Origin of the sequence: Rhodococcus sp. 14-2496-1d (assembly GCF_002259365.1) — a bacterium.
Taxonomy (GTDB): Bacteria; Actinomycetota; Actinomycetes; order Mycobacteriales; family Mycobacteriaceae; genus Rhodococcoides.
This window is the reverse complement of record NZ_NPFV01000018.1, coordinates 339,748-395,703: the sequence shown is the minus strand read 5'-3', so window position 1 is coordinate 395,703 and position 55,956 is coordinate 339,748. Positions and strand designations below refer to the sequence as shown.

Genomic DNA, 55,956 nt, shown 5'->3' with positions numbered 1-55,956 from the left:
AACTCGTCCCAACTCACCAGATCGAGCCCCAACAGTTCGGCATAGAGATCGTGGCCGTAGCCGGTGGGATTGCTCGGCAACAGTCTCGTCAGAGGATGACCGCGCAGCGAGTTGCTCGCCATCACGTCACACATCACGTCGACGGGAACGTAGTTCATGCCAGGGCCGTCCCAGATGGCACCGGCAGCGATCGCCAGTTCGATGATCCGCCAGAAACTGTAGACCCGGCCAGGGTCACGCCCGAGTTCGGTGCTGCCGAGGATGTAGGGGGCTTCGCACAGGGTGACGGAGTAGGTGTCCGACATCGACAGCCAGCCCAGCAGCGTTGCGTTGACCCACTTCATCTGCGCGTATCCGGAGTACCACCACGAATCGGGACGACGGAAGTCCTCGGGCTTCTGGTACAGGTGGGCACCGATGCTTCCCACGTACGTCAGGTGCTTACGGGTGGAGGTGATGCTGAATTCGAGGATCCGCAGCACGCTGACGAACCAGTCGTCGCGCAGCTCGGCGTAGCTCTCGGTGTAGTCGGTCGAACTGGCGCAGTTGAAGATCTGCCCCACTCCGGCAGCCAGGTCGTAGTAGGCGGCCTTGTCCAGACCGAACCGGAACTTCGTCGGCGTGCCCTCGACGATGCGGATCTTGCCGGCGTCCACGACGATCTCGTACTGATCGAACGTGCGCTGCAGACGCTCGAGAGCCGTCTCTTCCTCGGTGGAACGAACCATCGCGTAGACGACCTCGACGGCGGAATCACGAGTGAGGCGGCCGATCAGGTGAGCACCGAGAAAGCCGTTGGCTCCGAACACGAGTGCGGTATCGGTGCGCGGTGCTGCCATGTCTGCCACCCGTCTGCGAGTGTCCTCGTCGACGAACGGTCGCAGCGCCGTCGGATCGCCGTTGCTCAGAGCAACGACGTCGGCGTACTTCCCGGCGAACCGTAGCCCCGGGCATTCGTTGGTGATCAAAGCGTCTGCGTGCGGCCAGATCGGACGCAACGATCCGTCTCCGAACAGTGCTTCTACGTGCATTCGTGCTCCCCTGCAACGGTCGGTGTCCCACATCACTCGGACGGGCAGACGTTAGCAATGACGGAGCCGGACAACCGGATGACCGAGAAAGTCTGGTATTGCCCACAGTGACGCTCAACTGCCGTTGAGAGGATTCCCAACAAGACACAGAAAGTTGGCGTTCTGATTGGTACGCGTTACGACCGAAACGCGTTATGCAGGACAGGATGGGTCGTTCGAAGGTCTAATCGGTCTTCATGACTGCCGTAGAGCCACACCCCCTCCTGCAACCCGTACGCGATCCGAGCGGCGGGGACGCTGCGGCTGCATGGGCGGCGATCGTGCGCGAGGAGCCGCGCTACCCGAGAGTGTCGGTCGCGGCGAACGTCCGCATTCCGATGAGCGACGGAACTGTGCTGCGCGCATACGTCTTTCGCCCCGCGGACGCGTCGGGACGGGCGGTGGAGGGCGCGTTTCCCACCGTCCTGAACCTCACGCCCTACAACAAGCTGCTGATCAAGGGCATCGACACCATCCTCGAGACCCCGGTTCTGGGTCGTGCGATCCGAGCTTTCTCGTCCGCGTTCGACCTGACCGGAACCAGGTTCGACGGCATCACCGAGCTCACCCGGGTGGTAGCGGGCGGGGCGGCCGACCTGCTCTCGGTCAACCGTCATCTCGTGCGCAGCGGGTACGTGCAGATGATCGTCGACGTCCGCGGCACCGGAAGTTCCTCGGGCACCTGGGACGTGCTCGGCCGCCGGGAACAGCTCGACTCGCTCGAGGTGATCGAATGGGCCCGACGCAGGCAGTGGTGCAACGGCAGGATCGGGATGGCCGGAATCTCGTACTCCGCCATCAACGCCCTGCAGGCCGCAGCCAAGCAGCCTGCAGGCCTCGACGCGGTGTTCGCGGTCGAGGGGTCGGTGGACATCGTGCGCGAGATCTTCGCCACCGGAGGTGCCACCTCGGCGTTCATTCCGCTGTGGCTCGCGGCCGTCAACGGGCTCAAATGGGCACCTGCGATCGGCGGAATCGACCCGCTCGCATGGCTCCGCGATCGCGCTCGATCCCCGGCCACGAATCTGCTCGACCTGGCCAAAGGCTTTGTCGCGGGCGGAGACCCGCGAATCTACGACAACGAGTACTACGACACCATCGATGCCGTCATCGAAGACATCGCGGCACCGACATTTCTGTACGGCTGCTGGCACGACATCTTCGGCGGGTCCGCACCCGACATCTACAACCGCCTCCCTCTCGAACGCGGATACAAGCAGCTGCTCGTCGGCGACGGATACCACGGCAACCCGGGAATCGGGTTCGGCGAGCCGGGCTTTCCACCTCGCCTGGACGTACTCGAACGCGCTTGGTTCGACAAGTGGCTGCGCGACGTCGACAACGGAATCGAGAACTACGGCCCCGTCACCCTGCGTCAGCAGGGCGGCAATTGGACTGCGCACGGGCGCTTTCCGGCTCCCCAGGCGCAACCGCGCCGGCTCTACCTGTCGGCAGCGGCATCGGGCACCGCGCCCCACGCCGTCGCCGACGGCAGCCTCACCGGCCTGCCGAGCGCCGAGTCCGATGTCCTGACGGTGCGCCCCTCGCTGCGAGCCGTCGTATCTCGGGACACCACACAGGTTCTCGCCGGTGTGACGGCAGTCCTGGGCGGCGGCTTCACCTACGACAATCGATTCGCCGAGGGCGGCGCAGTCACCTTCACCACCGCGCCTGCCGATGCGGACACCGTGCTGTCCGGCCCCATGAATCTGCATGTGCGCGTCGTCTGCCATGCGCCGGAAGCGATGTGGGCCGTCATGGTCTGCGACGTCTCCCCGAGCGGCCGGTCGATCGTGCTGAGCAACGGTGCCCTGCTCGCCTCACGCCGTGCCGTCGACGACGAACGCTCACTGTTCGCCCAGAACGGCGATTACACCCGCCCGTACCATCCGCTCACCGAGGCAGCGCTGCTCCCGGTGCCCGTCGGCCGACCCATCGAACTCGACATCGACATCCTCACCACCGAAGCCGTCATCGCATCCGGCCACCGCCTCCGCGTGAGCGTATTCGCCACCGACACACCGCGGTTCATCCCGATTCTGCCGGATCTGGTGCGTACGCGACTGCGCCGACAGGACATCGACATCGACCCGGACGATCCGAGCTACCTGGTGGTGCCGGTACTCGGTGAGCCAGGCTGGTAGGAACGAGACCATGAGAATCGAACAAGGTGTCGCGCCGACGAACTCCGTCGAGATCGCATACGAGGACATGGGGTCGACCGACGATCCCGCAGTGCTGCTCATCATGGGCCTGTCCGCGCAATTGACGTTGTGGCCCATCGACTTCTGCACCCGTCTCGTCGACGCCGGCTACCGGGTGATCCGCATCGACAACCGCGATATCGGGTTGTCCACCAAGATGACCGGGCAGAAGGTACGAGGTTCCCAGATCCTTCGGCTGATCCGGCACGAGTTCGGGATGTCCTCGGACGTGCCGTACACGATCACGGACATGGCGGCCGACGCCGTCGGCGTGCTGGACCATCTCGACATCGACTCGGCGCACGTCGTCGGTGCCTCCATGGGCGGAATGATCACCCAGGTGTTCGCCGGAAGTTATCCCGACCGAACGAAGTCTGTGGGCATCCTCTTCTCGAGCACCAACGAGCCGTTTCTACCGCCACCCGACCCACGCGCGCTGCTGCCGCTCATCGGCGGCGTCGGGAAGGACGCCACCAAGGACGAGATCATCGCGCACTCGGCGAAGACGCTCGCCGCGATCGGCTCCCCCGGCTACCGCACTCCGCCGGAAGAGCAGCTCGAGATCGCACAGGTGATGTACGAGCGGAACTACAACCCGTCCGGTGTAGTCCGGCAGATGGCCGCCATCACCGGCACCGGCAGTCTGCGGCCGTACACGAAGAAGATCACCGCACCCACCACGGTCATCCACGGCACCGCGGACAAACTGGTGCGACCGTCGGGAGGCAAGGCCATCGCCCGTGCCGTCCCCGGGGCCGAGTTGACGCTGATCGACGGCATGGCCCACGACCTGCCCGCAGCACTGCTGGACCGCATCGCCGGGATCATCCTGGCCAATTTCGCGCGAGCTGCGTAGCACCACGGACCTCATCACGCAACGAAGGCCGGCACCCGATGAATCGGTGCCGGCCTTCGTGATGATGCTGAACTGATTTACGCGTTCGCGTCGTCCTCGAGGAGGTTGCGCGTGCGGTTCGGATCGACCTGGACGCCGGGTCCGGTGGTGGTCGAGACGGTGACCTTCTTGACGTAACGACCCTTGGCCGACGACGGCTTCGCACGCAGGATCTCGTCCAGCGCTGCGCCGTAGTTCTCCACCAGCTTGGTCTCGTCGAACGAGGCCTTGCCGATGACGAAGTGCAGGTTGGCCTGCTTGTCGACGCGGAAGTTGATCTTGCCGCCCTTGATGTCGTTGACGGCCTTGGTCACATCGTTGGTGACCGTGCCCGTCTTCGGGTTCGGCATCAGGCCACGCGGTCCGAGGACACGGGCGATACGGCCGACCTTGGCCATCTGATCCGGGGTGGCGATCGCGGCGTCGAAGTCCAGGAATCCGCCCTGGATGCGCTCGATCAGATCTTCTGCGCCGACGACGTCGGCTCCTGCTGCCTCGGCCTCTGCAGCCTTCTCACCAGCGGCGAAAACAATAACCCGAGCGGTCTTGCCGGTGCCGTGGGGAAGGTTGACGGTGCCGCGCACCATCTGGTCGGCCTTGCGAGGGTCGACGCCGAGACGCACTGCGACCTCGACGGTGGGGTCGAACTTGCTCGACGCGGTCTCCTTGGCCAGCTTCGCGGCTTCGAGAGGCGAGTAGAGGTTGTCCTGGTCGATCTTTGCGGCCTGCTCGAGGTAGGCCTTGCTGCGCTTTGCCATGTCTTACTGTCCTTCGTTCGAGTTCAGTGTGGTTGACGAGCCTGGCCGGCTCTCCCACGTGTCTTGCTTGACGGCTGAGAATCAGCCTTCGACGGTGATGCCCATCGAGCGAGCAGTGCCGGCGATGATCTTCGCGGCCTGATCGATGTCGTTGGCGTTGAGGTCTTCCTGCTTGGTCTTGGCGATCTCGCGCACCTGGTCCATGGTCACCTTGGCGACCTTGGTCTTGTGCGGCTCGCCGGAGCCCTTCGCCACGCCTGCGGCCTTGAGCAGCAGCTTGGCAGCGGGGGGAGTCTTCAGCTTGAAGTCGAACGTGCGGTCTTCGTAGACCGAGATCTCGACCGGCACGACGTTGCCGCGCTGCGACTCGGTCGCGGCGTTGTACGCCTTGCAGAACTCCATGATGTTGACGCCGTGCTGGCCCAGCGCGGGGCCGACGGGCGGTGCCGGGTTGGCGGCACCGGCCTGGATCTGAAGCTTGATGATCCCGGCTAGCTTCTTCTTCTTCGGGGGCATTTCTTTTTCCTTGTATTCGCTCGGGTTTCTTGCGGTTGCTACTGCAAGTCTGTGTGCTCGGCTACTAGATCTTGGAGACCTGCGTGAAGCCGAGCTCGACCGGTGTCTCACGGCCGAAGATCGATACCAGCACCTTGAGCTTCTGCTGCTCGGCGTTGACCTCGCTGATGCTGGCGGGGAGGGTGGCGAACGGGCCGTCCATGACGGTGACCGACTCGCCGACCTCGAAGTCGACCTCGATGGCCGGCTTCGACGTGGTGTCGCCGCCCTGATCGGCTGCGCCTGCGGTCGCTTTCGCGTCCTTCTTGGCACCTTCCTGCGGCATCAGGAACTTGACGACCTCGTTGATGGTCAACGGTGACGGCCGCGAAGTGGCACCGACGAAGCCGGTGACGCCCGGGGTGTTGCGGACCGCTCCCCAGGACTCGTCGTTGAGCTCCATGCGAACGAGGATGTAGCCGGGCAGAACCTTGCGGTTGACCTGCTTGCGCTGACCGTTCTTGATCTCGGTGACCTCTTCGGTGGGAACTTCCACCTGGAAGATGTAGTCACCGACGTCGAGGTTCTGCACGCGGGTCTCGAGGTTCGCCTTGACCTTGTTCTCGTATCCGGCGTACGAGTGGATGACGTACCAGTCACCGGGAGCGCGGCGCAGAGCCGCCTTCATCTCGGCAACGGGGTCCTCGGGCTCGGCTGTCACATCTGCGTCGGCAGTCTCGCCTTCTTCGGCGGGGACGTCCTCACCGGCGGCAGCGGCGACATCGGCCTTGATTGCTTCGTCGGTCTCGCGGTCCTGAGCGGCCTGCTCCGCTTCGAGGCCCTGCTTGGTCGCCTCGACATCGGCGTCGAATGCGGCCACTTCGGTGGCGTCGTTGTGCGGCGTGCTCACGTCAGCACCCTTTCTCTAGTTTCCTGCTCGGTTCGATCGTCGATAGGTCACGCAGCTGCGATCGGTCAGCCGAACAGCCAGCCGACGCCCTGGATGAAGAGCACGTCGAGGCCACTGATGTACGCGACCATGAACGTCAGGAAGACGAGCACGACGGTGGTGTAGGTGACCATCTGCTTCTTGTTCGGCCAGATGACCTTGCGAAGCTCGGCGACGACCTCACGGAAGAACTGCAACAGACGCAGAAACACGTTCGGCCGCTTGTCGGCTTTGACCTTGCCCGATCGAGTCCTACCGGTCTTGACCTTCGCCGGCGTGGTGGACGCGGCCGGAGCCTTGGACATCGACACGCCCGCAGCGCTGCCGCGGGACCTGCTGGTCGATCGCTTGCCAGTGGGCACCACGGCGTCTGCAGCGGATTCACCGGCAGTGGTATCAGCATCGGAAGGACGGCCCTCGGAGCCAGGTGCGACGTCGTCTGAAGCCGAAGAGTTCTCGAACTCCTCCGATCGACCGTCGCGCTTACCGCGCTCCTCGCTCACGTCGTTCCTCTCAGTTGCTGACACCTTGGGCAGGGGCGACAGGACTTGAACCTGCAACCTACGGTTTTGGAGACCGTTGCTCTACCAATTGAGCTACGCCCCTTCGGCCGAAACTTCTCGGCCGCTCTGGTGTCCATTCGGCCGGTCACCGTCCGCACTACCTCTGGAAGAGGACGCGGGCAGCGCAGAGCGCCGAATTACCCCAGAAATCTCAGTGTACTGCACACCCTTCGGAACAGATAAATCCCGTCGTCCCGGCCGCGAACGAGCTCGACCGGACCGACCCGTGCTCAGGCCAAGCGCACCGTTGCGGTGGCTCGCCCGAAGATCTTCTTGCCGGCGGACTTCGCGACGATGGCGACGGTCGCGGTTCGCGTCTCGGCGTCGGTGGCCTTGATCTTGCCGGTGAACTCCACCGACGCGGGCGAATCGACCGGAACGAGCACCGCACTGGTGAAGCGCACGTTGTACTCGGTGACCGCACCCGGGTCGCCGAGCCACGAGGTGACGAAACCGGCACCGAGACCCATCGTCAACATCCCGTGAGCGATGACGTCGTCCAATCCGGCCAATTCGACGACTTCGTCGCTCCAGTGGATCGGGTTGGGATCGCCGGACACGCCCGCATAGTTCACCAGGTCACCACGAGTGAGCGAGACGACGCGCTCGGGAAGCTCGTCGCCGACCGACACGTCGTCGAAGTTACGAAGCGCCATGCCTGATCACTTCCTTCACCGCATGGGCGATGTTCTCGTCGATCTCACCGCCGGTACGCGCCACGATGGTCGTCCAGGTCGTCTGAACGAGATCGCCGTTCTGATCGGTGATGATGTTCTTGGTGGTCATGATGTCGCTGCCGCTCATCTGCCGGAACGACTCGAGATACACGTCGCAGAAGATTCGATCGCCCACCTGGAGCGGGCGGTGGAATTCCAGCCTCTGATCTGTCTGCAGAATCTGACTCGGGTCGTATCCCGTGATGACCTCTTGCAACATCCGGGTCTGCGACATGATTCCGAGCAACGAAACGAAGGTCAAGGGCGCGATGAGACCGTCGTAGCCGAGGCCCTTCGCTGCGTCCTCGTCGTGATGCGCGGGATGAAAATCCTGGACGGCACGCGCATACTCACGAACCTTCTCGCGGCCGACCTCGTAGAAGTCGTCGACGCGGAAATGAGAACCGACCATGGACGCCGCGTGAGCGGACGCATCCATGGCCGGGACGTCGTGCTGAGCTTGTGACACGGAAAGACAACCTTTTCTACCCTGGACGCAAGAGCCGTTAGGGGGAGAAGTGTGTCCTAACGCCGGGCGCCGACTGGTGAACGGATCTGCGAACCAGCGAGCCGAGCGGAACTAGCGAGATTCGCGGTGAGCCCGATGCGTGCCGCAGTTGGAGCAGAACTTCTTCAGCTCGATGCGGTCGGGATCGTTCCGACGGTTCTTCTTCGTGATGTAGTTGCGGTGCTTGCAAACCTCGCAGGCCAAGGTGATCTTGGGCCGCACATCGGTGGAGGAGGCCACTGGACGCCTACTTTCGGGTAAATCTGATCAGGGTCAATCAGGACTGTTCATGAGTGCTACGGGTCGTGCTTGCCTACTGTGTAGCGGTGACCGGACTTGAACCGGCGACGCAACGATTATGAGTCGTTTGCTCTACCAACTGAGCTACACCGCCTCAGGTGCTCACCGTCCACCATCCCACGCGGGGAACGCGACGTCGAGCCATCCAATCCAGCGAGCCCCCTAACGGAATCGAACCGTTGACCTTTTCCTTACCATGGAAACGCTCTACCGACTGAGCTAAGGGGGCGAGCAACTACGCATGTTGCCGTGCGCTGAAGCCTTCAAGAGGTTACACATTCGGAGCGCCCAGTACCAAATTGCGTGGTCAGCGAGCCCAACATGTCCCTCTTCACATGGAAACCCCAGCGAGGAAAATCCTCGCCGGGGTTCCAGGTGTGGCAGATGTAGGATTCGAACCTACGTAGGCATAAGCCGACGGATTTACAGTCCGCTCCCATTGGCCGCTCGGGCAATCTGCCGTGATGCGATCGAAGCCCGTACTGCTCTTCGGCGCGGTGAGAAGAATACAACGAACGTCCCCCCGGAACGCAAACCGGGTGGATACGGTCGGTAGCGGGCCGATAAAGTCCCTGCGGGATGTGGACCGACACCACCGCCAAACAAAATTTCGATTCGACTGGAGAGTGTGAGAAGTGGCTGATTCGTCCTTCGACGTAGTGAGCAAGGTCGACCGACAGGAAGTGGACAACGCTCTCGGACAGGCCGCGAAGGAGCTGGCGACCCGCTTCGACTTCCGAGGATCGGACACCAGCATCGAATGGTCCGGCAGCGGCGAGTCCGAGACCATCGTGATCACCTCCGAATCCGAGGAGAAGGTCAAGGCCGCCCTCGACGTGTTCAAGGAGAAGCTCATCCGACGCGATGTCTCCCTCAAGGCGTTCGAAACCAACGATCCGGCCGCGTCCGGCAAGGTCTACAAGGTCACCGGCAAGCTCGTGCAGGGCATCACCACCGAGAACGCCAAGAAGATCACCAAGAAGATCCGCGACGACGGCCCCAAGGGCGTCAAGGCCCAGATCCAGGGCGACGAACTGCGCGTGAGCAGCAAGAAGCGCGACGACCTGCAAGCCATCCAGCAGCTGCTCAAGAACGAGGACTTCGGAATCGCACTGCAGTTCGTCAACTACCGCTAGAGCGGCTTCGCCGCACGTGAGCGGAAATTCGTAGCACGCTACGAATTTCTGCTCACATGGGTCGTTCCCCCAGGCTCCGTCAGTACGGCCGGTGGCCTGCCATCCGCTCGAGGCGCTCGATGCGGTCGGCCATCGGCGGGTGGGTGGCGAACAGTCGACCCGCCTTGTCGCCGATGCGGAACGGATTGGCGATCATCAGATGCGACTCGGCTGCCAATCGTGGCTCGGGCGGCAACGGTGCCAACTGCACTCCCCGCTCGAGTTTGCGGAGCGCCGAGGCCAGCGCCAGTGGATCTCCGGTCAGCTCGGCCCCCGACTGATCTGCCTGATACTCACGCGAGCGAGAGACCGCGAGCCGTACCAGGGTGGCCGCAATGGGCCCCAGCATCGACACCAGCAGCAGCGCGATCGGGTTCGCGCCTCCGTTGCCGCGTCCGCCGAAGACGTTGGCGAAGAAGGCCAGGTTGGCCAGGCCCGAAATGACGGCAGCCATCGCCCCGGCAACCGACGAGATCAGAATGTCGCGGTTGTAGACGTGCGAGAGCTCGTGACCGAGCACCGCTCGTAGTTCACGCTCGTCGAGGATGCGCAGGATGCCCTCGGTGCAGCACACCGCGGCGTTGCGCGGATTGCGTCCGGTGGCGAACGCGTTGGGGTTGTTGGTGGGGCTGACGTACAGCGCAGGCATCGGCTGATGAGCCGTCGTCGCCAACTCCCGCACGATCCGATACATCGCCGGTTGCTCGAGTTCGCTCACCGGCACCGCGTGCATCGATCGCAGGGCCATCTTCGCGCTGTTGAAGTACGCGTAACCGTTGACGCCAACCGCCAGGACGATCGAGCCGATCAGAATGGTCGCGTTACCGAACAGCGAGCCGATGAAGACGATGAGCGCCGACATTCCGACCAGCAGGCCGAATGTCTTTGCGCCGTTCGCGTAACCGTTCATGTCCGAAGTGCCTCCTCGTACCGGGTGCTACTACCCGATCAACGAAAACACCCCGACCGGCAGTTCCCGGTCGTCAGCCCACGCGTTCGACGGTGTAGTCCACCAACCGGCCGAGCGCATCGTTGGCCGGTCCCTGCGGCAGCAGTGCGAGTTCTGCGTGTGCCCGAGCGGCGTATTCGCCGAGTGTCCTCTTGGCCGAAATCATTCCCGGTGACCGCTGCAGCAGCTCGAGAGCCTCGGTGACCAGAGCGTCCTCGGTGACCGGACCGGCGAGGATCTCGCGCAGTCGATCACCGTCGGCACCGTCCTCGCGCAGCGCGAAGAGCACCGGCAGAGTGTGTACACCTTCCCGCAGGTCGGTGCCGGGAGTCTTGCCGGACTGCTCGGTAGCCGAGGAGATGTCGATGATGTCGTCGGAGATCTGGAAGGCGGTACCGACGGCGTCGCCGAGGCGCTCGAGTCGTCCCACGTGCTCGGCATCTCCGCCGCTGAAGGTTCCGCCGAAGCGTCCACACGATGCGATGAGCGAACCGGTCTTCTCCCACACGACCTTCAGATAGTGCGCGACGGGATCGTCGGTGCTCTTGGCTCCGATGGTCTCGCGCATCTGACCGGTGACGAGTTCTGCGAAGGTCTCGGCGATGATGCGCACGGCGTCGGGTCCGAGGGTGGACACCAGACGCGACGCATGCGCGAACAGGTAGTCGCCCGCGAGGATCGCCACACTGTTACCCCAGCGTGAGTTCGCACTCTCGGCACCTCGACGCATCGACGCCTCGTCCATGACGTCGTCGTGATAGAGCGTCGCCAGGTGGACCAGTTCGACGACCGTGGCCGCGGTGACGATCGCCGGATCGGTCGGCGACGGTCCCAGCTGGCCGGTGAGCACGGTGAACAGGGGCCGGAATCGTTTTCCGCCGGCCTTGGCCAGGTGCAACGCAGCCTCGGTGAGAAACTCCTCACCGTCGGAGAGCTCACTGATCATCAGCTCTTCGACGCGTGCGAGGCCGTCGGCGACGGATCGCGCGAGCTCCGGGTCACCCAGGTCGACTCCGGCAACGACCGTTGCTACGGCAGCGTCGTCTGTACTCACGATGTTGGTCCCTGTCCTGTCGTCGACATGCCGGCAGCAGCGACTTCAGCGCCGCTGCTCGCCTTCTACCGTAGTGAACCTAGCGTGCACACCGGTGCGACGGTGTCACCGACCACAGGTGACGCTTCACTCACCGAGGTTGCCGGAGATGACTTCCAGCGTCGCGGCCATCGCTGCCGACGCTCTGTCACCCAAGGCGTCGGTCAGAGCGGCCATCAGACCTTCGAGCAGGATCACGTGCGGAATCCGGCTGGTGACGGCGAGTTCGCGCTGGAAGCTGAGGTCGCGCATGCCCACCACCAGTGCGATGTCCGACGCGGCCGCCAGGGTCGAGCGAGCAAAGGACGTCACCGAGACCACGGTGGCTCCCCGATCCCGAGCGGCCTGAGCGGCCTTGGTCGATGCACTCGTGGCACCCGATCCGCTGATGATCAGGGCCACATCGCGATCGGTGAGAAGCCGGACGGCGACCTGCTGCGCGATCGAGTCGGTCGGTGCGTGCGAGCGCAGGCCGACCGAACGCATCCTGGCATCGGTATCGGCGGCCAACGCGGCCGAGAGTCCGTTGCCGATGACCACGACGGACTCGGCGCCGGCGAGCGCAGCCACCGCGCGAGTGACATCCTCGGTGGTCAACAGTGCCGTCATCGCCGCGATGGAATCTCCGACGTGGGCGAAGGTCTCCGTCACGATCGCGAACGGACCGTCCACCGACCGCTCCTGCGCGGGCAACGCCCGGGCCGCATCGCGCGCGAGCAGGACTCGCAGCTGCTGATAACCGCCGAAGCCGAGACTCTGACAGGTACGCACCACCGACGCCCGTGACGCCCCGGCCGCGTCGGCGACCTGCTGCGAGGACATCTCGACGATGTCGGCGGGACGTCGGAGAAACACCTCGGCGACGGCCCGCTCGGCCGGCAGCAACGACGGAATGATCGATCGGATGTGCGGCACGACTCCACCGGGCGCGAGATCCATGCTCATATCTTGCTCATACTTTTCTCTGCCATCCCCAGCTCCCGTCGATGATGCGTCGACGCACCTGACCGGAGACCTGGTCGATGAGCACGGTGATGACCACGACGACGATCAGCAGCATGCCGACCGCACCCCACTGGCGGTACTGCACGTTGTCCACCAACATGCTGCCGATGCCGCCTGCACCGATCAGACCGAGGATGGCCGACGCACGGACGTTGATCTCGAAGCGATAGAGCCAGAAGGCGAACACCTCGGGTGCGACGTCGGTCCACAGTCCCCACCGCACGATCTGGGCCGTCGAGCCGCCTGCCGCTCGGGCCGCTTCGACCGGACCTTTCTCCGCGCCTTCGATGGCCTCGTAGCCCCACTTGCCGAGGGTGCCGACCGAGCCGATGGCGATCGCGAGTGCGCCGGTGAACGCGGTCAGCCCGGTGACGGACAGAATGAGGATGGCGATGACGACCTCGGGGACTGCACGAATGACGGCGAACACGATGCGCAGCGGCCATCGCAGCCAGAGAGGCCCGATGTTCGCGGCTGCGAGGAAGCTCAGCGGAAACGACACGACGATGCCGAGCACCGTTCCGAACCAGGCCATCTGCACCGATTCGATGGTGGCCGAGACGGCCTTGCCGAGTGCGGACACGTCCGGTGGTGCGAACATCAGGCCGGCGTAGCGCACCAGGTTCTGTGGCAGGTCGAGCAATCTGTCCCAGCGAATCTCGATGCCGTACAACGACAGTGCGAACACGGCGAGGATGCCCACCCACACGGCGGTGCGCAGGGGGTTGCGTGGTTTGCGCGGCCGGGCCGGAGTGGCACGGGTGGTGCGGTCGACGACGGTCATCCGACCAACTTTCGACGGGCCCAGGACGAGAGCAGTTCCAATGCCAGGACGATGACGAGAATCTCCAGGATGATGAGGCTGAGCTGGTGATACTTGTAGAAGGTCCGAACATTGTCGATGAGCATGCCGAGTCCGCCTGCACCGACGAGTCCGATCACCGCCGAGGCGCGCACGTTCAGTTCCAACGTGTAGAGGCTCTGCGATACGAAAGCCGGAAAGATCTGCGGCGCAACGGCACTGCGGTCCGCGGCGATCCAGGAGCCACCCGCCGCGAGAGCGGCTTCCTGCGGTCCGCGATCGACCGAGTCCAACGCCTCGGAGACGAGCTTGACGATGATGCCCACGTTGAAGACGATCAGCGCCAGAATTCCCGACAGCGCCCCGGTGCCGACCACCGCGACCAGCACCGCCGCGTACAGCAGATCCGGCACTGCGCGAACGACATTCATGATTCCGCGCACCACCGTCAGCAGCGGCCGATTCGGGTTGGTCACGCGTGAGGCCGCGAAGCTCACCGGGAACGAGATCGCGGCACCGATGGCGGTCGCGATGACGGCCATCTGCAGGGTCTCGAGGATGGCGTCGACGGTCTCGGGGAAGAACCAGTAGTCCGGCTGCATCAACTGGATCAGCTTGCCGGTGGCGTTGCCCCAGTTGTCGATGATGTCACCCAGGTCGGCACCGACACCGACGCCCGCCCAGACGGTGATCAGTCCGACGACGGCAAGTGTCACAACGGTTTTCCATGCCGAACGCGGCTTCACCGGCCGAGTGGAAACGGAAGCGCTCACAGCTCGGCCTTGGCTTCCAGCACGTCCTCGGCGGTCAGCGAGCGGCCGTAGATGCTCTCGAACACCGATTCGTCGGCGTCGCGGCCATGGCCGTCGAACACCACCTTGCCGTCGCGCAACCCGATCAGCCGGTCGCCGTAGCGGCGGGCGAGATCGAGGAAGTGCAGGTTGACCACCACGGTGATGCCGAGTTCTGCGTTGATGCGCTGCAGGTCTCGCATGACGACGTGCGACGTCGGCGGATCGAGCGAGGCCACCGGTTCGTCCGCGAGGATCACTCGCGGTTGTTGTGCCAGTGCCCGGGCGATGGCGACCCGTTGCTGCTGACCGCCGGAGAGGGACGACGCCTTCGCGTAGGCCTTGCCGACTATCTCGACTCGCTCGAGCGCCTGCATGCCCAGTTCGGTGTCTTCCGCGGACCAGGCACCGAGCAGCGTTCGCCACATCGGCGAGCTGTGCAGCCGGCCCATCATCACGTTGTTCAGCACGCTGGTGCGCTTGGCGAGGTTGAAGCCCTGGAAGATCATTCCGACGTCTCCGCGCAGATCGCGTAACCCTCTGCTGCTCAGATTGTTCACGGCGCGATCACCGACGGTCACGGTGCCGGAGGTGACCGGCACGAGGCCGTTGATGGTGCGGATCAACGTGGACTTCCCTGCCCCGGACAAGCCGACGACGGCAACCATCTGACCCGCCGGAATGCCCAGAGTCACTCCGTCGAGCGCGGTGTGGCCGCCCGCGTAGGTAACCGAGACGTTGTCGAATGCGATGCCGTCGCCGCTCATTCGATCAGTTCCCCAGGCCGATGGAGTCCGCCTCGGTCTGCGCCTGCTGCAGCGCTGCAGGGTCCGCCTTATCGAGACCGGTGATCTGGTAGATCGCCGTCAGGGCCTCGACGCCCTCGGGGGTGGACGCGTAGTCCTCCATCGCGTCCGAGATGCGCTGCTGCAGATCAGGGCTCAGCGAACTGCTGATCGAGACGCCGTCGTTGGGGATCTCGTTGGTCAGTGCGAACACCACCAGGTTCTTCGCCACATCGGGGGTGTCGGCGACGACGGTCTCGCGGGCGTCCCAGAACGACACGCCCACTTCGTCGTCGCCGTTGTTCACCGACAGCACTGCCGCCGGGTGCGAGGTGACCTGGGTCAGGTCCAGATCGGTGGTGGAGTCGATACCGGCCTCTTTCAATGCGGCGGAGGGGAACACGAATCCGGCCGAGGACGCGGACTGCAACATGACGGTCTTGGCACCGTTCATCTTGCTCAGCGAGTCCAATCCGGCCGGACCCGTGCCGCTTTCGGTTCCGTTGCAGTACAGCAGGCCGTTGGCTCCGGTGACGGGAGCGTCGTCGCAGTACTTGTCGGGGTTATTGGTGTAGAACTGCGCGGCGTAGGTGGTCTTGCCCTTGCGCACGGTCTGCAGAGCCGGCTCGGCCCCGTACTTGTTGCAGGCCTGCACCATCTGCAGCGGCGGCAGCATGCCGATCTGGGCTTGGTTGGCACCGATGGCCTCCACCGCCGCCTGGTAGTCCTGTGTGATGACGCCTCGGACCGGGATGCCGAGGCGCTCGGTGAGCGCGTCCTGCAGCGGCTTGACGGTTTCGACGAGCTTGTTGGCGTCGCCCGAGGGGACGAGTGCCAGCGTCAGCTCCGACGGGTCGGCTGCATCTGCCGAGCTGGACCCGGTACAGGGCGACGCAGCAGAGGATTCGGTGGTGGACTCGTCGCGGGCTCCGCATCCGGCGAGCGAGGCGGTGAGCAGTCCGGTGGCAACCACCGCGAGCAAGGGAGTGCGGATTCTCATGACTGTCCTTCGTGGGTGAGTGCGAATGCTGCTGGATCGGTCGACCATTCGAGAAGTTCGTCGTACATCGCCGGAAACGACGAGGCGGAGAACGTCGCCTCCGGGCGGGGGTGACCGTGGCGGTCGATGTAGGCCGTGACGGCACCGCGCCGATGCGGTGCGTCGAGGTCGTTGCGCCAGATGTCGCCGACACTGGCCAACAGATGGGGTGATCGCGCGCCCAGTAGTGAGTCCACCAGCGCAGGCATCTTCTCGGGCTTGCCTGCGTCGGTGACGACACGATCGACAGCCGCGGTCAGACCGAGCCGGTCGAGGGTTTCGATCACGCCGCGCCGCGGGGCATTGGTGGCCAAAACCACGTCGGCGCCGACGCGATCGACGAAATCCGCGAGCCCGGCCGGTGCCCACACCTCGAGCTCACCTGCGGCGAGGCGCTCGCGGGACTGCGCGTAGGCGGCGGCGAGAACGGCAGCGTCCACTCCCACCGACAGTTGCTGGACGGCGGAGTAGCCGTCGAGGTACTCCCCCGCGCCGCGGTCCAAGAAAGCCGTCAACCCGGCACGAAGAGTTGCGGCGGAGATGCGGTCGAGAGATTCGGCCACCGCGTCGGCGTAGGCCCAGACCGGGTCGTCACCGAGGCAGACGGTGCCGTCGAAGTCGAGGAGGAGGATCGGTTGGTGCACGTGGGAGACGCTAGACCCGCCATGAACGATCCGTCCATAGATTCTGAATCTATGAAACAAGCGTTCACACGGCGTTAACCGGAGCCCCTTCACGGCACCGAGTCGCTCCGGTCGGGATACTGGAACTCGTGAGCACCCCCCACCCCGTCCCACCCACCGCGACCGACGTTCTGGTCGTGGGCGCGGGCCCCGCAGGATCGTCCGCTGCGGCATGGGCCGCGCGATCCGGCCGCGACGTCGTCCTGGCCGACGCGGCAGTCTTTCCCCGCGACAAGACGTGCGGTGACGGGTTGACGCCACGTGCCGTCGCCGAGCTCGATCAGTTGGGTCTGGGCGAGTGGGTGCGCGGCAAGGCGCGCAACCGAGGACTGCGACTGAGCGGATTCGGCCAGGAACTACAACTCGAGTGGCCGAGCAGATCGCTGCCGACCATCGGAAGTGCCGTCCCCAGAACCGAATTGGACGACAGGATTCGCGTCGCCGCGGTCGAATCCGGGGCCGTCATGGCCGAGGGAGCCAAGGCTGTCGCCGTCACCCGCGACGGCAATTCGGTCCGTTCGGTGACCCTGCAGACAGCCACCGGAGCCCACGAGATCTCCTGTCGCACACTGATCGTCGCCGACGGTGTTCGTTCCACTCTGGGCAAGCAACTCGGGCGACAGTGGCATCGCGACACCGCGTTCGGCGTCGCGGCTCGCGCCTACATCGACTCGGGCCGCAGCGACGACGAATGGATCAGCTCACACCTCGAATTACGTGACGCCGCAGGCACTCTGCAGCCCGGTTACGGCTGGGTCTTCCCGCTGAACGACGGGACCATCAACATCGGCGTCGGCACCTTGGCCACCGCCAAGCGGCCTGCACCCGGAGCGCTGCGCCCGCTTCTCGACCTCTACACCCACCAGCGTCGCGGCGAATGGGACCTCGGCGGGGAACTGCGCTCGGTGGCGTCGGCGCTGCTGCCGATGGGCGGAGCGGTCTCGGGCATCGCAGGCACCAACTGGGCCATCATCGGTGACGCCGCAGCCTGTGTGAACCCACTCAACGGCGAGGGCATCGACTACGGACTCGAAGGCGGCCGCATGGTCGTCGACCTGCTCGATCACCCCGACCTCACCGACGCGTGGCCGAGTCTGCTGCGCGAGCACTACGGGCAGGCCTTCTCCATCGCTCGACGCCTCGCCGGACTGTTGACCGTGCCGAGATTCCTACCGGCTGCGGGACCGGTGGGCATGCGGTCGCGAGCGCTGATGAAAGTTGCAGTCCGCTGCATGGGCAACCTCATCACCGAGGCCGACAGCGACCTCGTCGCGCGCACGTGGCGGGCATCGGGAAGCGGATCGTTGAAAGTCGATTCCCGGCCGCCGTTCTCGTGAACCGCGTTACGGTCGAGTTGCCTTGTGCAGCGCGACGATTCCGCCGGTGAGGTTGCGCCACTGCACGTCGGTCCAGCCGGCGTCGGCGATGCGCTGCGCCAACTGTTCCTGCGTCGGCCAAGCGCGGATGGACTCGGCGAGGTAGACGTACGCGTCGGGGTTACTGCTCACCGCGCGTGCGACTTTCGGCAACGCCTTCATCAGGTACTCCATGTACACGGTGCGGAACGGACCGAACACCGGCGTAGAGAATTCCGAGACGACGAGCCTGCCGCCGGGCTTGGTGACGCGGGCGATCTCGCGCAGTCCGGCATCGAAGTCCGAGACGTTGCGTAGGCCGAACGAGATGGTGGCGGCATCGAAGCTGGCGTCGGCATAGGGCAGTGCCATCGCGTCGCCTGCGACCATCGGAACACCTCGCTGCAGTCCGGCCTGCAACATGCCCTTGGAGAAATCGGTGGCCACGCACCAGGCTCCGCTGCGACCGAGTTCGACGGTGGAGACACCGGTACCTGCAGCAAGATCGAGAACACGCTCGCCGGGTTTCAGATCCAACGCTCGTCGAGTGAGCTTGCGCCAACTGCGGTCCTGCCCGAACGAGAGAACGGTGTTGGTGATGTCGTATCGACGGGCGACGCCGTCGAACATCGACGCCACCTCGTGGGGCTCTTTTGCCAGGGTTGCGCGTGATGTCTGGGCCACAGGGTCCAGACTACTCAAGCAACGTTCACTGCCTGCGGCGCTGTGATGCCTTGCACGTCGTAGTAGTGCGAGATCAGTTCGTCGCAGATGGCGGGCCAGGTTCGGTGCAGAACGGATTTGCGGGCTGCGTCGCCGAATCGTGCCCGGGTGGTGGGTTCGGCGAGGGCACCTACGGCACTGGGCAGCAGCTCGGTGAACTTGTCGACCGGCAGCAGGTATCCGTTGCGGCAGTGCGAGACCAGGTCGCGCGGGCCCCCGGCGTCGGGTCCGATGACGGGGACGCCGCTGGAGAGGGCCTCTTGGACTGCCTGGCAGAAGGTTTCGTGTTCGCCGGGGTGGACGAAGATGTCGAAGCTGGCGTAGGCCCGAGCGAGTTCGTCGCCGCCGAGTTGACCGGTGAAGATCGCGCCGGGCATCAGGGTCTGCAACGCCGCTGTGTCGGGTCCGCCGCCGACGATCACCAACTGGATCGACGGGTCGGTGGCCAGTACGGCGAGCCGCTCGACGTGCTTCTCCGGGGCGAGCCTGCCGACGAATCCGACGATCAGCTTCTCGTTCGCTCCCCACTGGGTTCTGAGCGTCTGCGACGTGGCCGAGGGTGCGAAGCGGACGGCGTCCACTCCCCTGGCCCATCGGTGCACGCGCGGAATTCCGTGCAGCTCCAGTGCGTCGACGGCGGAGGTGGACGGTGCCAGGGTGCGGGCCGCGCCGCGGTGCAGTCTCCTCGTCCAGCGCCACGCGGCCTTGGACGTCAGGCCGAGGCCGTAACTGGCGGCGAAACCGGCGACATCGGTCTGGTAGACGGCAACAGCAGGCACATCCAGTCGGTTGGCGGCGGCGAGACCGCCTGCTCCGAGCAGGAACGGTGACGCGAGATGGACGACGTCGGGGGCGAAGGCGCGCATCGCCGAGACCATGCCGAGGCCCGGCACTCCGACGGGCAGCGAACTGACCTTGGGGACCATGATCGACGGCACCCGGTGCACCGGAACGTCGTCGTGCCACGTCGCGGCTCTGGGGCCGGACGGATTGTCCGGGGCGATGACGATGGCGTCGTGCCCCGTCTTGTCGAGGTGTTCGAGGACACGGATCACCGAGTGGGTGACGCCGTTCATGTTGGGCAAGAACGATTCCGCAACGATGGCTACTCGCACGGTCCTCAGTGTGGGCGGCCCCGCAGTCGGCCAGGTATGGACAACGTTACGTGTGGGCCAACGTCACACGAATTGCGCGAGCACCCACGACGGATCGGGGTTGGTGCGGTGTTCGGAGCCCACGAACACGGTCGGGACCGTCTCGTTGCCGTCGTTGACCGACCGAACCCGCGCGGCCGCAGCGTTGAATGGTCGTTCCGCAGGCTCCACTCCTGCCGGATCCTTGCGGATGTTCACCCACACGGCTTTCTTTCCGCGCAGCAACAGCGCTACGCGCAACCGCAGGCAGAAGATGCATCCAGGACGCCAGTAGACCAACGGCACCGAATTCCGAGTCGCCAGAGTGCGCGAGGCGTCGTCGGACAGGGACCGGGGGTACAGCACCGGCGTCGTCAGGGCGAGAACGAACCCAACGGCGAGCACCAAGATCACGATCGAGGACGCGATGTTGCCGAAGTTCACCAGCGCGAACCCGGCCACCGCGGCGAGGGCTGCGATGATCCACTGCTTGGCATTACGCATTCCGGGCCTCCTTGCGTCGTAACCAGAACAGCACCGGCCCGGCGATCAGCCAGGTGACGACGATGACCGACCCGGCCGGAACGATAGCGACGGTAGCGTCGCGGCCGGCGACGCGCACCAGTTCGACGTCCGGGTCTGCCTTGTAGTACTCGACCTCGATGCGTTGACCGGCGATGAGGTTGGTGGGGTACAGCACGCCGAGCGCCGGGTTGTGTGTCACGCCGTCGGGGGTGATGAAGCTGACGGCCGAGCGCAACTTGCCCGCGGACAGCACCTCGGCGGTGGCGGTGCCCTTGTCGGAATCGATGGTGACGTCGTTGCGCCAGGCTCCGACCACCAGAAGCACGCCGAGGACCGAAATCGCGCCGGCGACCACGAGCACGACCAGCCGGGTCCGGTACAGCGTTCGGCTGGCTCTGTCGGTAGCGGTCACAGCGATCAGGTTACTTCGCAGCCGACACGACGCCGCTCGGGTAGCGTCTGCACTCATGTCGCGCAGCTTCGAGTTCACCGTCGAATCGTCCAATCCCCCCGCCGACGTGCACGCAGCACTCACCAGCGAGGCCCAGTGGGCAGCCCGTTTCGCCAAAGCGAAGAAGACGGACGGGTACGAAATGACCAAGCACGAGGACGGCGGTCTGACGGTCGACATCACCGAAGAGGTCGGCACCTCCGAACTCCCCGGCTTCGTCACGAAGGTCATCAAGGGCAAGCTGATCGTCTCCCGCACCGATCACTGGGGTCCGCTCGAGGGCGACCATGCCGAGGGAACCCTCATCGGCGGCACCACCGGTCTACCGGCCAAGGTGAACGGCACGCTGTCCCTTCGACCCGACGGAACCGGTGCGAAGTTGATCGTCAAGGGCGAATCGACGGTGAAGATTCCCCTCGTCGGCGGCAAGATCGAGGACCTGATCAACAAGATGATCAAGGACATGATCGATCAGGAAACCGGCGAAACCCTCGAATGGGTTGCGGCGCAGAAGGGCTGACGACCTACCCTGGTGCCTCAGGATGAGAGAATCTGTTCACGAAGGATGTCGGCATGGCCGCAGTGGTGGGCCAATTCTCTCAGCACCTGGAGATATACCCAGTGCACCGTACGAGGCCCGCTGCGATGACCCGTTACGACGGCATCGAGTGGCACGTCGGCTGCCACCGCTCGAGCAGTTGCGCAGGCCTGTCTGTGCGCCGCGACGACACCGACGATGGTGTCGTGGTCGTCGACAACGAAGGACTCCGCAGGAGTGCGAACCAGGCCGAGCTCAACCCTGGACCTACCCCCGATGCATTCCTCGAACCACACCCGTTGCATCCATGTCACATGTTTGAGCAGTCCGAGAAGCGTTGTGGCCGATGGGACCAACCGTTCACGCGCCTGCTCCTCGGTGAGACCGTCGACTATCGCGTCCAGGGCGTTCCGGTACTCCTCGACGAACGCCTCGAGCTGAGCGCGGTCATCGTTCAGCAGAACCTCGAAAGCACCCGCCACTGGTTCTCCTCGATCCGATTGTCGGCCTTGACACGTGCTCGCGTTTCGGATGCGGGCACGCAGCGATCGTAAACCCGGCCGAGAAGCTACCGGTCCGCTGCAGAGTGCGCGTAGAAGATCATCTCTCGCCCCGGCCGGTCCGGCGCGTCGCGCACCTCGCCGACTGTGAACCCATGATCGACGAGGGCACTTTCCACCTCCTCACGCTCGCGGAACCGGAGCGTCGAATCCGACGTCAGAACCTCACCGTCACCGGCGAAGACGTACGTCCACCGAAAGCTGACCAAGGGCCCATCGACCTCGGTGGTCTCCAGCCAACTTTCCACCCGGCCCACCCCCGGAATATCGCGCACTGCACAGGAGTCTCGCTTGTTCCACTCGGTCCAGGCCGTGCGTGCGGGAATGCGAGTCTCGAACACCAGACATCCGTCCGGACGCAGCACATCGCCGATTCGTGTCAGCGTGAGCGACCAATCCTCGTCATCGACGATGGCCTGCGCGACATTGCCCGTCATCGTCACCAGATCGACTTGGAGTGCCGGTAGGTCCCCGGCGTACCCCTGAACCCACCTGACCTGCTCGGCACCGGGTTTGCGTCGGGCCACTGCCAATGATCCGGCGGCCGGATCGAGCGCGGTGACCGCGATCCCGCGAGCCGCCAGGCGCAAGGCCAAAGTCCCTGTCCCGCAACCGACGTCGAGTACTCGGCGCGCATTCGATTCCTCGGCTGCCGCCACGTACACGTCCAGATCGGAGCGATCACCCTCGAGCATGTCGTAGATCGCCGTCAATCGAGGATTCTCGAAGATTCGATCGGGCATCGACTCGATCCCCTTTACAGTCGCGCCCTGATCGCTGCGTGTAGATCCCGCAGTCCCGATCGCTCGGTGGTCACTTCCAGCACTCTGATTCCCGTGGCACGGCCGGTGAGTTCGGTTGCCAGATCGGCCAAGTCGACCAATCGATGCTCCACACGATAGGCACCGCACAGCGCGCCGAGATCCATGCCGTGGGGTGTGCCGAACACTCTCTCGAACACCCCCGCGTACTGCGGGTCGCCCTGTTCGAGGAGCTCGAAGATGCCGCCGCCGTCGTCGTTGGCGACCACGATCGTCAGGTCGTCGGGACGCGGTTCACCGGTGCCGATGAGCAGGCCCGCTGCGTCGTGCAGAAATGTCAGATCGCCGAGAAGCGCTATGGTGCGGCGCTTTCCGGCCATCGCGGCACCGATGGCCGTCGAGACGGTGCCGTCGATGCCGGCCACGCCACGGTTGGAGAGAACCTTCACGTCCGGGGTCGGGGTCGCCACCAGGGCCGCGTCGCGCACGGGGTTGGAGGCTCCGAGCACCAGCTGGTCTCCGGGCTGCAGCGCGGACATCACCACGTCGGCCACGTGCAGCCCAGTCGGCTTGGGATGCTCTCGAAGTTGCTCGTGCACAGCCAGTTCGGCCTTCTCGGACAGAGCGGCGCAGCGCGCGATCCAGGCAGGGTCGGGCGCGCCGGTGGTGACTGCGCGAGTGCCGGTGGCGAGGACGTTGCCGGAGACGTCGGGCCAGCGCGGTCCGGTGGTCAGCGCGATGACGTCGACCGCAGGGTCGGCCAACAGAGCCGAGACCTGGCGATGCAGCGTAGGCCGCCCGGTGATGACTGCCTGGCGCGGCTTCAACTGCGCGAGAGCCAAAGGATGCAACGGGATTCCGTGCAGGGGCGCCGTCGGCTCGGCGACGGTCGGCAGCCCGGCAAGCTCCGGACGCACGGCACCGCCGTGACCGGAGACGACCACGGTGTCGATCGTCAGATCCAGTTCGACGGGAACGTCCAGTGTCGCCTGGGTGGTCGAGGTCCACGGCATTCCGTCGGGCCGACCCTCCGGACGGGCACCCGGGTCTCCGATCGCAGGCACCAACGGCTCACGCAGCGGGATGTCGAAGTGCACCGGGCCTGCGTTGCCGGAGCGTGCGCCGCGCGCTGCGGCGATGACCCGTGAGACCGCACTGCGCCACTGACTGTTCTGCTTGGGCCCTTCCTCGGCGAGCCCGAGGCTGATCGTCGCGCGGACCTGAGATCCGAACAGGCCGAGCTGCTCGATGGTCTGGTTCGCGCCGGTCCCGAGCATCTCGTACGGGCGGTTGGCGCTGATGACGATCAGCGGAATGCGTGCGTAGTTCGCTTCGAGAACAGCAGGCCCCAGATTCGCGACCGCGGTTCCCGACGTCATCACCACAGGGACGGGCTGACCGCTGCCCAGGCTCAGCCCGATGGCCAGAAAGCCGGCGGTTCGCTCGTCGATCCGCATGTGCAACCGCAGACGACCGGCGACGTCCGCCTCCTGCAACGCGAACGCCAACGGAGCGTTCCGCGAGCCGGGACAGAGCACGACGTCTCGGATCCCGCTGCGCGCCAATTCGTCGACGACTGCGGTGGCCTGGGCGGTGGACGGATTCACAGTTTCCAGAGTGTCAGATGCGTCGGTCAGCCGCCGCAACCGGGCTTTGACAGTATTGAGGTGTGCGTACAGTCTTTCGGCCCGACGAGGTCGCTCCCGGTCGCTTCTACCAGCTCCTGACCGCTTCGGTGGTACCCAGGCCCATCGCGTGGATCTCCACCGTCTCCGCCGACGGTGTGGCGAACCTCGCCCCCTACAGCTTCTTCACGGTGTCCTCGGTGGTACCGCCCGTCGTGCAGTTCACCTCGGTGACCCGCAAGGACAGTCTTCGCAACATCGAGGCCACGGGCGAGTTCGTCGTGAACCTGGCGACGGCACCGTTGGTGGATCAGGTCAACAGCAGTTCGGCGAGCTTCGACCACGGCGTCAGCGAATTCGAAGCCGTCGGGATCGAGAGCGAGCCCAGCACCGTCGTGACACCACCGCGCGTGGCCGCCGCTCCGATCGCCATCGAGGCGACGCTGCATCGCGTCGTCGAAGTGGGTAACTGCTTCGTCGTCATGGGCACCGTCGTCGCTCTGTCGGTCCGTCCCGAATATCTGGCCGAGGACGGCCTCCCCGAGTTCGACGCCATCGCCCCGCTGAGCCGCCTCGGCCGTACCGAGTGGGGCTTGCCGCCCGAGGTTCGCGAAATCGAGCGCCCTTCTTGATTCGCTGGTCGCTGCTGGTTCTCGTCACCGTCGGACTGACGGTCGGTGCGGACGCCCTCGGGGTTCCATCGGCAGCCCTGTTCGTCGCGTTGCTGGTGGCGGTGATCTTCGCTCTCGCAGGTTGGGCACCGACCACGGGCACCGAGCGCGCTCCGCTGCCGCGACGGCTCGGCATGGCGGCTCAGGCGGTGCTGGGCGTCGAGATCGGGACGCTGGTGCAACGAGACACACTCGGCTCACTGGGCGATGCGTGGTTGCCGGTGCTGCTGGCATGCGTCGGAACGCTCCTGTTGTCCATCGCCGCGGGCGCGCTGCTGGGACTGCGCAAGGACATCGATTCACTGACCGGTGCGCTGGCACTGGTCGCGGGCGGCGCGTCGGGCCTGGTGGCCATCGCCCAGGAACTCGGCGGCGACGAACGCGTCGTTGCGGTGGTGCAGTACCTGCGGGTCGTTCTCGTCACCACCACCCTGCCGCTGGTGGCCACGCTGGTGTTCCGGGCGCAGCCGGGGCACTCGACCGCGATCGCCGATTCCGGAGCTCCGCTGTACGTGGACCTGGCTTTCGTGCTGGTCTGCGGCGCGATCGGCGTACTGCTCGCGCGTGCGCTGCGCTTTCCTGCCCCCGCATTGCTGGGCCCACTGATCATCGCCACGTGCGCCGATGTCCTTGGGTTCTCGTTCGACGCATCGGTTCCCACGTTGCTGCTGTGGGCGGCGTACATCGTGATCGGGTGGCAAGCGGGTCTGCGATTCACCGTCGCGAGCCTGAAGTCCATCTCGCGGGTGCTGCCGTCCGCGTTGCTGCTCATCATCGCCGTCACCGTCGGGTGCGCGTTGCTGGGGCTGTGGTTGGCCTCGTCGACGGGCACCAGCGGATACGAGGGCTACCTCGCGACCACCCCGGGTGGGGTGTACGCGGTACTGGCGATCGCGGCATCGACCGGAGCGAACGTCACGTTCGTCGTGGCAGCGCAGGTGATCCGAGTGTTCATGATGCTGTTCGCGGTGCCGATGGGAGCGAAGGTCGTCCAGCACTACCGACGAGATCGACCCGAGTGAATCGACGCGACCCCATTCGGAGTTAGGGTCCACTAATCTCGCCGGCATGGCCAAGTACGTCAAACCCGATCACCCGGCGTTCTACCGTCTGCACGTCCTCGCGGCCGAGAAGATCAGTTCCGGTTTCGTCAGAATCACCCTCGGGGGCGAGTCGCTCGCGGACTACCGGTACATGGGCTACGACCAGTGGTTTCGACTGTTCCTGCCGCAACCGGGGCAGAGCGAACCCCGCATACCCAGCACGACCTCCAAACTCTGGTACGCCCAGTATGTGACCTTCTCCAAGGACACCAGACCGGTGGTTCGCAACTACACCGTCCGCGACTTCCGGCCCGCAGGCCAGGGCCGATTCAGCGCGGGTGCGGAGCTCGCCGTCGACTTCGTCGCACACGGCGGCGAACACGGCGAGGCAGGTCCGGCGTCGTCGTGGGCTGCGCAGGCCGTACCCGGAGACCGCGTCGCGATTCTCGACGAGGGGCGCATCTACAACCCGGACACCGAACCCTCGTGGCAGTTGCTCGTCGGCGACGAAAGTGCTGCTCCGGCAATTCTCGGCATACTGCGATCCTCGCCTGCGGACCTGCGGGCCGTGGTGTTCGTCGAAGTCCCCACCGGGGCCGACATCCAGCATCAGGACGTGCCGCCGGGCGTCGAGCTGAACTGGATCGTCCGACCCGATCGGCATGCCAAACCCGGCGAGGCCGCACTGACCGCCGTGCAGCAGGCCGAACTTCCCGGCGGCACCCCGTACGTCTACGTGGCAGGCGAGCAGGGCCTGGCGACGGGCCTGCGCAGATACCTGGTGAACGACCGCGCAGTACCGAAATCCAGCATCTGCTTCACCGGATACTGGAAGTTCGGTAAAGCCGCCGGATAGCACTGGATTAGTGTCATCTCACATGTCCGGCTTGGGAAAAGGTCACACGGTCGTCACCGACTCGGTCGAGGTGGACGGCGCGTCGTTCGCCTCGCTGCGAGCCCGTCCTCTCCCCCGCGCCGAGCGCTACGAACTGGGTCGACGCCTACGCGAGAAGGTTCCGATCGCCTCCCTGGGTGACTGGGCGGCACCGCCGGATCGACCCGACCCGGTCAAGCAGATCGACTACTCGCACCAGGGCCGCATCGAGTGGCTGATACCGACGCGCCTCGAGCGGATGGTCGAGTCCCCCTACGGCTTTCTCCGCGGCACGGCCATCGTCATGGCCCGAGACGTGGCGATGCTGCCGTCGACCGGCATCAACCCGGTCATCAGCGGCGACGCCCACCTTGGCAACTTCGGTTTCTACGCCTCACCGGAACGTGACCTCGTCATCGACCTCAACGACTTCGACGAGGCCCACCCGGGAGCCTGGGAGTGGGATCTACGACGCCTCGCCGCGAGCATCTGGGTGGCCGGGCGGCAGAACGGCCGCACCGAGGATCAGTGCCGTGACGCCGTCACCGCCTGTGTGTCCGCGTACCGCATCGAGGTGGCCAGACTTGCCGACGAGCCGCTGATGTCGCGTTCGTTCCAGCGTCTGACCGCCGAGAAGCTGCAGCGTGACGCCACCGAAGGCTCGCTGCGCAAGGAGATCAAACGCGCCACCAAGAAGGCGCGTCGACGCACCAGTGACCGCGTTCTGCCGCGTTTCACCGAGAAGCACGAGGGCAAGCGCAGAATCGTCGAGGAGCCGCCGATCACCACGCGCATCTCGGCGAAGGACGAGGAACTTCTCGCCGTCGGACTGGACGAGTATCTGCTCACCCTCACCCCTCACTGGCGTCGAGTGCTCGGTGGGTACACGTTGATCGACGTTGCGCACCGCGTGGTGGGCGTCGGCAGCGTCGGCCTGCGGGCGTACGTGGCTCTGCTCGAGGGCACCAGTGAGGACGACGTGGTGTTTCTCCAGCTCAAGCAGGCCAGACGCTCGGTGCTGGCGCCGTACGTGCACGGCGAATCGGCCTGGCACGACCATCAGGGGCAACGCGTCGTCGAGTATCAGCAGGATCTGCAGACCGTCAGCGATCCGCTACTGGGCTGGACGACCATCGCCGGACGGCAGTACTACGTACGGCAGTTCCGCAACATGAAGGGGACCATCGACCTGTCGTCGATCGATGCACCCGCGCTGGTCGACTACGCACGGGTGGTGGGCCGTCTGCTGGCCAAGGGTCACGCGCGCACCAGCGGCGCGTCGATGATCTCGGGATACACCGGCGATTCCGATGCCCTCGAGGTGGCGCTGTGCCGCTTCGCGCAGCTCTACGCCGATCAGACCGAGGCCGACTGGGAGTGCCTACGGCAGTGGCGTGGTTGAGTGCCGTGGGGGGCACATAACCACGCCACTGCGCGGAGCGCACTACGCGTGCTTGGCGACCAGGTCACCCACGCGAGGCAGTGCCTCGATGACGTTCTTCTTCGCCGAGCCACGCAGGCTGCCGTAGAACTTCTTGACGACGGACTTGTCGGTCTCCTCGATGCGTGCGTCGGTGACCGAGAGCAGCGCGTCGGATGCGGCGTCGCCGTTGGCGACGAGATAGTCACCGAACGTGCCCTGCGGGGCAGCGTTGTACGACTGCCAGAACGGGTCGAGCTTGTCGACGAAATCGGGCCACAGAGCCGAGACCGCGCTGTCGATGTACGACGGCCCGACCTTCTTCACTGCGCCGTATCCCCCCTTGACCGCGAGGCCACTCGCGCCCTTCTTGTCCGCGACCTCGGCATCGATCAGAGCCAGAACGTCGACGCGCAGAGCGTCGGCCTTCGACTCGTCGAGCAGCGAATCCTTGAGTGCAGCAACCACTTCGAACTTCCTCCCAGATGTGTCAGCGGCCCCGTCGCGGACCGGGCGCAACACTACCGCAGAAGGGCGTGGCAACGCCGAACTCGCTCGATCCACCACTGCGTGCGATCGGCATCGGCATCGAGCTCGATCAGCGCCTGGGCGTCGGGTTCGAGGCTGCCGACGGGGTACGTTCCGTCGACCACCTCCGGCGCAGGTGCGACGTCTCGAACGAACAGTGCGCCCGTTCCAAGACCGCAGGCGAATTCGAGGTGCGGCAACGCCGCGGCAGCGGCCAGACCGGCCGAGATTCCCACCGCCGAATCCAGAGCACTCGACACCACCACCGGAACGCCGTACTCCCCCAGCTCGCCGGCCAGCTCGAGCACCGCGCGCATCCCACCGAGCGGGGCGACCTTGAGCACCGCGATGTCGGCTCCGCCTGCCCGGACGACCTTCATCGGATCCTCGGCTCGGCGAATGCTCTCGTCCGCTGCCACGCGAACTCCCGGAGCCCGGCGACGAAGTTCGACGAGTTCGGCAACGGTGGCGCACGGCTGCTCGGCGTACTCGAGCGGACCGTCGGCGGTCAGGGCCGTCAGCGCCGCTACCGCCTCGTCGACGGTCCAGCCTCCGTTGGCGTCGACGCGAACCCGCGGGACCAGCTCGCGCACCGCGCGCACCCGGGCGACGTCGTCGGCGAGCGTCTGCCCTTTCTCGGCCACCTTCACCTTGGCGGTCTCGGCCCCGGGAGATCGGCTCAGCACCGATGCCACCTCCGAGGCCGCCACGGCGGGGACGGTCGCATTCACCGGGATGCGTCGACGCAGTGGGCTCGGCGGGCCGTCCCACGCGGCCTCGATCGCCGACGCCAACCAGGGTGCCGACTCGACGTCGTCGTATTCGGGGAACGGTGAGAATTCACCCCACCCGGCCGGCCCACGAACGAGCATCACCTCGCGGGTGGTGATGCCGCGGAACTTGGTCCGCATGGGCATCGAGAGCACGTGCGCGCCGTCCAGAATGTCGTCGATCGGGGGGATCATTGCTGCCCCGGGAGCAACTGCACCATCAACGCCTCGCAGTCGGCCAACAGGGTGCCGTCGAGATCGGTGAGCCGAGCGTTGATGAACGTCTTGCGCCCCTCGACCCGATCCACCGCGCCCTCGACGACCAGCTCGGTGTTCAGCGGCGTCACCTTGCGGTAGTTGATGTGCAGGTACGCCGTCCGGCTGATGGGCCTGCCGTAGGCGTGCTGGATCAGGCCGAAGAGGTCGTCGAACAGCAGCGGCAGAGTGCCGCCGTGCGCGGCGGAGTTACCACCGAGGTGGAAACGACGGAACATGCCTCTGCTGCGCACGCCCTCGGCGTCGATCTTCTCGATGATCCACGGCAGCAACAGCAGCGAACCGCGACCGGGCAGCCGAGGAACTCGTCCGGCGGTCTGTCGCCCCTCGGCCACCACGTGCGGGCTCAACAGCTCGATCAGTTCCCTGGTCTTGTCCGCTGCTGCCTCGGTCACGTCGGCAGGCAACGAGGTGGACACCGCGAGGTCCTGCACCGTGCGCAGCGCCTCGAGCAGCTGCCCGTACTCCGGGCCCACCTTCGCCGGCACGAAACGCGGGAAGCCGCCGTGGTGGTCGTATTCGGGGTCGGAATCTCGGTCGAGCTCGATCGGGTCGGTCATGACTGCACGCTAGCTGCACCGACCGTTCGGCACGGAGTCAACCCCGGCCACCGTTAAGCTGGCGCCCGTGACCTTCACTCCCGCACTGTGGCGTCCCGTTCCCGGCTTCGAAGACCTGACCGATATCACGTATCACCGCCACGTGTCCGACGCGACCGTGCGAGTTGCGTTCGATCGGCCCGACATTCGCAACGCTTTCCGGCCGCACACCGTCGACGAGCTCTACCGCGCCCTCGAGCATGCACGGGTGAGCTCCGACGTGGGAACGGTGCTGCTCACCGGCAACGGTCCGAGCAGCAAGGACGGCGGCTGGGCGTTCTGCTCCGGTGGCGATCAGCGCATTCGCGGGCGCAGTGGTTACCAGTACGCCGACGGGGAGACGGCCGACACCGTCGACAAGGCCCGCGCCGGACGCCTGCACATCCTCGAGGTGCAGCGCCTCATTCGCTTCATGCCCAAGGTGGTCATCTGCCTGGTCAACGGCTGGGCGGCAGGAGGCGGGCACAGCCTGCACGTGGTGTGCGATCTGACTCTCGCGAGCCGCGAGCATGCCCGGTTCAAGCAGACCGATGCCGATGTCGGCAGCTTCGACGGTGGTTACGGCAGTGCGTATCTGGCGAAGATGGTCGGTCAGAAGTTCGCCCGCGAGATATTCTTTCTCGGCGAGACGTACTCGGCCGAGGAGATGCACCGGATGGGCGCAGTGAACAAGGTGGTCGATCACGACGAGCTCGAGAACACCGCGATCGAGTGGGCTGCCAAGATCAACGCGAAATCACCTCAGGCACAACGAATGCTGAAGTACGCCTTCAACCTGCAGGACGACGGCCTGGTGGGTCAGCAACTGTTCGCCGGTGAAGCCACCCGCCTGGCCTACATGACCGACGAGGCCGTGGAGGGTCGCGACGCGTTCCTCGACAAGCGCGAGCCCGACTGGTCGCCGTTCCCCCGATACTTCTGACCTACCGGTGATTTCGACGTCGAACCGCCGAAACCACCACAGTGCTGCGGGCGCTCTGCGAGCCTGGTTCACCCAGCCCTACGACTATCGCTGGATGGCGGACTTCCAGAACTCCCGGCCCGCCGGAAGAATCATCCGGTGGGTGTTGGCATGCCTGACGCTCAATTTCGGTGTGCTGGCTGTGGTGTCGTTGTTCTCCGAGGACACCACACGCAGCCCGCTCGCCATCGCCTGGAAATCGGCTCTGATCGTCATGGTCGTGGCCGTCAGCACGGCCTGGATCATCAGACCGTTTCCCGGCCGGCTCGGGGTGGTGGCCTTTGCGGTCTTCGCCGATCTGGGGACGGCGTCGACGCTGTGGATCAACCCGCTCACGGACGCCCTGCTGACGTGCACGCTGTTCGCCGTGATCGGAACGTTCTGCACGTTCTGCCTCAGCCCCCGCTGGCTGCTGGCGCACCTGGTGTTCGCGGTGACATGCACCCTCGTTGCCGCCGCAGCGACGTACTTTCGCGGGGAGGTGGACATCGCATCACTGATCTTCCGGACGAACGTCGTGCTGCTCACGATCGCCGCAGTTCCGCTCGTCTCGCATCTGTTGATCACCATCCTGACCGACGATGCGCGTCGTTCGTTGCTCGATCCGTTGACCGGCCTGGCCAATCGTCGCGGTCTCGACGCTGCCATCGACGATGTGTGGCCACGCGGCCGAGAGAAGGATCAGTGCTCGGCGGCAGTGATGATCGACATCGACCGGTTCAAATCGGTGAACGATCTCTACGGGCACGAGGAAGGCGACGCGGTCATCCTGCGCGTCGCCCAGCGTCTACGCGCACACCTGGGCGAATACGGTGTGGTCGCGCGCACCGGCGGGGAGGAGTACCTCGCCGTCGTCTCGACGTCCCGCCTCCACATCGACGCGCTGGTCCACGGGGTGCGCCGAGCACTGCGCGATCCCGAGGATCCGATTGCGGTGACGGTCAGCGTGGGGGCTGCGATCGTGCACGCGGGTTCACCGGTGTGGGATCAGAACATCGACGTCGTGACGCGGGCAACGCGGATGGCGGATTCGATGATGTACGAGGCGAAGGCTGCCGGTGGTAACCGAATCGCGACGACCGAACTGTGAGAGTGGAGCCTGCGGAACCACCTCGGCTGACCGTGGTATCCATGCGGGGTGGACATCCTCGCTTCTCGGACAATTCTCCGACCCGTCGACTACGAGAGGACTCTCGCGTTCTACCGTGACGGTCTGTCGTTGGCGGTGTGTCGCGAATACCCCGGCGGGACGGTGTTCTTCGCGGGTCAGGGTCTGCTCGAGATCGCTGCGCATCATCGCGGCGACGAATCGGGTTCGTTCTCCGGCGCGCTGTGGTTGCAGGTACGCGATATCGCCTCTGCTACAGAGGAATTGACGGCCGCCGGGATCGAGATCGTGCGTGAGGCACGCACCGAGCCGTGGGGACTGATCGAGATGTGGATCGAGGATCCGGACGCGATTCCCATCGTGCTGGTGCAGATCCCGCAGGATCATCCGCTGCGAAAGGACAACCGCTAGCCCGTCGACGCGTCGTCGGCGATCGCGCGCAGCACCGCCGTTGCCGACTGCGGCCTCGACCACAGATACCCCTGAGCCAGAGTGCACCCGAGTTCGAGCGCAGCGTCGGCCTGTTCGCGACTCTCGATGCCCTCGACGATCATCGTCAGATCGAGATCCTTCGCCACTCCGGCCAACGACCTGATCATCGCCCGTCCGGCCACGGTGTCGACGAATCGCGTCAGGTGCCCGTCGATCTTGATGCCGTCGGGCTGAAGGGTCACCAGCCGTTCGAGTGAGGACCAGCCCGAACCGAAATCGTCCAGCAGCACCCTGAAGCCGAGCCGATGCACGTCGTCGATGTGCCTGCGCAGCAACGGCCCCGGCGTCACGGCGGTGGTCTCGGTGAGCTCGAGCGAGATCGACGACGGCGACACACCGGAGGACGCGATGGCGCGCTGCAACTGACTGACCCCGTCGGGATGGGCCAGGTGGCGTCCCGAGATGTTGACGGTCAGCCGCAGGTCCGGACGATGGACGTGCCACTTCTTCATTTCGACCGCGGCCTGCGCGAGCACACTGAGGTCGACGTCGATGATCAGTTCACTGGCTTCGGCGAACGGCACGAAGTCCGCAGGCACCACCATCCCGCGAGTGGGGTGATGCCAACGCGCCAAGGCCTCGAAGCCGACGATCTTCTCGGTCCGCAGATCCACGATCGATTGGAACCAGGGGACGATGTGGCCGTCGGCGATGGAGTCGGCGATGTCGTTGTCGCTCCCGAGCCGGCTGACGCCCGATCCGACGCGGCGATGCAGGTCGAGTTGTTCCTCCAGCACCGACGCGAACTGTTCGAGTTCGCGCATCTGCTCACCCGAGAGCGAGCGCGGCGTGCGATCGAGCAGGCAGAGGGTTCCGATCACCAGGCCCTCGCGCCCGCGCAGCGGAACCGACGCGTAGGACGCGATGCCGTTGTCGTCGAGGATGGCGCGCTGCCGGGTGGTGGCATGGACGCGTCCGTGCGCCACGACGGCGGGTTCGCCGGAGCGCACCACGTCGTCGCAGAGGGTGTCGGCTCGTACGACCGTCGACACCGGCGGTCCGCCGACGTTGACCAGCGTGTACTGAGTGTCTTCGTCGAGCACGTTGAGCTGCGCGATGGCGAATCCGACGCTGCGTGCGGCGAATTCGACCGTCGACCGCAGAGCGGGCGTCGTCGCCTCGACATCGAGGTATCGACGAGCCGAGTCGCTCTGCCGGCGAGACCGAGAGCGCGCGGTGTCCGCGACCTCACCGTCCACCGGCATCACCTCGCAACGAACCGCCGGGCCCGTTCTGGAACCGGATCCAGGTGAGCTTAACCGGGCCACATCTGCAGTTTCGACCGATAGGCAATCCGAGAGCGGTCACAACGACGGATAGCGCGTATGGAGCAGCCGATGCCGCAGCACCGCCGCGGCGAGTCGCTTGCCTTCGTCCGTCGCGACCGAGCCGGACGGCTGCGGCCCCGACGCGTGAGCCGGTTCCGGCAACTCGAACGCCCCGAGGGCGCTCAACTCGGCGACCAGGGTCCGAGCGAGCGGCTCGGCATGCTCGGCAGCAGGCTCCTCGCCGGAATGCGTCCACCCCTCGGCCCGCAGCAGACGCGCCAGGTCGTCCGCCGTCGCTTCCACGTCGGCGACATCGTGACCGACGATCATGCGAGCCAGAACGACCTCCGCGGCAATCGTGTCCGGGTGATATTCGGTGCCGACGATGCCTGCGGTGAGCACGCGCCACAGCCCGTCGGAGCTGAGCTGCCGAGTTCGGGCCGTCGGTACCAACCGCCCGGCGGACCGACGCAGCAGACGCACCCTCATCAGGAGGCGTCGGACGATCAGTACCTTCTCCGTGTCGAGTTCGCGGCCGACATACAACGGACGTTCGGCCGGAGGAAACACCGTGTTCGCGATGCCGGCCACCACCTCGTCCGGCAGGTACCCGGCGTCGGTCAACGCGACGCCGTCCCCGATGCATCCGATGAAACTCTCGAGCCTGCGCACACACCCGTACACCGGCTCGGCGGCCTCGTGCAGAGCCTCGCGCAGCCCCAGATACAGCTCGGCCCGCGGAGCGCTGTAGTTGCTCCACAACTCGATGCGGTGGTCGAGCAGCTGTTCGAGCAGAACTGCCTCGGAGTCGTCCTTGCCTCGATCGGAGGTCAGCACGGCATCGGTGACGCCGCGTCGACGCATGGCCAGAGCGTTGGTGCCGAGCGGTCGCCCACCGGGCTTCGACGGCTCGAACTCGCCGGCGATGGTCGCCACTTCCAGCGTCTCACCGATCTTTTCCACGATGGCCCGCTCGACACCGGTCGGGGCGTCCTGCCAGGTGACGAGCTCGGTATCGACGGCACCGATGCCCGACTGTTCGGTGGCGGCGCGATAGTGCTGCAACCACGCGGCGTCGTCGGGTGCTCGCACCAGCTCCTCGGTGACGGCGCTTCGGGCGATCTCCGCGTATCCGACGCGTCCGAGCCGGTCGAGCAGGTCACCGAGGGCATGTGCGATGTCGACCGCGCGATCGGGCCCCTCGGCCGCGTGACGCAGATACACCCACAGATAGGTCTGTACGGAATGTTGCGTCGGGCCCGCAGGCGGAGACACATCCACCAGACCGTCCCAGCCCAGACGCGCGTCGGCGGCGAGCGCGGGATCGACGGAATCGAAGTACGACAGAGCTGCCCACACCGCGTCGTCCATGCCCGATCCCTTCACGATGTTCCACTGTTCCACAGCGACTCGATCTCGGGTGACAACCGCGGACCCCGTAGGTGCTCCCGTCCGCGATCGAGCCGTGCGACTAGCCTCGAGTCCGTGCTCGAGAGCGTATCCATTCCGTCGGGGCCTGCGGCGGCGGAGATCATGCCGCGGCTGAGCCGCATGCTCGCAGGCGACGGCCCGGCCCTGCTACCCGTGCCCACCGACGATCCGCGTGAGACCGAACGCCTGCACGACGCGCTGGCACCGGGAACCCCCATCGACGACGGCGTCGCCCTGGTCGTCGCGACCTCGGGAACGACGGGTGTCCCCAAGGGAGCCATGTTGTCCGCTTCTGCACTGGTGGCCTCGGCGACGGCCACCGAGGAACGACTCGGCGGACCGGGGTCGTGGCTGCTGGCATTGCCCGCACACCACATCGCCGGAATGCAGGTACTGCTCCGCAGTGTGCTCGCCGGAACCTCGCCCGTCGTGATGGACGTGTCGAGAGGTTTCGATCCCTCCGCTCTGATCGACGCGGTTGGCCTGATGTCGGGACCCCTGCGCTACACCTCACTGGTCCCCGGACAATTGGTGAAAGCATTCGAGATCCCCGAAGCGATCGCGGCCCTCGCCTCACTGGACGCAGTCCTCCTCGGCGGGGCCGCGACACCGGCACCGCTGCGAGAGAAGGCACAGGACGCGGGCATCCGATTGGTGCGGACCTACGGAATGAGCGAAACGGCAGGCGGCTGTGTGTACGACGGAGTTCCACTGCACAGCACCGTCGTACGCATCGACGACGGCAGGGTCGTGCTGGGTGGAAAGACCGTGGCCTCGGGCTACCGCGGGCTACCCGATCATCCGGCGTTCGCCGAACCCGGATGGTTCCGCACCGACGACGCCGGAACCATCGTCGACGGGGTCCTGAGCATCTCCGGACGACTCGACGAAGCGATCTCGACCGGCGGACTGACCGTCGTGCCGCAGGTCGTCGAGGCTGCACTGGCGACACACCCCGCAATACGAGAATGCGCCGTCGTGGGATTGCCCGACGAGCGACTCGGCCAGAAAGTGGTGGTCGCAGTCGTCGCCTCTGCTCCGGTGACATTGGCGGACCTACGTACCCACGTTGCTGCCTCGCTCGACATCACCGCCGCACCACGCGAGTTGTATCTACTCGACTCACTACCCACACGAGGTCCGGGAAAACTGAACAGGGCCGAACTGCGCACCGTGCTGCAGAAACTCTGAGTTGCGGCGCACTCTCGTCGAGCACTGTGGTTGTGCGCGGTGGTCTTCGATCGGCCGCTGGGGCGCCCGGTCGACCGCAAACGCGCGCGCAGTTGTCAGGTGCGCGCCCGGTCGACCGCAAACGCGCGCGCAGTTGTCAGGTGCGCGCGCAATAGTGGGCGAACAGGTGGCGAACTTGCGCGCGTTCGGCAAACGCGCGCGCGTTTGCGCCGGAGTGGTCATTCGAGCGGCGTGCCTTGATGGTGCACCAGTTCCCATCCGGTGTTCGTGCGCCGCCACAGCGAGGTTCTACGGGCGCGCATCTTCGACGTTCGCGAAATCCACTGCAGCAGAACATAATCTGCACCGATCACCCGTCCGACGGGTTCGATCATCTCGATCTCGACGGAGACTTCGCTACCGAGCATGTCGAGTATCGACGACTTGTCCCACACCGTGCCCGACGCTCCGACCTCGGTGAAGTCGTCGGCGAGCAGACGGGCAAGCCTCTCGCGATCGCGTCGACATTCGGCAGTCTGCAGCTCTCGTTCGAGGTCGAGAACCGTCGACACGTCGTTGTCAGCGCTGGGTCGACCGGCAGAGGCAGGCGGCATGGGATGCACTGTCTCACGCACGAATGCGCGCGCAATTGCCAGGTGCGCGCGAAACAGTGAGCGAACAGGTGGCGAACCTGCGCGCGTTCGGCAAACGCGCGCGCGTTTGCGGCAGAGGTGGGCGGTAAACCGATCACCCGACGCCTCAGCCCGCCATTTTCTCGTACAACCGCGTCACATCGGCGTCGGACCAGCCGGGCGGCTCGAGGATGTCGGCCCACATGTTCACGGCGTCGGCTCCGTAACTGTGGCCGTGTCCGTCGTCGACGTCGGTGGAGAAGACCTGATCGAACGTCAACTGCCAGAAGGTCACGAACGGAAACCACTGCACTCCCGGGTCGACGTCGGTGCCGCGGGGTTCGCGTAACCAGTCGGGCCGGTTCAGGATCAGATCCGGTGACCACCACACGATCGGGTCGGATGCATGCTGCCAGTACACGATTCGCGGGTCTTCCCACGGTCCGTCGATGTCGAGGTCACCGGACGAACTGGCGAAGCGCACGTGTTCGCCGCCGTCGACGACGGGCAGTATCTCGCGAGAACCGGCGTCGCGTCCGGCCGTGATGCGTGCCCATTGCGGGGTGAAGTTCGGGTTGCCGACCCACAGGGCACCGTCGATGCGCGCGATCATGTCCTGCGCGCCGCTGAACGCGTCCTGTCCGCCGTAGGCACCGAGGCTTTCACCGAACAACACCAGCTTGGGTCGCGCATCCTCGGGGAGTTCGCTCCACACCGCGTACACCGCCTCGAAGAGGGCTCGTCCGGCGTCCTGCGGAGTCTGCCGGTCGGCCAGAAATGCCATCGGGCTCGGCAGAAACGAGTACTGCATCGACGCGATCGCCGAGTTGCCGTCGTACAGGTATTCCAGAGGGCGAGCGACGTTTTCGTTCACCCACCCGCGTCCGGTCGTCGTCGCGACGCCCAGTACAGCGCGGGAGAATGCGCCGGTGCGTTCGAGCTCGGCCACCACCCGATCGGCGACGCCTTCGACGGTGTCCGCGGACTCCACGCCCGCGTAGACACGGATCGGTTGCACCGCAGGCCTTCCGGTGAACTCACTGATCTCGTCCGGTGATACCCCGGACACGACGAAGCGTCGCCCCTCCTGCCCCAGGGATTCCCACTCCTCGTTCGAGGCGTCGGAACCCGACAGTTCGGCCGCGGTGGGCTTCTCGACGCCGTCGTGGTTGCCGCGGTCCGCAGTCGAGGCCGACTGCTCCGCGACCGCAACGATGCCGCGAACGAGTGCGCCGTTGACGGCGAACACCACCAACAGGGCCACGACGATCACGCTGGCGATCCGTGCGACCGGCTTCGGCACATATTGCTTGCCCCACCGCGTCAAGGCCTGAGAAGCCCGCCGCAGCAGACGACCCAACGCCAAGACAGCGACGGCCACCACCACGGAGACGACCAGTACCGTGATGTACAGCGGCCTGCCGGGGTCCTCCACACCGACGAGCTTGCGAACGATCTGCTGCCACCACGATCCCAGGATCAGAAACAACGGAACGGCCACCGCCGCAGCAACAGCCAACGCCCACCACCCGCGTCGACGCCACTGCTCGGACCAGTCCGGCGACACCCCGCAGGTTCGAACCACCCACGCGATCAGGCAGCCGACGCCGTATCCGATCGCGACGCTGATACCGGTGGCCACCGCCTGCAGGTACCAGACGCGGGGCAACAGGGACGGCGTCATCGACAGCGCGAAGAACACCACGGCGAACAACAGGCCGACGGGATGGAGCGCGCGGCAGTACCGATCCGCTCGCGAGTCCTGCCAGAAGGAGCCGATCCGGGCCAACCGCCGTGTGGTCACGTCCTGATCGTATTTCTCGGCCGACTGGGCTGCACCTGCTTCGACGTGCAAGCATTCAGGACATGAGTGTCCTGGTTTGCTTCCATGCACATCCCGACGACGAGGTGTTCGGGACCGGCGGGGTGATGCGCCTCGCCGCCGATGCCGGCCATCGCGTCGTCCTGGTCACCGCCACCGACGGTGCCCTCGGCGAATACCCCGACGGCATCCTCGCCGAGGGCGAGACGTTGGCCGAGCGCAGGCGCATCGAGCTGGATCGTTCGGCGGCCGCTCTCGGTGTCGCCCGCATCGTGCGGCTGCACTATGCCGATTCCGGTATGGCCGGCACTGCAGAGAACGCGAACCCGGACGCGTTCTGCAACGTCGATGTCGACACGGCGGCCCAGCGATTGGCCGAGGTGCTGCTCGAGGAGAAGGCCGACGTCGTCACCATCTACGACCCGAACGGTGGCTACGGTCACCCGGACCACATCCAGGTTCACGTCGTCGGCAAGCGCGCAACCGAGATCGCCGAGACTCGCTTCGTGTACGAGACCACCACCAACCGCGATCACATGCGCAGACTGATGGAGGCCAATCCGCACTGGGGCGAGGAAGCGTCACCGCCGGACCTGGAAACCTTCGGTCTGCCGGAAACCGAGATCACGACGGTGGTCGACGTGTCCGGCGCAATGGACGCCAAACGGGCAGCGATGGAAGCCCACGAAACACAGATCGGCGACTTCGGACCGTTTCTGCAGATGTCTCCGGAAGACCTCGCCACCACGTTCGGCACCGAATGGTTCAGAAAACTCCGCGGCACCGGCGGCGTCGGGCTCACGGAGACCTCGCTCCCGCTCTGACCTGGCCGGACAGCGGACGCAAGCGCGACGTACGCGTCGTGCAAGCGCCCGGGGCGATGGTTGGCCCCATGACCACACCAGCAATCGAGGCCCAGAACCTCGTCAAGACATTCGGTAAGCAACGCGCCGTCGACGGCGTCGGCCTGACCGTTCCCACCGGGGCGGTCTACGGCGTCCTCGGCCCCAACGGCGCGGGCAAGACCACGACGGTCCGCATGCTCGCCACCCTCCTGCGACCCGACGGCGGCTCGGCCCGCATCTTCGGCCACGATGTCGTCGCCGACGCCACCGCCGTCCGGTCTCTCGTCGGTGTCACCGGCCAGTACGCCTCGGTCGACGAGGATCTCACCGCAACCGAGAATCTCGTCGTCTTCTCCCGGCTGCTCGGGCTCGGTCGCCGCGAGAGCAAGGCCAAAGCCGTCGAACTCCTCGAGGAATTCGGGCTGGCCGAGGCGGCACACCGACCGTTGAAGATGTTCTCCGGTGGGATGCGTCGACGCCTCGATCTGGCCGCGAGCCTGATCTCGGCGCCACCGTTGCTCTTTCTGGACGAACCGACCACCGGCCTCGATCCCCGCACCCGAGCGCAGATGTGGGACACCATCCGTCGACTCGTCGCCGAGGGCTCGACCGTCCTGCTCACCACCCAGTACCTCGACGAGGCCGACCAACTGTGCGATCGAATCGCGGTGATCGACCACGGTCGTGTCATCGCCGAGAACACCGCCGACGGGCTCAAGTCGTCGGTAGGCACCTCCGCACTGTCTCTGACTCTCACGGACCGACACCGGATCGACGACGCCCGAGCTCTCGTCGCGACGCAACTGGGCACAGATGTGTCGGTCAGCCCCGAGTCCGCTCGACTGACCGCACCGATGACGGACACGTCGATGACCCCGGACATCTTGATTCGCCTGCGCGACTTCGGCATCGAGGTCGGCGAGATCACCGTCACCAAACCCAGCCTGGACGAGGTCTTCCTGACTCTCACCGGCAAGAGCGCAGACGAGGACGCAGCATGACAACAACACTCACCCGACGGTCTTCGACATACATCGACCCCGCCGACCGACCGGTCGTGCGCCACATCGGTCTGGCCCGCACCGTCACCCAGTCGATCACCATGGGATACCGCGGGCTGCTCAAACTCCGCCACAATCCGGAACAGCTCACCGACGTGGTGCTGCTGCCGGTCATCTTCACCCTGATGTTCAGCTACATCTTCGGCGGTGCGGTTGCGGGCGACGTCACCTCGTACCTGCCGATGATCGTGCCGGGAATCCTGGTCCAGACGGTCATCACCGGGTCCGTCGTCACCGGCACCCAGCTGCGAGAAGACATGGACAAGGGCGTCTTCGACCGATTCCGATCACTCCCGATCGCTCGAATCTCCCCGCTCGCAGGAGCATTGATGGCCGATGTCATCCGCTACCTGATCGCCGCCGTGGTCTGCTTCGCCACCGGCTTCGCGATGGGCTACCACCCGGCGGGCGGAGCCCTCGGTCTACTCGGAGCCGTGCTGCTGGTGATGTTCTGTGCATGGGCGATCAGTTGGATCTTCGCACTGCTGGGCACCTTGATGAGCAAAGCCTCATCGGTTCAGGGCATCTCGATGCTGGTGTTGTTCCCACTGACGTTCCTGTCCAACGCCTTCGTCGACACCAGCACCATGCCGAGTTGGTTGCGCGCCTTCGCCGACGTCAACCCCGTCTCGCACCTGGTGACGGCCGTTCGTGAGCTGGCGAACAACGGGCACTTCGGAATTCACGTCGTGTACTCCCTCGTCGGCGGTGCCGTCATCGTCGCGATCTTCGCCCCACTGACCGTCCGCATGTACATGCGCAAGGCCTAGACGAGTGGAAGCAACCGCAGAATCTCGCGCAGCGCACCGTTTCTGGTGAATACAGCGGCCCGAGCGAGCCCGGCATCGACCGCACGGTCACCGGCAACCGCTCGGGCCGCACGCACATGTCGATCGATCCGCATCGACGGAAAGTCCTGCCGACCCACCGCCCTGCTCGACACCGCCAGCAACTCCACCCCCACGGCCCGGTTTCCGCGGTGAATCTCGAACGAACCCACCGCACACGCCACTGCGCCGAGCATCGGAACGTCGTAGAAACCGCCCGGTACCAACATATTCCACGGCTTGCGTGTCAACGCAGCCACCGCGTCGTCCATGTCCTCGGCGCGCCCGTGCAGAACGTGCGCACCGACAGCCGCACACACCAGAATCGTCATGAACGGATCGCTCGGATCCTCGGACGGCCACCCGCCCAACGCCAACGCCGCACGAAGACCCCCGAGACCCTGCTCGACGGCACCGTCCTCGAGATCCGCCGCCGCCCGCACCGCCGTCAGCGACGCGGAATTCGACCGCTGCTGAGCGTGATCCCAGCGGGCACCGACGTCGTCGCCCGAGGGTGGATCGAGGGTGAACTCCTGTCCCTGCGCCGCGGCCTCCAACTCGTCGATCAGTTCGCGTCCCTCGTCCACGCGACCGGCTCCGATCAACGCCATCGCCAGAAAAGCGCGCGTCTGCATACTCTCCTCGAACGCGTGCAGCTCCCACATGACGTCGGCCGAGGTTCGGTAGTACTCCACAGCCCGGGAGTAGTCACCCGAGAGCCCGTACGAGCTCGCCAGCGTCTGCGACGTCGAGCCGACGGCCCACAGATCGCCTCGACGGCGCGCGATGGCGAGCGCCTGCTCCGCGTCTCGGATCGACTCGTACAGGCGACCCGAGTTCTGCGCCATCATCGAGCGAACGACGTACGCGTTGCAGCGAACGTCGTCGTGCTCGGATCGGACGGCACGGGCCAGTTTTCGGGCCAGGCCTCGACCCCCGGCGTGGTGGACCACAACCTCCGAGTCGAAGCGCAACCCCGGCGACACCGCTGACCGACTGTTCAGCAAGTGCCGGAGATCTGTGCGAATGCGCGCTACCCGACGTAGATTCCCGCCGTAGGCGAAGTGGGCTGCCAGCACCAGCAGAGCCATCACGGCATTGTCGTCGGGCGTACCGCCCATCCCGCCACGCATGCTGCTCATCACTCTGTCTGCCCAGTTGAGCACCTCCGAATGCGCCCCACGCATGGCCCAGAAGTAGCCCAGTACCGAGAACAAGGTACACACGTGGTCCGAAAACTGTTGCGCAAAAGAATGTCTCATCACCGACAGCAGGTTGTCGTGTTCGGCCTCCATCAGGGCGACCATCTCGGCCGGACGCCCACCCGAGTAGCCCGCGGACACCCGAACGGCGACGGACGCAGACCACTCCCGCAGTCGAGCTGCGACGGTTTCGGCCTCGCCACTGGCGTCGAGCTGCTCCTCGCCGTACTCGCGGACGGTCTCGAGCATGTGGTACCGAATTCCGGTCGGCGATTCGACCACGCTGAGCATGGACTGATCGACCAGACCGTCGAGCGCAGCCGAAACATCCTCCACCGCAGCCCATTGTGCCACCTGCCTCGCCGCGTCGAGATCGAATCCCGCCGGGAACCGGCACAATCGACGCAAGGCCGCTTGTTCGGAGGCGTCGAGCAGATTCCAACTCCAGTCGATGACGGCGTGCAACGTCCGATGCCGTTCCGGCCTGGTTCGATCCGCCGATGTCAGAAGCGTGAAGCGATGATCGAGCCTCGCGTCGATCTCCTCGACGCTCATCGACTTGACCCGCGCCGCAGCCAGTTCGATCGCCAACGGCAGTCCGTCCAAGGTGCGGCACAATCGGTTCACCGCGTCGGGTTCGAGGCGCGCCGACGGCCGAACCGCCCGGGCCCTGACGCAGAACAGTTCCGTCGCAGGCGAATTCGAGCCGACGACACCCAACGACGGTAGCGGGAAGACCGACTCGGCCGCGATCCCCATCGGGGAACGTGACGTCGCCAGCACCGTCACCGCGTCGGACGACGCCACCAGGGCGTCGACCACAACCGCGACCTCGTCGATCACGTGCTCGCAATTGTCGAGAATCAGCAATCCCCGCCGCGACGAGAAGACGTCGACCAGTCGTTCCCGAATCGAATGGACCCGGGTGACCGGAAGGCCACCGACCTTGATGTCGGCCTCGGTGAGCCCCAGGGTCGCTCCGATCGCCGACGCGACGTCCTCTTCGCTGCGCAGCGATGCCAGTTCGACGAAAGCCACCGACATGTGGGCACCGGCGCGGCGACCGAGTTCGTGTGCGATCCGCGTCTTACCCGCGCCGCCGGGTCCGAGGACAGTGGTGACGCGAGAACTGCCGAGCAGTACCTCGATCGCGTCGAGGTCCTCGCCTCGTCCGATCAGTGCGTTCGGTGCGGCGCGCAGACCGATGGTCTGCAGCATCTTCGGCGCGGTGTGCCCCAGAATCTCGGTGTTCAACGCGGTCACGGCCGGCGAGGGGTCCGTTCCCAGACGGTCGGCGAGTTCGGATCGCAGTGCCGCGAACACCGAGAGGGCATCGTTGGATCTGCCCGCGCCGTGCAGTGCACGCATCAGGTCGGCGGTGGCGAGCTCGTCGGTCGGGTCCGCGGCGACTCGCGCCCGCGCGAGCGGAATGGCGTCGTCGAAACGGCGCAACCCGAGCAACGCCGAGATCTGGACGGACCTCAGCGTGACCTCGAGCAGTTCGGCCTGCGCCCGGACCGGTTCCGCCGGCTCCCCTCGCCACAGGCCAGAGGCGTCGAGCACACCGTCGAGGGCGTCCTGCCACTGCGAAGCTGCGAGTCGACCCTCCGCGGCCCGCGTGAGGACGCGGGCGCGTCCGAGGTCGGTGTCGTCGCTGCCCAGCGCCAACCGATAGCCACCGCGGTCGCTCTCGAGAACACCTGCGGGCAACACCGACCGCAGCCGAGAGATCTGCGTCTGCAGAGCGTTCTTCGGCGAACGGGGAGGCTCGCCCGGCCACACCTCGTCGATGAGGGCCTGTGCCGACCGTATCCGCCCCGGTGACAGCGCCAAGGCCACCAACAGGGCCTGCGCCCGCACACCCGGTACCGGAACCAGTTCGCTGTCGATTCGGGTCGCGACGACGCCGAGGATCCCCACCACCGGGAGGTCGGTCGTGAGGTCCTTCGTCCGAGGATGCGCGATATCGATGGGCACTGCCACCAGATCGTAGGCCGATGACGCGACCCCTTCGACCTGACGTTCGGATTGTTTCGAGCCTCTAACCAAACCGTGAGACGGTACAGTGTCCACGTCGCCTGTCACGAGGGCGAGTACGTCAGACCTGGACACCGTCACCGAAATGGAGAGGCCGGAGAAGCGATGCGTTCGTCAGTGGGTGTGTCCCTCGGCACGTGCGGCATTCGCACGGCTCGGACCACCGAAGACGGCGCATGGACCGACGGCACCCCGTTCGACGACTGGCAGCTCTCCCCCACCGCCGCGGACGTCGCCCGCGTCGTGCGCGGCATCGTCGACAGCCCGGACGCGCCCCAATCCCTCGGCGTCGCCTATCGCACCCCCGCGGAACGTACCGGGATCGCCGACGCGCTGGCCGAAGAGTACGTCTCCGACGTCCATCTCATCGACAGAACCGGCGCGGCAATGGAGTACCTGCGCCCAGGGCTTCCCTCCCACCATAGAACGATCGCGCTGTTCGACGCAGGCGAGACCGGAGTCGACGTCGACATCGTGGACGTCGAAACCGGCCGCTCCTACGGTTCGGCGCGGACCACCGCCATGAGCGGTGCCTCCTTCGACTCAGTGGTCCGTGAACACATACTCGGACTCGGCATAGTGCGTCCGCCCCACTCTCCCGACGAGGACAGCGCGCTGACGGCCTTCTGCCGCGGAATCAAGGAAGCTCTGTCCTCGCACCTGACCACCAGCACACCCGATGGCGAGCACATTCTCCTCGAACGGCACATCTTCGAGTTGTCCATCGCACGCTCCACCGAACAGGCCGCCGAGACGGTGCGCAGGCTCGGCCTGGAGGCCGAGTTCTATCCCGACGCCGTCATCGCCATCGGCGGCACGTCCAACGTCCCGTTGGTCCGGGCCACCCTCGAACGATTCCTGCAACTGCCGGTCGTCGTCCCGGACCGGCCCGAACTGGTCATCGCCGGTGGTGCCGCGGTACACGCCACCCACGTCGACGCGACCCACATGCCGCCCGTCGTCTCGCACCGTCCCGCCCTGACTCGACTGGGCATGATCGCGCTGCCGATCGCGGGCGTCATCGCCGCAATCGGACTGTTCACCGCACTCGAATCCAGCGACGAGAATCAACAACTGAGCACCCCCGCCAGCGTCGGCGAATCGGTTCCACAGACCACTACACCCGCTGCCACCAGGACCACGACGCCCACATCGTCGCCGCCGCCCGACATCCCACCTCCCCCGCCGACCACCACCGCACCTGCGCCTGCTGCCGCGAATTCCGCGCCCTACGTGCAGTACCAGCAGCCGCACTACTACCCGCCGGCACCTCCGCCCGCCCCCACGGTGCCCCTGCCCCAGATTCCTGGTGTCCAGATGCCCGTGATCCCGCTGCCGGTATTGCCGCGCCTACCGTTCTGACCGGCCGCGTTCTCACCCATCGGACAGATACGGAAAGATCGTCGCTCATGGCCACCACTGCGCAATGGATCGAAGGTGCGCGACCGCGCACACTCCCGAATGCGATCGCCCCCGTCCTCGTCGGCACCGGTGCGGCCGTGTCGCTGGACGGAGGAGTGTGGTGGAAGGCGCTGCTGGCGTTGGTCGTCTCGTTGGCTCTGATCGTGGGCGTCAACTTCGCCAACGATTACTCCGACGGAATCCGCGGCACCGACGACGATCGAGTCGGGCCCCTGAGACTGGTCGGCTCGAAGGCCGCGTCCGCCGGGGCCGTCAAGAAGGCCGCGATCGGTTGCTTCGCCGTCGGCGCTGTGGCCGGACTTGTCCTGGCTGCGACCAGCGCGTGGTGGCTGATCGTCGTCGGACTGGTCTGCATCGCCGGAGCCTGGTACTACACCGGTGGCTCGAAGCCGTACGGCTACAGCGGTTTCGGCGAGATAGCCGTGTTCGTGTTCTTCGGTCTCGTCGCGGTTCTCGGCACCCAGTTCGTACAGGCCGAGCAGATCGACTGGGCCGGAGTACTGGCAGCGGTGGCCGTCGGCTCGTTCTCGAGCGCGGTCCTCGTCGCGAACAACCTTCGCGATATCCCCACCGACACCGAGTCGGGAAAGCTCACCCTCGCAGTGCGATTGGGCGACGCCCGCACCCGCTACCTGCATCTCGCGCTACTGGTGGTGCCGTTCGCGATGACCGTCGTTCTGATCGCTCGCACCCCGTGGGCACTCGTCGGCCTGCTCGCACTTCCCTTCGCCGCTCGCGCGAACTCCCCGGTACGCAAGGGAGCTCACGGATTCGAGCTGATTCCGGCACTGCGTGATTCGGGCCTGGCGATGCTCGTCTGGGGCGCGAGCACCGGCGTGGCGTTGGCCTTCGCCTAACGCTTGTCGGGCACCAACGCACCCAGCAGAAAGTTCACGATCGAGATGATGATCGCACCCCAGAACGCGGCGGCGAACCCGACGATCTCGAGACCGTAGCCGGTCTGCGACGACAGCCAGCCCGTCAACAACAGCATCAACGCGTTGATCACGAGAGTGAACAGCCCGAGCGTCAGAATCAGCAACGGCAAGGACAGCAGCTGCACCAGCGGCTTGATGAACGCATTGACGATCGTCAACACCGCCGCGATACCGAGCAGCACCACGATGTCCCACCCGTCGCCGCGCCCCGAACTGGTGACAGTGATGCCATCCACGAATTCTTTGGCAACCCAGATGGCAACGGCGTTGATCACGAGCCGAATCAAGAAGTTCATGGCGCCATCGTAGGGTCGCAGACGGCCGAGAGCTACGACGTCCGAACGAGCGAGACGATCGATCGCAACTGCTGGAGCGAACCTTGCTGCTGCACCAGTTCGGTGAACGAAGGATCGGCACCGCGAACCAAACCGAGAAGAACATGCTCGACGCCGATCTCGCGGTCCCGTCGTTCGACGGCTTCCTTCAGCGACAGCTTCAACACTTCTTTCGCCGATGGGGCGAAAGGGAGATGATGCGATGACGCCTGTGCGCCCTCCAGCGCACCCGAACCGAGAGCGGAGTCGATCGTCGAGACGACAGCGTCCAGGTCGATTCCCAGGGACCTCAACGCACGCGCATCCTGAGACTGCACGTTCGCGAGCACTTCGTCGACGGTGAACCCGGCCTCGCCCAGCGCCGTCTTCAATGGCTCGTCGGCGACGGACAGCACGCCGAGAAACAGATGGACAGGCTCCACTCGGGGCGAGTGCAGAGTCCCTGCGTGACCCTGAGCGCTGATGACGACAGATCTGGCCGACTTGGTGAATCGCTCGAACATTGTTGCCTACCTTCCCTTTCCGCCGTGCTTCTTGTGGACGGCCTGCCTGCTGACTCCGAGCGAGTCGGCGATTGCCTGCCAGGCCCAACCGTTGCGTCGAGCGTTCTGGACCTGAACGGCCTCCAGGCGCTCGAGCAACCGCCGAAGAGCGGCTACCGCACGCAGCCCCTCCCCCGGATCGGAACTGGCGGCTGCGGCGGCAAGTGCAGTGGCTTCGGTCATGATGTCAATCTAAGTTGACAGAAGGCAGCTGTCAACCCCAGTTGACGCGTTGGCATACGGTGCAGTCAGCGATCCAAAGCGATGTCGACAGTCACCCGCCCGCGATCGTCGCGGGTCGCCGTCGCCAGGCCGGAGTAGTGAACGCCGCCGAGGTCGACGTCGACGCGACCGCCGTCGTTCGTGAAGTTTCGCCACCAGTTCTTCTTGTCCGGCATGGCCACCCTCACTTTCAGGTGATCACCTTTCCGGCCGATAGCCAGCGGTAGCGAGATCTTCTTGCCGGACCTTCGGCCGGTGTACGTCAGGATCCCCATCGAACGTCCGAGAACCCTGTCGAGCACGGGCGCTTTCATCACGACCATGAAAACCCTGTTGAACGCTGCTGCCGATTTCTGGAAGGTGTTCACTTCGCCTCCTCCGGAGTCCCCCTGCACGTGAGGAAAAGCGTAGCGGCGTTGCTGCTCTACGGCATCGTCACTGCGAGGACACACCGCCCTCCATCGACTCGGCCACTACGTCCAGGGCTTCGAGGACTTGTGTGATTGCGGTAGTCGACCTCGTCGGATGCTCGAACAGGACGGCAGAACTTGTCGGTGGCCGGTTCTACACTTCTCGGCATCGGGTCGAATACGTGTTCGGCCCTTCGTCGCTGGGGGGTGACATGGGGCTACGCGAGTCGACGTGGATGGCTGACGATCACTCTGCTCTCGCCGACGTCCTCGGTGCGCGGAGAAGGATAAACGCTGCTCTCGCATCGGAACTGTCGCTCATGGACGATTACGTTCGCGGCCGAACGGCATGCGCATCCCCGTGGGACACCGGAGTGACAGAAAAGGATCTCTACAGCTCGGCGATCTGCGAGCTGGCAGCGGCTCTGTCGTCCACCTTCGCATCGGTCAACAACAGGGTGCAGATGTGGCGCCGATTGCAGCCGTCGGTGAAGCCTCGATTCGTCGACGGTTCGCTCGACATGGAGCGGGTCAGGACGATTCACGATCACTTGCTCCACGCTCGTCCGAGCACGGTGGTCGACATCGAAGCCGAGGTTCTCAAGGCCGCCGGAGAGATGGCACCCGGTGCCCTGGGGCGCGAGATCGATCGGCTGCTCACCGAGGCCGATCCGGAGTGGGACCGCGACGTGCGCAAGCGTGCCGCGCGCACGGAGAAGAGAATCCGGTTGCGGAGAAGAGCACGGGGCCTGTCCAGCCTGACCGCGGTGATGACCGACGGTGAAGCCGACGAACAGATTTCACGAATCGACGCCGTGATCGCGCGACTGCACCCGGAGGACCCTCGATCCCCCGATCAACGACGAGGCGAAGCACACACTGCCTTGATGCGTGGCGAAACACTGGTCTGCCAGTGCGCGACGTGCCTGATCGATCGTGGTGACACCGCCACTCCCGAGTCCGAGGACCCGCAGCCCACCGGCGCGACCGACGCGTCGGCCGGCGACACAGCCCACGAGACATCCAGCGCGAGTACTGAATCCGCGCCGCAGGGGCCTGTTGGTCCGATCGGGCAACCGCGACCGGCCACAGCACCACCCGAGAACACAGCACGACCCGACCAGGCGTCGCCGCTCGGTGATAGACCGCGCCCGCGACCGGGAGGAGGGACGCTGATCGAACGTTGGCGGGCCGTCGTCGAGCGCAATCCTCTCGGCGAGCACGCGCTTTACCCCGACGGACACGGAGGCATGACGGTTCCGCCGCCGGGGGCACTGTCTTACAAACCGAGTAGGGCACTCGCGGCGCGGGTACGAGCCGACCATCCGTACTGCCTGCATCCCGGCTGCGACGTGCCTTCGGATCGGTGCGATCTGGACCACATCGTCGAGTTCGACCGGCAGAATCCGAAGCGAGGTGGCTGGACGATCCCGACGAACATCGGCCCGCGCTGTCGGCTCCACCACAACCTGAAAACACGCAAACTCTGGCACACCGAACTGCTGCCGGAGGGGGTGTTGCACATCGTCGATCCACTCGGACGCCACTACTTCACTGCGCCGACTCTGTGATGATTCCATCGCATAGGGTTGGTTCGGTGAGCACCGCGAATCTGACCCGGACCGAAACTCGCAGGCGATCGCGCCACATCAGCGGGGTGAATTATCGCGTTCACCTGGACCTTCTGCGCGCGGAAGACATGGACCTCGACACCTTCGAGACCGTGACGACCATCGAATTCGACGCGACGACCGCTGCGACATGGGTGGATTTCATCGGTGCGACAGTCGACGAAGTCACCGTCAACGGCATCGACGCGGCGGTCGATTACGACGGCTCCCGCATTCAACTGGTCGGGCTCACCGAGCACAACATCGTTCGGATTCGCACGCACGGACGGTACAGCAGGACCGGCGAGGGACTGCACCGATTCGTCGATCCCGTCGACGACAACGTCTATCTCTACACGCAGTACGAACCGGCCGATGCACGCCGGGTGTTCGCGAACTTCGAGCAACCGGATCTCAAAGCCCCCTTCACCCTGACGGTCACGGCTCCGCCGACGTGGATCGTGCTGTCGAACCGCGAGGGAATCACTGCCGACTCGGTCACCACTTTCGTACCGACCCTGCCGATATCGACGTACATCACCGCAGTTGCGGCAGGCCCGTATCACTGCGTCCAATCGTCCTGGACGCGAGGCGAACTCACCGTCCCTCTCGGTGCGTACTGCCGGGCGTCTCTCTCCGAATACCTCGATGCCGAGGACATCTTCGACATCACGAAGCGGGGGCTGGACTTCTTTCACGACAAGTTCGACTACCCGTACCCGTTCGGAAAGTACGACCAGATCTTCGTCCCCGAATACAACCTCGGCGCGATGGAGAATCCCGGCCTCGTCACGTTCACCGAATCGTATGTATTCCGTTCTGCGGCAACCGAAGCCCAGTACGAGGCCCGCGCAAACACGATTCTGCACGAGATGGCGCACATGTGGTTCGGCGACCTCGTCACGATGCAGTGGTGGGACGACCTGTGGCTCAAGGAATCCTTCGCGGACTTCATGGGTGCGTACGCGTCGGCCGAGGCGACCCGATTCACCGATGCCTGGGTCAGTTTCGCCAACCGACGAAAAGCGTGGGCATACCTGCAGGACCAACTGCCGACCACCCACCCTATCGTCGCCGACATCACCGACCTCGAGGCTGCGAAGCTCAACTTCGACGGCATCACCTACGCCAAGGGGGCGAGCGTCCTCAAACAACTCGGAGCGTTCGTGGGTGCAGATGCCTTCTTCGCCGCTTCCCGCAACTACTTTCGCACCCACGCTTTCGGAAACACCACGCTGACGGATCTACTGAGCGAGATGTCCGCGGCGAGCGGGCGCGACCTCGATACCTGGGCTGCAGCATGGCTGCAGACCACCGGCGTCTCGACGCTCAGCTACACCGGCGATGCCGTCGAGCAGACAGACCCGCGGCCTCACCGAATCGCCGTCGGGCTTTACGATCTCGACGAAGCGGGGAATTTGACGAGAACCCACCGCCGAGAACTCGACATCTCCGATGCACGAACGCCGGTCGACTTTCCCCACGCCGCACTGGTGCTGCTCAACGACGATGACCTGACGTACGCCAAGATCCGATTCGACGAGCGCTCGATCACCACCGTGCGGAACCACCTCGATCGCATCGTCGATCCCCTCGCCCGAGGCCTGGTGTGGTCAGCGCTGTGGAACTCCACCCGCGACGCCGAGATGTCCGCACTCGAATACATCGACATCGCAACCAGATTCGCGCCCAACGAGCCCAAGATCGGCCTTCTGTCGGCGGTCACCGCGAACGTGGCGTACGCCCTCGAGCACTACCTCCCGGAGGACCGACGGGACGAACCGACGCGGCAGTGGCTCGAGGCGTCGTGGACGCAACTGCACGCGAGCGAGCCGGGGAGCGACGCCCAGTTGGTGTGGGGGCGAGCCACCGCGGCCGCCGCCCAACTCGACGGTTCCCGCGCAGTCGAACTGCGCGCCCTTCTCGACGGCACAGCGACGGTGCCAGGTCTACGTCTCGATCCCGATCAGCGCTGGTCGTTCTGGTTGGCCCTGGCCGCAACCGGGAACGCGACCGCAGCCGAGCTCGACGCCGAGCTGACCACCGACAACACCTTGTCGGGACGCACCGCACACACCGCGGCATCGACGGCCATACCCGATGCCGAGGTCAAGGCGAGGGCGTGGACTGCCATCACCGAGCGCGACGATGCGTCCAACGACGTTCTCGACGCCTTCATCACCGGTTTCGGGGCCGGGCACCGACCGGATCTGACCCAGCCCTACGGCAATCGTTACTTCGAGACCATCTCCTCGTTGTGGACCTCGCGCAGCATCGAGATCGCCAGGCGAATCGTGGTCCGTCTGTTCCCGCAGCAGTCGTCGACGGAGGCCGCGGACAGCTGGCTCGCCGAGCACGAGTGGGCACCGGCTGCCCTGCGGCGCTTGGTGATCGAGCAACGAGACCACCTGGCGAGAAGCCTCCGAGTGCAGGCGCGGCTAGGGTGATGGCCATGTCCACCACCGACACTCGCCGCTCGCTTGCCACTTCTGCGCTCGCTGCCGGCGGTCTGCTCGGCGGCTTCGCCGTTGCCCGGCAGTCTCACAATCGTCAGCTCGGCGGAGCGGTGCTCGCAGCCGTCGGGGTGGTATGCACGACCCGTTGGCAGAGATCCTCGGGTTCGGTCCGTGCCGGCGCCTTGCTCGGGACCTACCTCGTCGCGTTCGGTGCCTCGCACCCGCTGGCCAAGAAGATCGGTGCCTGGCCGGCGGTCGCCGCGGTGTCTGCCGCAACTGCAGCGGCATCGATGGCGGTGAGCAAGTAGGTCCGCTCAGAGCACCCCGGTACGAACGAACTGTTCGAGCGCTGCTGTTGGTTCGTCGAGATCCATGCCCTGGTTCGAGACCCATGTGTCGTCGAAATAGGTTTGCGAATACCGATCTCCGCCGTCGCACAGCAGTGTCACCACGCTCCCACTGCGGCCGGCGGCGATCATTTCCGCGATCAATCCGAACGCACCCCAGATGTTGGTGCCCGTCGATCCGCCCACTCGTTTGCCGAGTGCGTCCGAGGTGAATCGTGCGGCGGCCACGGAGGCGGCGTCGGGTACTGCGATCATTCGATCGATCACCTGGCCGACGAACGAGGGTTCGACGCGCGGTCGACCGATGCCCTCGATGCGTGAAGACTGCCCTGTTTCGTAGCCCGCGTCTCCCGACTCGTAGCCGCCGATGAACGCGGAGTTCTCGGGGTCGACCACGGCCAGTTGCGTTGCATGCCTTCGATATCGAATGTAGCGGCCGATGGTGGCACTGGTCCCACCGGTCCCCGCACCGACGACCACCCAGTCGGGAATGGGGCACTCCTCGAGCCGAAGTTGGTCGAAGATGGACTCGGCGATGTTGTTGTTTCCGCGCCAGTCGGTGGCTCGTTCGGCGTGCGTGAACTGGTCCATGTAGTGACTGTCGGGCTCGGCCGCGAGTCGATGCGCTTCGGTGTACATCTCACCGGGCTTGTCGACGAAGTGACATCTTCCGCCGTGAGACTCGATGAGTGCGACTTTGGCGGGACTGGTACTGCGTGGCATCACGGCGACGAACTTCAGTCCGAGCAGTCCGGCGAAATACGCTTCACTGACGGCAGTGGAGCCCGACGAGGCCTCGATCACCGTGGTGCGTTCGGTGACCCAGCCGTTGCAGATCGCGTACAGGAAGAGCGACCGAGCCAACCGATGCTTCAGGCTGCCGGTGATGTGCGTCGACTCGTCTTTCAGATACAGCGAGATTCCCCAGGCCGCGGGGAGGGGGTATCGCAGCAAGTGCGTGTCGGCGCTGCGCTGGGAATCGGCCTCGATCAACCGGACCGCGTTGTCGACCCACGCCCGGGATCCCGAATGATCGACAGACCTGGTCACTTCTTGCCGTCTTCACCGCGCAACTTCGACTGCAGGTCTGCGCGCGCGGCGCGCCTGTCCTCGTCGACGGCTGCGATGGACTCGTTGACGCGGATGCGCATGTTCTTGAACAGGAGCAGCGAGAGAGGTAGTGAGATCAGCACCGAGAAAATCGCGGCCACGAGTACCGGGACCTCGACGCCGAAGAGTAAACCGACGCCGACGATGACGGCCGCGATCACGACGACGAGCGCCAGTCGCGCGAAGGTGTAGACACCGAGGTTGACGGCGAGTGACTTCTTCGCCGACCTTCCTGGCGCGGCATTTCCGCTGGTGGGATCGTTGCTCTCGGCATTCGTCGCGTCGCTCACGGGTCCCAATCTACCGGGCTCGGCAGCCACTCCGACCCACCCCCGGCATGACCGATTTGTCCATTACCTCCCCTTTACCAACCTTGTATCAGTCGAGTACCTAGGGGTTCGAGTGCAACCATGGGGATCGAACGCAGCAGACCGATATCTCCGGTTCGACGCATATGCACCGAACCGCATCGTAGGAGGACACGACAAGATGAGCGCACCCACATTTCACAAGGCTCAGGACTCACTGCTCACTCCGGGTCAGGTAGCCGCGCTTTTCCACGTCGACCCCAAGACAGTGACGCGCTGGGCACATGCCGGCCGCCTCGGATCCCTCCGCACTCCGGGCGGGCACCGTCGATTCCGCGAGACCGAGGTCATGCAGTTGCTGACCTCACTGACGACGGAAGCCGGCACACACCACTGATCGGCTGGCTCTGGGGCCGATCCACCCGCAGTATCCGCACCCGTACGAACTCATCGAACATTCTCAGGAATCTTCGACGCTCGACGGGTGCGGAGGTGGTTGCATCACAGCTACTCTCGTAGTAGGAGGTGCGTCGTGATCTATCTTTTGGCGTTGATCGGCTTGGTGGCAGTAATCGTGCTGTTCTGGAAGGCATTCGGACCCAGTACGCAGGCTCCACCCACCCGCACTGTGGGACCCGATGACGATCCCGATTTTCTGTGGCGGATCAACCGTGAGGCTCGCCGCGGAGGGAAAGACGGAACCGAGGCCGGCACCGAACCCAGCGAATAGGTCCGGTGGTTCTCAGTTGCGATGGGCAGCGGTGGGCG

At 65.4% G+C, this 55,956-nt stretch carries 61 protein-coding genes and 4 tRNA genes (2 of these 65 cut by a window edge); 23 read left to right on the top strand and 42 right to left on the bottom strand.

Annotated elements, in window-relative coordinates; translation table 11 throughout:
• Nucleotides 1-1,031, bottom strand: partial view of an SDR family oxidoreductase gene (locus CH296_RS15520; RefSeq protein ID WP_045199011.1) — the 5' portion only. Its footprint begins 208 nt before the window's first position; 1,031 of the gene's 1,239 nt are visible here — the first part of the coding sequence; the start codon lies at nt 1,029-1,031; the stop codon falls past the left edge of the window.
• A gap of 236 nt (nt 1,032-1,267) precedes the next feature.
• Between CH296_RS15520 and CH296_RS15515 the strand changes: the two genes are divergently transcribed.
• Nucleotides 1,268-3,214 (top strand): CocE/NonD family hydrolase, encoded by a 1,947-nt coding sequence (locus CH296_RS15515; RefSeq protein WP_094685140.1) that lies wholly within the window; start codon nt 1,268-1,270, stop codon nt 3,212-3,214.
• Between the two features lie 10 nt (nt 3,215-3,224).
• Nucleotides 3,225-4,130, top strand: a complete 906-nt coding sequence (locus CH296_RS15510) for an alpha/beta fold hydrolase (protein WP_094685139.1) — start codon at nt 3,225-3,227, stop codon at nt 4,128-4,130.
• Between the two features lie 77 nt (nt 4,131-4,207).
• Here CH296_RS15510 and rplA read toward each other — a convergent pair whose 3' ends face one another.
• From rplA to CH296_RS15455, 11 genes are all read right to left on the bottom strand, one after another.
• Complete coding sequence (gene rplA / locus CH296_RS15505) at nt 4,208-4,927, bottom strand: 50S ribosomal protein L1 (RefSeq protein ID WP_027498276.1); 720 nt, start codon at nt 4,925-4,927, stop codon at nt 4,208-4,210.
• A gap of 81 nt (nt 4,928-5,008) precedes the next feature.
• Nucleotides 5,009-5,443, bottom strand: a complete 435-nt coding sequence (rplK, locus tag CH296_RS15500) for a 50S ribosomal protein L11 (RefSeq protein ID WP_008713829.1) — start codon at nt 5,441-5,443, stop codon at nt 5,009-5,011.
• Between the two features lie 64 nt (nt 5,444-5,507).
• A complete protein-coding gene (nusG, locus tag CH296_RS15495) occupies nt 5,508-6,332 on the bottom strand; it encodes a transcription termination/antitermination protein NusG (RefSeq protein ID WP_094685138.1) in 825 nt (274 codons plus the stop codon).
• 65 nt (nt 6,333-6,397) lie between these two features.
• Entirely contained in the window at nt 6,398-6,874 is a 477-nt protein-coding gene (gene secE / locus CH296_RS15490; protein ID WP_094685137.1) for a preprotein translocase subunit SecE, read from the bottom strand.
• A gap of 30 nt (nt 6,875-6,904) precedes the next feature.
• A tRNA-Trp gene (locus CH296_RS15485) sits at nt 6,905-6,977 on the bottom strand.
• A 187-nt stretch (nt 6,978-7,164) separates the two neighbouring features.
• Nucleotides 7,165-7,590 (bottom strand): (3R)-hydroxyacyl-ACP dehydratase subunit HadB, encoded by a 426-nt coding sequence (gene hadB / locus CH296_RS15480; protein ID WP_032393945.1) that lies wholly within the window; start codon nt 7,588-7,590, stop codon nt 7,165-7,167.
• A complete protein-coding gene (gene hadA / locus CH296_RS15475; RefSeq protein ID WP_045199004.1) occupies nt 7,577-8,089 on the bottom strand; it encodes a (3R)-hydroxyacyl-ACP dehydratase subunit HadA in 513 nt (170 codons plus the stop codon). The genes hadB and hadA overlap by 14 nt, the downstream gene beginning before the upstream one ends.
• Nucleotides 8,090-8,230: 141 nt before the next feature.
• On the bottom strand, nt 8,231-8,398 hold the full coding sequence (gene rpmG, locus CH296_RS15470) for a 50S ribosomal protein L33 (protein ID WP_027498281.1): 168 nt from the start codon (nt 8,396-8,398) through the stop codon (nt 8,231-8,233).
• A gap of 81 nt (nt 8,399-8,479) precedes the next feature.
• Nucleotides 8,480-8,552 (bottom strand) — tRNA-Met (locus CH296_RS15465).
• A gap of 62 nt (nt 8,553-8,614) precedes the next feature.
• A tRNA-Thr gene (locus CH296_RS15460) sits at nt 8,615-8,687 on the bottom strand.
• Nucleotides 8,688-8,836: 149 nt separating this feature from the next.
• Nucleotides 8,837-8,919 (bottom strand) — tRNA-Tyr (locus tag CH296_RS15455).
• A gap of 174 nt (nt 8,920-9,093) precedes the next feature.
• On the opposite strand from CH296_RS15455, the gene CH296_RS15450 reads away from it, so the two are divergent.
• Nucleotides 9,094-9,594, top strand: coding sequence for a YajQ family cyclic di-GMP-binding protein (locus CH296_RS15450; RefSeq protein ID WP_032393943.1), 501 nt, complete (start codon nt 9,094-9,096; stop codon nt 9,592-9,594).
• A gap of 79 nt (nt 9,595-9,673) precedes the next feature.
• Here the strand turns inward: CH296_RS15450 and htpX are convergent, their stop codons facing one another.
• The 8 genes from htpX to CH296_RS15410 form a co-directional block, all read right to left on the bottom strand.
• Complete coding sequence (gene htpX / locus CH296_RS15445) at nt 9,674-10,543, bottom strand: zinc metalloprotease HtpX (protein ID WP_045199000.1); 870 nt, start codon at nt 10,541-10,543, stop codon at nt 9,674-9,676.
• A gap of 73 nt (nt 10,544-10,616) precedes the next feature.
• Nucleotides 10,617-11,636, bottom strand: a complete 1,020-nt coding sequence (locus CH296_RS15440) for a polyprenyl synthetase family protein (protein ID WP_032393941.1) — start codon at nt 11,634-11,636, stop codon at nt 10,617-10,619.
• Between the two features lie 126 nt (nt 11,637-11,762).
• Nucleotides 11,763-12,620, bottom strand: a complete 858-nt coding sequence (locus tag CH296_RS15435) for a MurR/RpiR family transcriptional regulator (protein WP_094685136.1) — start codon at nt 12,618-12,620, stop codon at nt 11,763-11,765.
• A gap of 7 nt (nt 12,621-12,627) precedes the next feature.
• Entirely contained in the window at nt 12,628-13,464 is an 837-nt protein-coding gene (phnE, locus tag CH296_RS15430; protein WP_094685135.1) for a phosphonate ABC transporter, permease protein PhnE, read from the bottom strand.
• Nucleotides 13,461-14,255, bottom strand: coding sequence for a phosphonate ABC transporter, permease protein PhnE (gene phnE / locus CH296_RS15425; protein ID WP_179277731.1), 795 nt, complete (start codon nt 14,253-14,255; stop codon nt 13,461-13,463). The genes phnE (CH296_RS15430) and phnE (CH296_RS15425) overlap by 4 nt, the downstream gene beginning before the upstream one ends.
• The gene (gene phnC / locus CH296_RS15420) at nt 14,252-15,040 is read right to left on the bottom strand and encodes a phosphonate ABC transporter ATP-binding protein (RefSeq protein ID WP_094659398.1); all 789 of its coding nucleotides are present in this window, start codon (nt 15,038-15,040) and stop codon (nt 14,252-14,254) included. Before phnC ends, phnE (CH296_RS15425) begins: the two co-directional genes overlap by 4 nt.
• Nucleotides 15,041-15,044: 4 nt before the next feature.
• Nucleotides 15,045-16,058 (bottom strand): phosphate/phosphite/phosphonate ABC transporter substrate-binding protein, encoded by a 1,014-nt coding sequence (gene phnD, locus CH296_RS15415; protein WP_032393936.1) that lies wholly within the window; start codon nt 16,056-16,058, stop codon nt 15,045-15,047.
• On the bottom strand, nt 16,055-16,741 hold the full coding sequence (locus CH296_RS15410; RefSeq protein WP_094685134.1) for an HAD family hydrolase: 687 nt from the start codon (nt 16,739-16,741) through the stop codon (nt 16,055-16,057). The genes phnD and CH296_RS15410 overlap by 4 nt, the downstream gene beginning before the upstream one ends.
• A 128-nt stretch (nt 16,742-16,869) precedes the next feature.
• On the opposite strand from CH296_RS15410, the gene CH296_RS15405 reads away from it, so the two are divergent.
• Nucleotides 16,870-18,117 carry a geranylgeranyl reductase family protein gene (locus tag CH296_RS15405; RefSeq protein WP_094685133.1) on the top strand — a complete coding sequence of 416 codons (1,248 nt, stop codon included), beginning with the start codon at nt 16,870-16,872 and terminating at the stop codon, nt 18,115-18,117.
• 6 nt (nt 18,118-18,123) lie between these two features.
• Here CH296_RS15405 and CH296_RS15400 read toward each other — a convergent pair whose 3' ends face one another.
• The 4 genes from CH296_RS15400 to CH296_RS15385 form a co-directional block, all read right to left on the bottom strand.
• Nucleotides 18,124-18,819, bottom strand: a complete 696-nt coding sequence (locus CH296_RS15400; RefSeq protein WP_082073920.1) for a demethylmenaquinone methyltransferase — start codon at nt 18,817-18,819, stop codon at nt 18,124-18,126.
• 14 nt (nt 18,820-18,833) lie between these two features.
• Nucleotides 18,834-19,973 carry a glycosyltransferase family 1 protein gene (locus CH296_RS15395; RefSeq protein ID WP_179272897.1) on the bottom strand — a complete coding sequence of 380 codons (1,140 nt, stop codon included), beginning with the start codon at nt 19,971-19,973 and terminating at the stop codon, nt 18,834-18,836.
• Between the two features lie 63 nt (nt 19,974-20,036).
• Nucleotides 20,037-20,495 carry a glutaredoxin domain-containing protein gene (locus tag CH296_RS15390; RefSeq protein WP_094685132.1) on the bottom strand — a complete coding sequence of 153 codons (459 nt, stop codon included), beginning with the start codon at nt 20,493-20,495 and terminating at the stop codon, nt 20,037-20,039.
• Nucleotides 20,488-20,928 (bottom strand): DUF3592 domain-containing protein, encoded by a 441-nt coding sequence (locus CH296_RS15385; protein ID WP_179277730.1) that lies wholly within the window; start codon nt 20,926-20,928, stop codon nt 20,488-20,490. The genes CH296_RS15390 and CH296_RS15385 overlap by 8 nt, the downstream gene beginning before the upstream one ends.
• 55 nt (nt 20,929-20,983) lie before the next feature.
• On the opposite strand from CH296_RS15385, the gene CH296_RS15380 reads away from it, so the two are divergent.
• A complete protein-coding gene (locus CH296_RS15380; RefSeq protein ID WP_094685131.1) occupies nt 20,984-21,487 on the top strand; it encodes a DUF2505 domain-containing protein in 504 nt (167 codons plus the stop codon).
• A gap of 17 nt (nt 21,488-21,504) precedes the next feature.
• Here CH296_RS15380 and CH296_RS15375 read toward each other — a convergent pair whose 3' ends face one another.
• From CH296_RS15375 to menD, 3 genes are all read right to left on the bottom strand, one after another.
• On the bottom strand, nt 21,505-21,987 hold the full coding sequence (locus CH296_RS15375) for a DinB family protein (protein ID WP_094685130.1): 483 nt from the start codon (nt 21,985-21,987) through the stop codon (nt 21,505-21,507).
• An 86-nt stretch (nt 21,988-22,073) separates the two neighbouring features.
• Nucleotides 22,074-22,808, bottom strand: a complete 735-nt coding sequence (locus tag CH296_RS15370) for a bifunctional 2-polyprenyl-6-hydroxyphenol methylase/3-demethylubiquinol 3-O-methyltransferase UbiG (RefSeq protein ID WP_032393930.1) — start codon at nt 22,806-22,808, stop codon at nt 22,074-22,076.
• A gap of 14 nt (nt 22,809-22,822) precedes the next feature.
• Nucleotides 22,823-24,433: a 2-succinyl-5-enolpyruvyl-6-hydroxy-3-cyclohexene-1-carboxylic-acid synthase gene (gene menD, locus CH296_RS15365; protein ID WP_094685129.1), complete on the bottom strand. Its 1,611-nt coding sequence runs from the start codon at nt 24,431-24,433 to the stop codon at nt 22,823-22,825.
• A 62-nt stretch (nt 24,434-24,495) separates the two neighbouring features.
• Between menD and CH296_RS15360 the strand changes: the two genes are divergently transcribed.
• Genes CH296_RS15360 through CH296_RS15345 form a run of 4 tightly spaced genes read left to right on the top strand, consistent with a single transcriptional unit; the run spans nt 24,496 to nt 28,441 of the window.
• Complete coding sequence (locus CH296_RS15360) at nt 24,496-25,083, top strand: flavin reductase family protein (protein WP_032393928.1); 588 nt, start codon at nt 24,496-24,498, stop codon at nt 25,081-25,083.
• The gene (locus CH296_RS15355; protein WP_094685128.1) at nt 25,080-26,144 is read left to right on the top strand and encodes an AbrB family transcriptional regulator; all 1,065 of its coding nucleotides are present in this window, start codon (nt 25,080-25,082) and stop codon (nt 26,142-26,144) included. The genes CH296_RS15360 and CH296_RS15355 overlap by 4 nt, the downstream gene beginning before the upstream one ends.
• Nucleotides 26,145-26,190: 46 nt before the next feature.
• A complete protein-coding gene (locus CH296_RS15350; RefSeq protein ID WP_094685127.1) occupies nt 26,191-27,021 on the top strand; it encodes a siderophore-interacting protein in 831 nt (276 codons plus the stop codon).
• Nucleotides 27,022-27,043: 22 nt separating this feature from the next.
• Nucleotides 27,044-28,441, top strand: coding sequence for a DUF2252 domain-containing protein (locus CH296_RS15345; RefSeq protein WP_045198973.1), 1,398 nt, complete (start codon nt 27,044-27,046; stop codon nt 28,439-28,441).
• Between the two features lie 42 nt (nt 28,442-28,483).
• Here the strand turns inward: CH296_RS15345 and CH296_RS15340 are convergent, their stop codons facing one another.
• The 3 genes from CH296_RS15340 to CH296_RS15330 are packed head-to-tail and all read right to left on the bottom strand — an operon-like array spanning nt 28,484 to nt 30,593.
• On the bottom strand, nt 28,484-28,927 hold the full coding sequence (locus tag CH296_RS15340; RefSeq protein WP_032393924.1) for a hypothetical protein: 444 nt from the start codon (nt 28,925-28,927) through the stop codon (nt 28,484-28,486).
• Between the two features lie 53 nt (nt 28,928-28,980).
• Nucleotides 28,981-29,952, bottom strand: coding sequence for an o-succinylbenzoate synthase (locus tag CH296_RS15335; RefSeq protein ID WP_094646907.1), 972 nt, complete (start codon nt 29,950-29,952; stop codon nt 28,981-28,983).
• Nucleotides 29,949-30,593 (bottom strand): PaaI family thioesterase, encoded by a 645-nt coding sequence (locus CH296_RS15330; protein WP_032393922.1) that lies wholly within the window; start codon nt 30,591-30,593, stop codon nt 29,949-29,951. Before CH296_RS15330 ends, CH296_RS15335 begins: the two co-directional genes overlap by 4 nt.
• Before the next feature lie 67 nt (nt 30,594-30,660).
• On the opposite strand from CH296_RS15330, the gene CH296_RS15325 reads away from it, so the two are divergent.
• From CH296_RS15325 to CH296_RS15315, 3 genes are read left to right on the top strand one after another with little or no spacing between them, the layout of a single operon-like run.
• A complete protein-coding gene (locus CH296_RS15325; RefSeq protein ID WP_032393921.1) occupies nt 30,661-31,554 on the top strand; it encodes a 1,4-dihydroxy-2-naphthoyl-CoA synthase in 894 nt (297 codons plus the stop codon).
• A 7-nt stretch (nt 31,555-31,561) separates the two neighbouring features.
• Nucleotides 31,562-32,683, top strand: a complete 1,122-nt coding sequence (locus CH296_RS15320; RefSeq protein ID WP_254923975.1) for a diguanylate cyclase — start codon at nt 31,562-31,564, stop codon at nt 32,681-32,683.
• Nucleotides 32,684-32,731: 48 nt separating this feature from the next.
• Nucleotides 32,732-33,112 carry a VOC family protein gene (locus tag CH296_RS15315; protein ID WP_032393920.1) on the top strand — a complete coding sequence of 127 codons (381 nt, stop codon included), beginning with the start codon at nt 32,732-32,734 and terminating at the stop codon, nt 33,110-33,112.
• On the opposite strand, the gene CH296_RS15310 is transcribed toward CH296_RS15315, so the two are convergent.
• Nucleotides 33,109-34,392 (bottom strand): EAL domain-containing protein, encoded by a 1,284-nt coding sequence (locus CH296_RS15310; RefSeq protein WP_256980468.1) that lies wholly within the window; start codon nt 34,390-34,392, stop codon nt 33,109-33,111. The two genes, CH296_RS15315 and CH296_RS15310, sit on opposite strands and share 4 nt — an antisense overlap.
• A 105-nt stretch (nt 34,393-34,497) precedes the next feature.
• Entirely contained in the window at nt 34,498-35,847 is a 1,350-nt protein-coding gene (locus tag CH296_RS15305) for a hypothetical protein (RefSeq protein ID WP_094629673.1), read from the bottom strand.
• A gap of 147 nt (nt 35,848-35,994) precedes the next feature.
• On the opposite strand from CH296_RS15305, the gene menE reads away from it, so the two are divergent.
• The gene (gene menE / locus CH296_RS15300; RefSeq protein WP_094629672.1) at nt 35,995-37,083 is read left to right on the top strand and encodes an o-succinylbenzoate--CoA ligase; all 1,089 of its coding nucleotides are present in this window, start codon (nt 35,995-35,997) and stop codon (nt 37,081-37,083) included.
• A 218-nt stretch (nt 37,084-37,301) separates the two neighbouring features.
• Here menE and CH296_RS15295 read toward each other — a convergent pair whose 3' ends face one another.
• The gene (locus CH296_RS15295; protein ID WP_094685124.1) at nt 37,302-37,676 is read right to left on the bottom strand and encodes a DUF4440 domain-containing protein; all 375 of its coding nucleotides are present in this window, start codon (nt 37,674-37,676) and stop codon (nt 37,302-37,304) included.
• Nucleotides 37,677-37,821: 145 nt separating this feature from the next.
• A complete protein-coding gene (locus CH296_RS15290) occupies nt 37,822-39,474 on the bottom strand; it encodes an alpha/beta hydrolase (protein ID WP_373557287.1) in 1,653 nt (550 codons plus the stop codon).
• 86 nt (nt 39,475-39,560) lie between these two features.
• On the opposite strand from CH296_RS15290, the gene CH296_RS15285 reads away from it, so the two are divergent.
• From CH296_RS15285 to CH296_RS15275, 3 genes are all read left to right on the top strand, one after another.
• Nucleotides 39,561-40,340 (top strand): PIG-L family deacetylase, encoded by a 780-nt coding sequence (locus CH296_RS15285; protein WP_045198964.1) that lies wholly within the window; start codon nt 39,561-39,563, stop codon nt 40,338-40,340.
• Nucleotides 40,341-40,408: 68 nt separating this feature from the next.
• Complete coding sequence (locus tag CH296_RS15280) at nt 40,409-41,362, top strand: ATP-binding cassette domain-containing protein (RefSeq protein ID WP_256980466.1); 954 nt, start codon at nt 40,409-40,411, stop codon at nt 41,360-41,362.
• The gene (locus CH296_RS15275; RefSeq protein ID WP_032393914.1) at nt 41,359-42,192 is read left to right on the top strand and encodes an ABC transporter permease; all 834 of its coding nucleotides are present in this window, start codon (nt 41,359-41,361) and stop codon (nt 42,190-42,192) included. Before CH296_RS15280 ends, CH296_RS15275 begins: the two co-directional genes overlap by 4 nt.
• On the opposite strand, the gene CH296_RS15270 is transcribed toward CH296_RS15275, so the two are convergent.
• Complete coding sequence (locus tag CH296_RS15270) at nt 42,189-45,434, bottom strand: BTAD domain-containing putative transcriptional regulator (protein ID WP_143546368.1); 3,246 nt, start codon at nt 45,432-45,434, stop codon at nt 42,189-42,191. The two genes, CH296_RS15275 and CH296_RS15270, sit on opposite strands and share 4 nt — an antisense overlap.
• 159 nt (nt 45,435-45,593) lie before the next feature.
• Here CH296_RS15270 and CH296_RS15265 point away from each other — a divergent pair, with 159 nt between their 5' ends.
• Both CH296_RS15265 and CH296_RS15260 read left to right on the top strand, forming a co-directional pair.
• On the top strand, nt 45,594-46,850 hold the full coding sequence (locus CH296_RS15265; RefSeq protein WP_143546367.1) for an Hsp70 family protein: 1,257 nt from the start codon (nt 45,594-45,596) through the stop codon (nt 46,848-46,850).
• A gap of 47 nt (nt 46,851-46,897) precedes the next feature.
• A complete protein-coding gene (locus CH296_RS15260; RefSeq protein ID WP_032393912.1) occupies nt 46,898-47,767 on the top strand; it encodes a 1,4-dihydroxy-2-naphthoate polyprenyltransferase in 870 nt (289 codons plus the stop codon).
• On the opposite strand, the gene CH296_RS15255 is transcribed toward CH296_RS15260, so the two are convergent.
• The 4 genes from CH296_RS15255 to CH296_RS15240 form a co-directional block, all read right to left on the bottom strand.
• Complete coding sequence (locus CH296_RS15255) at nt 47,764-48,144, bottom strand: phage holin family protein (RefSeq protein WP_032393911.1); 381 nt, start codon at nt 48,142-48,144, stop codon at nt 47,764-47,766. The genes CH296_RS15260 and CH296_RS15255 overlap by 4 nt on opposite strands.
• A gap of 32 nt (nt 48,145-48,176) precedes the next feature.
• Nucleotides 48,177-48,686, bottom strand: coding sequence for a Clp protease N-terminal domain-containing protein (locus tag CH296_RS15250; protein WP_094685121.1), 510 nt, complete (start codon nt 48,684-48,686; stop codon nt 48,177-48,179).
• A gap of 6 nt (nt 48,687-48,692) precedes the next feature.
• Nucleotides 48,693-48,908, bottom strand: coding sequence for a hypothetical protein (locus tag CH296_RS15245; protein WP_032393909.1), 216 nt, complete (start codon nt 48,906-48,908; stop codon nt 48,693-48,695).
• A gap of 65 nt (nt 48,909-48,973) precedes the next feature.
• Entirely contained in the window at nt 48,974-49,315 is a 342-nt protein-coding gene (locus tag CH296_RS15240; protein WP_045198955.1) for a nitroreductase/quinone reductase family protein, read from the bottom strand.
• Between the two features lie 278 nt (nt 49,316-49,593).
• Here CH296_RS15240 and CH296_RS15235 point away from each other — a divergent pair, with 278 nt between their 5' ends.
• Genes CH296_RS15235 through CH296_RS15225 form a run of 3 tightly spaced genes read left to right on the top strand, consistent with a single transcriptional unit; the run spans nt 49,594 to nt 53,731 of the window.
• Nucleotides 49,594-50,928: an HNH endonuclease signature motif containing protein gene (locus CH296_RS15235; RefSeq protein WP_179277729.1), complete on the top strand. Its 1,335-nt coding sequence runs from the start codon at nt 49,594-49,596 to the stop codon at nt 50,926-50,928.
• Nucleotides 50,929-50,954: 26 nt separating this feature from the next.
• Entirely contained in the window at nt 50,955-53,414 is a 2,460-nt protein-coding gene (pepN, locus tag CH296_RS15230) for an aminopeptidase N (protein ID WP_094685119.1), read from the top strand.
• Nucleotides 53,415-53,419: 5 nt separating this feature from the next.
• Nucleotides 53,420-53,731, top strand: a complete 312-nt coding sequence (locus CH296_RS15225) for a hypothetical protein (protein ID WP_094685229.1) — start codon at nt 53,420-53,422, stop codon at nt 53,729-53,731.
• Nucleotides 53,732-53,737: 6 nt separating this feature from the next.
• Here the strand turns inward: CH296_RS15225 and CH296_RS15220 are convergent, their stop codons facing one another.
• Together CH296_RS15220 and CH296_RS15215 are read right to left on the bottom strand one after the other, a co-directional pair.
• Nucleotides 53,738-54,820, bottom strand: a complete 1,083-nt coding sequence (locus tag CH296_RS15220; RefSeq protein WP_094685118.1) for a PLP-dependent cysteine synthase family protein — start codon at nt 54,818-54,820, stop codon at nt 53,738-53,740.
• Nucleotides 54,817-55,170: a DUF4229 domain-containing protein gene (locus CH296_RS15215; protein WP_082074078.1), complete on the bottom strand. Its 354-nt coding sequence runs from the start codon at nt 55,168-55,170 to the stop codon at nt 54,817-54,819. The genes CH296_RS15220 and CH296_RS15215 overlap by 4 nt, the downstream gene beginning before the upstream one ends.
• Before the next feature lie 199 nt (nt 55,171-55,369).
• Here CH296_RS15215 and CH296_RS15210 point away from each other — a divergent pair, with 199 nt between their 5' ends.
• Nucleotides 55,370-55,585, top strand: a complete 216-nt coding sequence (locus CH296_RS15210; RefSeq protein ID WP_008713732.1) for a BldC family transcriptional regulator — start codon at nt 55,370-55,372, stop codon at nt 55,583-55,585.
• Between the two features lie 135 nt (nt 55,586-55,720).
• Nucleotides 55,721-55,918 carry a hypothetical protein gene (locus CH296_RS15205; protein ID WP_032393904.1) on the top strand — a complete coding sequence of 66 codons (198 nt, stop codon included), beginning with the start codon at nt 55,721-55,723 and terminating at the stop codon, nt 55,916-55,918.
• 12 nt (nt 55,919-55,930) lie between these two features.
• Here the strand turns inward: CH296_RS15205 and CH296_RS15200 are convergent, their stop codons facing one another.
• Nucleotides 55,931-55,956, bottom strand: partial view of a MinD/ParA family protein gene (locus tag CH296_RS15200; protein WP_218830260.1) — the final stretch only. 1,378 nt of this gene lie beyond the right edge of the window; 26 of the gene's 1,404 nt are visible here — the last part of the coding sequence; the start codon falls outside the window, past its right edge; its stop codon occupies nt 55,931-55,933.

What these genes read in the sequence shown, in the direction of transcription:
- CH296_RS15515 (WP_094685140.1), top strand. Translation starts at nt 1,268, where the DNA reads ATGACTGCCGTAGAGCCACACCCCCTCCTGCAACCCGTACGCGATCCG.
- CH296_RS15510 (WP_094685139.1), top strand. Translation starts at nt 3,225, where the DNA reads ATGAGAATCGAACAAGGTGTCGCGCCGACGAACTCCGTCGAGATCGCA.
- rplA (WP_027498276.1), bottom strand. Translation starts at nt 4,927, where the DNA reads ATGGCAAAGCGCAGCAAGGCCTACCTCGAGCAGGCCGCAAAGATCGAC.
- rplK (WP_008713829.1), bottom strand. Translation starts at nt 5,443, where the DNA reads ATGCCCCCGAAGAAGAAGAAGCTAGCCGGGATCATCAAGCTTCAGATC.
- hadB (WP_032393945.1), bottom strand. Translation starts at nt 7,590, where the DNA reads ATGGCGCTTCGTAACTTCGACGACGTGTCGGTCGGCGACGAGCTTCCC.
- hadA (WP_045199004.1), bottom strand. Translation starts at nt 8,089, where the DNA reads ATGGATGCGTCCGCTCACGCGGCGTCCATGGTCGGTTCTCATTTCCGC.
- htpX (WP_045199000.1), bottom strand. Translation starts at nt 10,543, where the DNA reads ATGAACGGTTACGCGAACGGCGCAAAGACATTCGGCCTGCTGGTCGGA.
- CH296_RS15435 (WP_094685136.1), bottom strand. Translation starts at nt 12,620, where the DNA reads ATGAGCATGGATCTCGCGCCCGGTGGAGTCGTGCCGCACATCCGATCG.
- phnE (WP_094685135.1), bottom strand. Translation starts at nt 13,464, where the DNA reads ATGACCGTCGTCGACCGCACCACCCGTGCCACTCCGGCCCGGCCGCGC.
- phnC (WP_094659398.1), bottom strand. Translation starts at nt 15,040, where the DNA reads ATGAGCGGCGACGGCATCGCATTCGACAACGTCTCGGTTACCTACGCG.
- phnD (WP_032393936.1), bottom strand. Translation starts at nt 16,058, where the DNA reads ATGAGAATCCGCACTCCCTTGCTCGCGGTGGTTGCCACCGGACTGCTC.
- CH296_RS15390 (WP_094685132.1), bottom strand. Translation starts at nt 20,495, where the DNA reads ATGCGTAATGCCAAGCAGTGGATCATCGCAGCCCTCGCCGCGGTGGCC.
- CH296_RS15380 (WP_094685131.1), top strand. Translation starts at nt 20,984, where the DNA reads ATGTCGCGCAGCTTCGAGTTCACCGTCGAATCGTCCAATCCCCCCGCC.
- CH296_RS15370 (WP_032393930.1), bottom strand. Translation starts at nt 22,808, where the DNA reads ATGCCCGATCGAATCTTCGAGAATCCTCGATTGACGGCGATCTACGAC.
- CH296_RS15350 (WP_094685127.1), top strand. Translation starts at nt 26,191, where the DNA reads ATGGCCAAGTACGTCAAACCCGATCACCCGGCGTTCTACCGTCTGCAC.
- CH296_RS15345 (WP_045198973.1), top strand. Translation starts at nt 27,044, where the DNA reads ATGTCCGGCTTGGGAAAAGGTCACACGGTCGTCACCGACTCGGTCGAG.
- CH296_RS15335 (WP_094646907.1), bottom strand. Translation starts at nt 29,952, where the DNA reads ATGATCCCCCCGATCGACGACATTCTGGACGGCGCGCACGTGCTCTCG.
- CH296_RS15330 (WP_032393922.1), bottom strand. Translation starts at nt 30,593, where the DNA reads ATGACCGACCCGATCGAGCTCGACCGAGATTCCGACCCCGAATACGAC.
- menE (WP_094629672.1), top strand. Translation starts at nt 35,995, where the DNA reads ATGCCGCGGCTGAGCCGCATGCTCGCAGGCGACGGCCCGGCCCTGCTA.
- CH296_RS15295 (WP_094685124.1), bottom strand. Translation starts at nt 37,676, where the DNA reads ATGCCGCCTGCCTCTGCCGGTCGACCCAGCGCTGACAACGACGTGTCG.
- CH296_RS15285 (WP_045198964.1), top strand. Translation starts at nt 39,561, where the DNA reads ATGAGTGTCCTGGTTTGCTTCCATGCACATCCCGACGACGAGGTGTTC.
- CH296_RS15280 (WP_256980466.1), top strand. Translation starts at nt 40,409, where the DNA reads ATGACCACACCAGCAATCGAGGCCCAGAACCTCGTCAAGACATTCGGT.
- CH296_RS15275 (WP_032393914.1), top strand. Translation starts at nt 41,359, where the DNA reads ATGACAACAACACTCACCCGACGGTCTTCGACATACATCGACCCCGCC.
- CH296_RS15265 (WP_143546367.1), top strand. Translation starts at nt 45,594, where the DNA reads ATGCGTTCGTCAGTGGGTGTGTCCCTCGGCACGTGCGGCATTCGCACG.
- CH296_RS15260 (WP_032393912.1), top strand. Translation starts at nt 46,898, where the DNA reads ATGGCCACCACTGCGCAATGGATCGAAGGTGCGCGACCGCGCACACTC.
- CH296_RS15255 (WP_032393911.1), bottom strand. Translation starts at nt 48,144, where the DNA reads ATGAACTTCTTGATTCGGCTCGTGATCAACGCCGTTGCCATCTGGGTT.
- CH296_RS15250 (WP_094685121.1), bottom strand. Translation starts at nt 48,686, where the DNA reads ATGTTCGAGCGATTCACCAAGTCGGCCAGATCTGTCGTCATCAGCGCT.
- CH296_RS15245 (WP_032393909.1), bottom strand. Translation starts at nt 48,908, where the DNA reads ATGACCGAAGCCACTGCACTTGCCGCCGCAGCCGCCAGTTCCGATCCG.
- CH296_RS15235 (WP_179277729.1), top strand. Translation starts at nt 49,594, where the DNA reads ATGGCTGACGATCACTCTGCTCTCGCCGACGTCCTCGGTGCGCGGAGA.
- CH296_RS15225 (WP_094685229.1), top strand. Translation starts at nt 53,420, where the DNA reads ATGTCCACCACCGACACTCGCCGCTCGCTTGCCACTTCTGCGCTCGCT.
- CH296_RS15210 (WP_008713732.1), top strand. Translation starts at nt 55,370, where the DNA reads ATGAGCGCACCCACATTTCACAAGGCTCAGGACTCACTGCTCACTCCG.